Raw genomic sequence first — 57671 nt, forward strand, 5'->3', positions numbered from 1 at the left:
CACGGCTCTCGACCACCTGCTGGGCGAAGCGGGCGGCCGCGGCACGCCGGGGATCGACCGAGCTCCCGACCCTGCCGAGCTCGATGTCGTCGCGGGACATGCCGCCGAATTCGGTGGCGACGTAGGTGTGCATCGCAAGGCAGTAGCCGCAGTCGTTGGCCTGCGAAACGGCCAGGGCGATGCTGTGCCGCGTCCTCGCGTCGAGCACCCGGCTCAAAGTGCCCTGCAGAGTCGTGACGACCTCGAGAACCGCCGGGTTCGACGAGAGGGTCTTGAACATGTTCGGGACGAAGCCCAGCTGCGCACCAATGGTGCCGAGTATCTGCTGCGCACCGGCAGGCACATCCTCTGGAGCGGGAACGTTCAGTCGTGACACGGTGAATCGACCTCCGATCGGGGTGTGAACAGTCGTCGAGCCCAAGCCGGACTCGCTGTGCTTCGGAGCTTCACCGCAGGCTCTTCCTGCGCCCGCCACGACCTCGACGGTCGCGTCGCTTGCGCCCGGTGGCCTCCGTTGAGGGCGGTGACTCCTCCGGTGCCGGGTTCCGGATCTCTCCACCACCTCGAGCACCTCACAGAAAGGACTATACAGACCAGAATCTGGTGCGCAACCCCTCCCCTGGAAGGGGAGCGTCCGTCAGGTCGTCTCCGCGCGGGTCGAGCTAGGGCTCGGCTCTTAAATGTGCAGGTCAAAGCCGCAGATGAAGCGTTGTGGCGAGCGACTTCGCCGGTCGGATCGCGAGAGATCGGACGACCCGGCACCAGCCCGGCACGGCCCGTTCCGATTTCTTTAGTGGACTATTTAGTCCATCTATGGGTAAGACTCAGTGGGAACGACGACAAGGCCTGCCGGCCCCGCATGCCTCCGGCGCCCGCCTCCGTCCCCAAGGAGGTACGACCCCGGGCGCCGGGGTGCCGCAGCGGGCGGACACGGACCTGGGCGATGCCGGCCAGGTCCGGCCCTTGCCCACAGGCCGCGACGCCATCGCCACCCGCGTGAAGAATCACAGCGGCGTCATCTCCAACCGGTCGGCCTTTATGGTCGTATTGGTGTCACAACCGATCCACCTGGAGAACGAGGGCGCCCCGCCTGCCACGCACCGAACGGCCGAGCGGTACGAGCGAGTAACGTGCCTGAGGGAGACACCGTGTCCGCAACCAGCGATGTCCGCCGCACGCCCCGCGGCCTGGAGACCCGCTCGCGCATCGTCGATTCGGCAGCCAAGCTGTTCTACGTGAGGGGCGTCACCGCCACCACGCTCGATGACGTCCGGCTGGCGAGCGGAACGAGCAAGTCGCAGCTGTACAACCACTTCGAGGACAAACGCGCGCTGATCCACGCCGTGATCGACGTGCAGTCGAGGTTCGTCCTCGCCCGCGAGGAGCAGCACCTGCGCGGCGTGCGGACCCTCGCTGGTCTGCGCCGCTGGCGTGACGCCCTGGTCCAGGCCAACTCGTTGCAGGACGGCTCGTACGGGTGCGCGCTGGGTGCGATGTCGATCGAGCTGTCCGACAACGACGAGCAGTCCCGGCAAGCGCTCAACGCGTCGTTCGACGCCTGGCAGCGGATGCTCGTCGAGACGCTGACCCGGCTCCGCGCCCTCGGCGTACTCTCCGAGAACGCCGACCCACAGCGCCTGGGCACCGGCCTGCTCGCGGCCCTGCAGGGAGGTTACGTGCTTGCACAGAACGCTCACAGCTCCGAGCCGATGGCCGTCGCGCTGGACATGGCGCTGGACCACATCGCGTCCTTCGCCCGCACCTGAACCCACTGCGCGGTTCGAGGCGTGCGCCTGTCTCCGCCGCCACACGTGTCGAGCGGGCTGTCCCGGCACCGCCTCGCCCGGCGCACGGACACATCGAGTCCCATGCGAGTCACCTCTCACAAAAAAGGACCTTGAGGTCCCTTTTTGATCCTGCTAGCGTACGCAGCGGTAATCTGGCCCATGTGGCGGAACAGACGCGCGACAGAAACGACTCCCGGCTGACCGAGCGCGGGCGGGCAACCCGGGAGCGCATTCTGAGGGCTGCCGCCGACATGATGTACGTCAGGGGCGTGTCTGCCACGACCCTCGACGAGGTCAGGGCAGCCAGCGGAACGAGCAAATCCCAGCTCTACCGCCACTACCCCGACAAGGATGCTCTGGTGCGGGACGTCGTCGCATTGCAGGCCACCGAACTGCTCAAACGCCAGCACCAGCTACTCCAGCGGCTCAACTCCCTCCGCGGACTGGAGCGCTGGCGGGACGTGCTGATCGAACACAACGCGCTCCGGAACGGGGCGTACGGCTGCCCGCTCGGATCCCTCGCCAGCGAGCTGGCCGACCAGGACGAAGAGGCACGCGAGGCGCTCGCCCGGCACTTCGGCACCTGGGAGGGACTGCTCAAGGCCGGGCTCGAGCGAATGAAGGACTCGGGAGTCCTCAGGGCCGACGCAGACCCCGAAGAGCTGGCCACCGGCCTGATGGCCGCCCTGCAGGGGGGCTACCTCCTCGCCCAGACGGTCCAGGACGTCAAGCCCATGCGGATCGCCCTGGACATGGCGATCGGCCACGTCAAGGCCTACGCCGCGCCCGCCCAGGGCGCTTCGCCGGCGGAGGACCCTTCAGGACGCTGAGCCGTCCACGGCAGGAGCGGCACCGAGAAGTTCCGGCGCCGCACCACGGACGGTCGTGTCGCCGTCTTTGGTGCCGGCACCTCCGCCGCGTCCCGGCGGCCACGGGGTGTCCGGACGGGGTTCGGCGACAGGAGGGACGTCCGCCCGCACAGTCCGACGCAGTCCGTTCCGCGCCCGTGCACAGCCCAGCCTTCGGTCAAAAGCGGAGTACCACTCGACAACAGAGGACTATTTAGTCCCGAAAAGCGGTCGACTTGCGGTACGTTTGGAGAGGGTGGCCTCCTGCGGCCATGCACGTCGAATCGCTGCGTGAGCGGAGCGACTGCTCCGTGAACCCGGTCGGCGGGAGCTGCCTGCGGCAGAGCCGACGGGACGTTCTGGACCTGAGCAGATTCCAGGAAACCGGCTGCCGTCACCGCGGCCGCCGTGCGGGCACCGCGTTCGTGCGGCGACGAGGAAAACACCACCTTGGCCCCGGCCGGCCGGGGTACTCGACGAACGAGGAGTTGACCACCATGGACGGACAGGAGCTGCAGGAGATCGCGGGCGCCAGCACCGCTGACCTGCCCGGCGCCGACCTGGAGCACCGCATCGGCCCCGACTGGGACCTCTACAAGGTCGGCGGCAAGGTATTCATGCTGATGACCGAGATGCCGGGGCATCCTGTCGTGATCCTGAAGGCCGACCCGGACGACGCCGCGGCCCTGCGGGAGCGGCACAAGGACATCACCCCCGGCTATCACATGAACAAGAGGCACTGGATCACGGTGGAGGGCGGGGGCACCGTGGACGAGGAGCTGGTGAGGGAGCTCGTGACCGACTCCTACCGTCTCGTGGTCCGCGGCCTTCCCAGCTCCGAGCAACCCGTGGATCCGCAGGCCTTCGGCCGCCGGGCCTGACCGTCGTCATGCCCGTCGAGTCTCCTGATGCCCGCGGTCCCGCCGACCCGGCGCGGCTGCGACAGGCCATCGAAAGTGATGTGATCCGAGCCGAGGGGGGTGTGCGCCGCGCGCTCGCCGCCGCCGTACGCGAGGCTGTCCGCAGCGGCCGCCTGACGCCCGGGACGCGACTGCCCTCCTCCCGTCGGCTCGCCGACGACCTCGGGCTTGCCCGCAACACCGTGGCCAACGCCTATGGCGACCTCGTCGCGGAGGGATGGCTCACCGCCCGCGGAGGCTCGGGCACACTCGTGACAGATTCGATGATCACTCGGCCGGCCCCGGGCCGATCAGCTGCCGAACCGTCCGGTGACACGTGCTACGACCTGATCCCGGGCAGCCCCGACCTCACCGCGTTTCCTCGTGCAGCCTGGCTGAAGGCCACACGCCGGGCCCTGGCCGCGGCTCCCGACGCCGCGTTCGGCTACGGCGACCCCCGCGGCCGGCCGGAGCTACGGGCCGCACTCGCCGATCATCTGGCAGGAGCCCGGGGCGTGTACACGAGTCCGGAACACATACTGATCTGCGCTGGTGTCTCGCACGGTCTGCGGATCCTGAGCGAGGTCCTGGCCGGCCGGCGGGCCCGGAGTGTCGCCGTCGAGTCCTACGGGCCGGACAGGCACCGTGGCCTGCTGGCAGCCGTGGGGCTGGAGACCCTCCCGCTTTCCTTCGACCCGCACGGAACCGACCCGGTCCCGCCTCAGGGCACCGATGCGGTCCTGCTCACGCCGGCTCACCAGTTCCCTCTGGGCACGACACTGCAGCGCGATCGCCGGACCGCTGTCGTGGACTGGGCCAGACGGACAGGCGGCCTGGTCCTGGACGATGACTACGACGGTGAGTTCCAGTTCGACCACCGGTCCGTCGGAGCGCTCCAGGCACTCGCTCCGGACTCCGTGGTCTATCTGGGTACCGCCAGCAAAACCCTTGTGCCCGGCCTGCGCCTGGCCTGGATGGCGCTGCCGCCCGCGCTGGCCGAGGAAGCCGTGGCGGCAAAGGGACAGATCGACACGTGCGAGGTGCTGAGCCAGCTGACGATGGCGGAGTTCATCACCTCCGGCGCCTACGGCCGTCACGTACGTGCTGCGCGTCGGCGCTACCGCGATCGGCGCGAATCTCTCGTCGCCGCCCTGGCCCAGCACGCTCCCCATGTGCACGTCACAGGAACAGCAGCCGGCCTGCACACGGTTCTCGGTCTGCCGCCCGGGTCCGAAGAGCAGGTCGTTCAATCGGCGACCCGGCACGGGCTCAAAGTGGCCGGCCTGTCTCGATACCGCCACGCGCAGTCCCCGCACGTCATGGGCGACGCCCTCGTCGTCGGCTACGGAACACCCTCCGACGCCGCGTGGCCTCAGGCACTCTCCGCGCTCATGGGGATCCTTTCCTGACGCGTGGAGGCGGCCGCCTTGCCCGGCGTCGAATGCCGTCAGGGCGACGGCAGAGTCCGCCGTGAGCACTCACTGGGCCGACCGGCCGTGTCGGTGTGCGGATCGCGTGCCGCGATGACGGTGAACAGGGTGGCGACGAGGGCGAAAGCGCCGTAGCCGAGCGCGATCTTCGGCAGCGAGAAGGTGTGGGACAGCTGGCCGGAGATCAGGCTGGGAATGGTCGCGCCGCTGTAGCTGAGGAGATACACCACGGCGAAGATCGGTGCCCGGTCCGTCAGGCTGCTGGCGTACAGCAGGCCGCGGGTGGTGCCGCTGATGGCAACGCCCTGACCGGCCCCGGCGACGACAGTTGCGGCGATGAACAAGGGAAGTGCACCGGTGGCGATCGCCGTGATGATGCCGGTCCAGCCGACCGCGAAGGCCGCCATGCCGATGCGTTGGGCTCCCGCCGGGGCGAATCGGCCGCTGAGGGGCGCACCCAGAGCACTGGGGGCCATGTAGGCGGCGAACACCAGGCCCAGGACGAGTGGACTGTGCGTGCGGAGCTGGTCTTCGACCAGCGCGGGCACGAAGGCTTGGTAGAACGCGCCGGTGGCCCAGGTGGACAAGAGGACTGCCGCCGTGACGGCGAGCAGATGCCTGACCCGGACCGGTACGCGGACAGTGGGCTTCAACGATCGCCACGCGCCGGGGACGGTGGCTACGGTGTCCGGGCTGACGGCGATGAGCACCATGGACAGCAGGAGCAGGCCGACGGAGACGAGGTAGACGAGGTCGCGGGGCCAGGGGCCGAACTGGACCAGGGCACCGGAGGCGACGGCGCCCAGGGCAAGGCCGAGCATGACTGTCTGGCTGGACGCGACGGAGGCCAGCCAGGCCGGTCTTGCGGGTGCGGTGTCGACGACGTACGCAGTGAGGCTGCTGCTGGCCAACCCGGCACCCAGGCCCATCAGGATCCGGCCGGCGATCAGGACGCCTATGTGGTGCACGTTCAACAGCACCAGGCAGCCCAGCACGAGCAGTCCGAGGCTGGCGAGGGCCGCGGGCCGACGGCCCACATGGTTGGACAGCCGTCCCAGTACCAGCAGCGTGCTGATGGTCGCGGCGGAGTAGGCGACGACCGTCATCGAGATGCCCGCGTTGGTGAACCCGTCCTGGGCCCGGTAGACGTTGAACAGGGGGATCGTCGAGCCCACCGCGGCAAACGCGGCCGCCAGGGAGAGCACCGCGGACGGGAACGCCAGCCCGAACGTTCTGCCCTGACGATCCCGACCGGGGACTGGGGCCACATCGTGCATCGAGCAGTGTCCTTCTCTCGTTCTGAATCAGGCAGCGCACCGGCTTCTGTCGTGGGCGGTGACAGTCGGCCCTGCGACTGCCGGCTCCTGGGAGCGCCCTCTCCGCATCACGGCTGCGGTGTGCCCCGTAGGTTCGCCTGGCCCTTCGATCATGCATGAACGGGACCGTTTAGTCCAGACTCGGGCGCGCATCCCGCCCTCGGCGAACACACCTCCAGCCCTGCGCTCGCCAGCACTTCCACGTCGGGTTCCGATCAGTGCCGCGACGGGAATGGGTAGGCAGCGATCGAACGCCTTCACGCGCCGGACCCCCCGTCACCGCTCGGCAGCGCTTCCACCTTGCGATACTGGACCATGACGTCCACTTTAGAGTTAGGGTGGAGGTAGTGACTCGATCGAGGGATGGCGACGCAGTTCGCCCGCAAGGCCGGCGCCCATGCCATCGGAACCGACACGCCGCCGGCCGGCGGCCCGGGAGGGACGGCTGTGCACGAACATCGGTCAGGTCGTCACCCTCGACGACACCGTTTCCGCTTTCGACCCGGCCGAGCGGGGCAACGGCGAGATCACCGTTCGCCCATGAAGCCATCGCACATGCCCGGACACAACCAGCGAAGGACCATCCGCATGACCAGCCCAACCGAGCCGAACCGCTCGACCGCCGGCGACGTCGAGAGGGCGGAACCAGGCCTCACCGGTCAGGATCCCGCCGTCGTCGACGATGCCGGCAGCGATCCACGTGCTCTCGCGTCCGACTTCGACGTCGTCAACGACGAGCAGACCGGTGCCTACGTGGCCAAGGCCGGTGACACGGAGGTGGCAGGGCTGACCTACCAGGCCGTCGGCGAGAACCGGCTCGTACTGCTGGCCACCTCCGTGTTCCCCGAGTTCCGCAACCGTGGGATCGCGACCAGGCTGATCCGACACGTCCTGGACGACGTGCGCGCGCAAGGAAAAACGGTCACCATCACGTGCCCGATCGTGCGCACCTTCATCGAGCGCAACCCGGCGTACGCCGACCTCATCGACCCCGAGCACCCGGGAGCGAGGAGGGCCACGCCGGTCATGGACCAGGCCTTCAGGCTTCCCCGGGGAGAAGGTGAAGCAGCGACGACGGGCGTCGAGGCCGAGGCAGCTGCCCTGGACGAGAACAACGCCACGCTCATCGCCGCAATGGACCAGGCAGGTCCCGACCAGGTGGGGTCGAGCTGGGAGCTTGATGTCATCAACGACATGGAGCGAAGCCGATGGTTCGCGGCCATCGGACCCGAGGCGATCGCGGAGCTCTCGTACCGGTTTGTCGGCGGCCGCGTCGTGTTGCTGACGACCTGGGTCGACCCCGCCTACCGCCACCACCGGGTCGCCACGGAGCTCATCGCCCGCGTGCTGGACGAGATCCGGCCGACCGGCAAGAAGATCACCGTCATCTGCCCGGTCGTGGGCGAGTTCATCGCCCGTAACCCGCACTACCGCGATCTCATCGACAAGGTCCATCCGGGTTCCGGCGCCTACCCGCAGCACAGGCGCGCAGCCGAGGCCGACGACCGGTAACGCCCCGCCGCGATCGAGAACGGCCTGACATGGCGGCCCGGCATCGTAGGTGGTTCGGCCTTCCGTCTCCGACGACTCCGACCCGCGCGAACCAAGAGGTGTCGTACCACGCACGACACCTCTTGGTCCTGGTGAGAGCGTCAGTGACGGCCACCGTGGGCGATGTGAAGTCCAAATCCGAGCATCCGCCGTAGCAGTTGCCGGCAGAAGACGACGGCGACGAAAGGATGAACGACGAGGCAGAAACGGCGAGGAGGGCCATGACCTGCATGGTTGTTGAGGGACGCATCCCAATCCAGTCCTCATGGTTTGCATGTTCGCTATTGATCGCAACGTAGCCGTCCCGGACGTCGCCGCTCACGTCGGCGAACGTGATCAGGTCACCCAGTCCCGCTTCGCCTGTTCCGTTGGTGATACGGCCCCACACGGCCCGTTGGGCTGTGCGGGTGTTCAGCCACGCGTCCACCGGGCCGTTGTCGTAGACGACCAGGTAGTCGGTCTTCCCGTCACCGTTGTAGTCGGCGAAGCGCACCTTGGCGGCCGACTGGCCCACGCCCGGCGCGACCTGCCCCAGTGCCGTCCCAGTTGGAGGATGCGGCAAGGGCCGACCGCGGCAGGGCGGCAAGTGGCAGGAGGACGACGACCGCGATGGTGAGAGCGATCGCCCGGAAGAGTCGCGTGCCTCATGCTCAGGACTTCGACGGGCCCTGGACCATGCGCCCGAGCACAACATGCGGGGAGCACGTTTGGAGCCGTGGACGCCGATCGCGGCAAGGGCCGGCCGTCAGATGACGGGTGTCCAGGTGGCACGGGCGCAGCCACGCACTCCCCCGGTCTGCAGACGGCCCGGTCTCGCACTCGGTTGTGTCCAAAGGCGCTACCAGGCCAGGCCGGTAGACTCCGACGCCATGATGGCGGCCACTTCCGTATCGCCCGTCCCGGTCGCCCCGGCCGGTCCGACCCGCAGGGCCAAGAGGTTCGTCGCGTCGGAAGGCATCCGTGTCGCCCGGCAGGACGTCGAGCGTCACCGCGACGCGCTGGTGTCCTGGGCGCTTGGTCAGCGACCCGTGGCGCGGCGCTGGGCGGGGCGTGAGGTGCGGCGTGGGCGGCGGGCCGGGCGCGCCTGACCCTCGGCGGGCTGGGCGGTGGGTGAGGAGAAGCCACCGGGGATGCCTGGCCGCGCCGGCAGCGGTACCTGGGCCACCGGCTCCCGTCCGTCCTGCCGCTGGTTCACCCGTGGGGACCGGGCGGCTCGGGCGAGGACGCGGGCGTGGGGGATCAGCGGAGCGCATGTCTCGCAGACCTCTGACAGCGTCCACACGCGTCCGACGACGGGATCGTGCTGCAGGACCAGCGCCACCCCGCCCGCGCAGTGGGCGGGCGTGTCCGGGTGGGCGGCGCACTGCGACGAGCCGCAGTGGCACCAGGCGTTGGCATGGACGGTGGCCACTCGCGCATGCGCGGCGGCGTGTTGAGCGGCGAACGCTCGAAGGCCGGCCAGGTCCTTGGAGCGGGGCGGCATCCGGCAGGCCGCGGTGGTGCAGGTGACCGTGGCCGTCCGGTCGGCATGTCCGGTCAAGCGGACCGTCCAGACGCGGCCGGGGACACGCTCGGCGGAAGGCTCACTGGCAGCAGTCGTCACAGATATCCGTTCCTGAAGGAATCGATGGCATGAACCAGTCCACTATGAGCTACCCACCACCGGTGCGGACACCACCCCCTACCCCGGAGTTTCCGGGCCTCTCCAGCGTCTGGGCCTGCCGTGCAGCACCACGCGGCCGACCGGGATCCGACCCCGGGGCGCTCCATGGTCCACTCCCCCGCCACTGACGCCGGGGGGCACAGCGGTGTCGGTGCCTTCACCGACGTCCTTGCCGACGACGTCTCTGCAGGAGTGGTGTTCGGAAGCGGATGATCCGGAGGCGGCGCCGCTTTCCTCTCCGCTCCGCTGCTCCGCGGGAACTTGACGCTCCCCGCGCCCACCACACACCGCAGCGCGCCCACACCCGCTCCCCCCTTGCGCACAGGAGCGGATCACAAAGATATTGCGCGAGGTCTTGACGCGCCCCGCCCCGTTGCGTAGATATGACTGCGCAGTCATGACAGCGCAGTCATACGCCGGACTGGCACTAGGATTCGACTGCCGACGATCGGGAGACACCATGACACCAGGGGCAGGGCGCGGCGCGGGGGCCGCACCGCGCAGCGTGGACGTGGCACGTCTGGCCGGCGTGTCGCAGAAGACGGTGTCCCGGGTCATGAACGACGAGCCCTACGTCTCCGCCGACGTGCGCCGTCGCGTCCTGGCGGCCGCCGACGAACTCGGCTACCGCTCGAACAACGCGGCCCGCGCCCTGGCCTCCGGCCGCACCAGGTCCATCGGCGTGGTGACGCTCGGCACCGCCCTGTACGGTCCGGCCTCGCTGCTCATGGGCGTCGAGCGTGCCGTACGGGACAACGGCTACGCCCTCCGTGTCGTCAACACCGTGGAAGGCGACACGGCGGGCATCGCCGGGGCCGTGGACTCGCTCCTCGACCAGGGCGTGGACGGCATCGTCATCTCCGAGCCCATCGAAGAGGAGGACGGTGCGGATCTCTCCGCCAAGGTCGACGTGCCGGTCCTGGTCCTCGGCGCACCTCCGCCCTTCGCCACCGCCCACGTGGTGACCGCCGGGATCGTCTCCGGCCAGATGGCACGGGCCGCCACCGAGCACCTGCTGGAGCTGGGCCACACCACCGTCCACCACCTGGCCGGCCCACAGCGCTGGTACTCGGCCCGGGACCGCCTCGACGGATGGCGCTCGGCGCTCACCGCGCACGGCCGGGCTCAGCCGCCGGTCGTCCAGGGCGACTGGTCGGCCGCCTCGGGCTACGCGGCCGGCCGGGAGCTGGCCGCCGACCCCGGCGTGACCGCGGTGTTCGCCGCCAACGACGACATGGCCATCGGCCTGATCCGCGCGCTGGCGGAAGCCGGGCGGCGGGTGCCGGAGGACGTCAGCGTGGTCGGCTTCGACGACATCCCGCTCGCCGCCTACGTGACCCCGCCGCTGACCACGGTGCGCCAGCCGTTCGACGCCATGGCGCAGGACGGGCTGAAACTCCTGGTGCACGCCATCGAGAGCCCGCAGGCCGACCCGCTGCCGATGACCGACCCACCGGTCGAACTCGTCGTCCGCTCCTCGGCGTCCGCGCCCCCGCGCCCCCGCAGGGCAGCGAGCGGCACCCGGCCCGCACGCTCCCCCCGCGCCTGACCGCACGCAGCCGCCCCGCACCTCCGCACCCGACACCGACCGTACGCACCCCCGCACCCCCGCACCCGACCGCGCACGGTCCCACCCACGAACGGAGAGCCGCCCACACCCCAGCAACCCACACCACGGCCACCCGCACCCCTCGACACCGCCACCGGCGCCCGAGCGCCGCCCCGGCGCACTCCAAGCCCGCGGCACCCGCGCCCACACCGCCACCGGCGCCGCCCCGCCTCCCCGGCAGCGTGCAGGACCGATCCCCGGGCCTCGAACAGGCCCCGCGACGGCCGCCGCCCCCTCTCGCACACCTACCGGCGTGACCCTCCTCAGCCCCCGTCCCCGGCACGCATGACGGGCGCGGGCCAGAGCCGGCGGGGAGGGCGCCTCCCCTGACAGGACCCGCCCTCCCTGCCTCGCCCGTCACGCCGCACCCATCGCCTCACCCACCCGAATCCAGCACGCCGTCGTCCGGTGTGCCGGTCTCTCACACCCTTCTGCAGGAGTTCACCATGTCCGGACCCTTCACCGGCCCCTCTCCGTCGCCTCTGACCCGTCGAGGCTTCCTCGCCGCCACCGGCGCGCTGTCCCTGGCCGCGACCCTCACCGCGTGCGGCGGCGACGGCGGCTCCACCGGCGGTTCCCCGGCCAAGCCGGTCAGCCGGGCCGACATCGACAAGGCCATGAAGACCCCCACCGAGCTGACGTTCTGGACCTGGGTCCCGAACATCGACAAGGAGGTCGCCCTCTTCGAGGAGAAGTACCCGGCCGTCAAGGTCAAGGTCGTCAACGCAGGTCAGGGCACGCCCCAGTACACCAAGCTGCGCACGGCGTTGAAGGCCGGCAGCGGTGCCCCGGACATGGTGCAGCTGGAGTTCCAGGCCATTCCGACGTTCACGGTCACCAACAGCCTGCTGGACCTGCGGCCTTACGGCGCCTCCGCGCTCAAGTCGCGCTTCGTGGACTGGACCTGGGGCCAGGTCAGCGGCAGCGGCGGCGAGGTGTGGGCGATCCCGCAGGACACCGGCCCGATGGGCATGCTGTACCGCAAGGACATCTTCGACAAGCACGGCATTCACGTCCCGACGACCTGGGACGAGTTCGCCGCCGCGGCGCGCAAGCTGCACAAGGCCGACCCGGACGTCTACCTCACCAACCTGGCGGCCAACCAGCCCGCCGCCTGGCACGGGCTGCTCTGGCAGGCGGGCGGCAAGCCGTACGTGACCTCGGGCAGGAGCGACATCACCGTCGGCGTCGACGACGCGGTCTCCAGGAAGCTCGGCGAGTACTGGGGCGCCCTCGCCAAGGGGGATGTGATCGGCGTCGAGCCGGACTTCACCGACGGCTGGTACGCCGCGCTCAACAAGGGCAAGTACGCCACCTGGCTCACCGGGGCCTGGGGCCCGGCCTTCCTCTCCGGCTCCGCCAAGGCCACCGCCGGCAAGTGGCGGGTGGCCCCGCTCCCGCAGTGGGACGCCGCCGAGCCCAGTGCAGGCAACTGGGGCGGCTCCACCACCGCGGTCATCCGTTCCACCAAGAACCCGGTCGCGGCAGCGGTGTTCGCGCAGTTCCTCAACAGCGACCCCGCCAGCGCCAGGATGTTCGCCACCGAGCAGTTCTTCTTCCCGGCCACCAAGGCGCTGCTCGCCGATCGCTCCTTCCTCGAGGAGGCGCCCGACTTCTACGGCGGCCAGAAGGTCAACCAGGTCTTCGCGGACATCAGCACCGAGGTCGACCCCTCCTTCCAGTGGCCGCCTTTCCTCGACCGGGTGGCCACGGACTGGACCGAGACCGTCGGCAAGTCCCTCGCCGACAAGTCCGACACCGTCCGCGCGCTCGGTTCCTGGCAGTCGCGCATCACGACCTTCGCCAAGAGCCAGGGCTTCACGGTCAAGGGAGGCTGACGATGGCCACCACCCCGCCTGCCCGCAGCGGTCACGGCACTGCGGGAGCCCTGTTCATCGCCCCGTTCATGGCGCTGTTCCTGCTGCTCTTCCTCGCCCCGCTCGGCTACGCCGCGTACCTGAGCCTCTTCCAGGAGCGGCTGATCGGCGGCTCGACCTTCGTCGGCCTGGACAACTACGTGACGGCCCTGGAGGACCCGCTTCTCCTCAAGGGCATCGGGCGCGTGGCGCTGTTCTTCGTCATCCAGGTCCCCGTGATGCTGCTGCTGGCCCTGGTGTTCGCGCTCGCGCTGGACAGCGGCATGCTGCGGCTCGCCCGGGTCATCCGGCTCGGCATCTTCGTGCCGTACGCCGTCCCCAGCGTGATCGCCGCCCTCATGTGGGGTTACCTGTACGGCCCGGACTTCGGCCCCTTCGCCCAGATCAGCCACGGCCTCCACCTGCCGGCCCCGCACCTCCTCAGCGACAGCTGGATGCTCGGCAGCCTCGCGAACATCGTGACCTGGGAGTTCGTCGGCTACAACATGATCATCCTGTACGCGGCCCTGCGCACCGTCCCCGCCGGGCTCTACGAGGCCGCTGCCATGGACGGCGCCGGGGCCTGGCGGATCGCCTGGTCCATCAAACTCCCCGCGCTCCGCCCGGCGTTGACCCTCACCCTGTTGTTCTCGGTGATCGGCAGCTTCCAGCTGTTCAACGAGCCGAACCTGCTGATGAAGGTCGCACCGGACGTCATCGACAGCTCCTACACCGCCAACCTGTACGCCTACTCCGTCGCCTTCATCAGCCAGCAGACCAACTACGCGGCCACGGTGTCCTTCATCCTCGGGCTGGTCATCGTGATCGTGTCGTACGCCTTCCTGCTCACGGCGAACCGCAGGAGGACCTCGTGAGCACCGTGACCCCCGCGGCCACCACCCCCGCGAAGTCGAGGCGGCCGCCCGCCGCGGCCGGGCTGCGACGCCGCCCGTCGGTCCACCGGCGCAGCACCCCGCTCACGATCGCGATGCTGGCCGTCCTGGCGTACTTCCTGCTGCCGCTGTGCTGGCTGTTCATCGCCTCCACCAAGAGCACCCAGGACCTCTTCAACAGCTTCGGCCTGTGGTTCTCCGACGCCCCGCAGCTGCTGTCGAACGTCAAGGCCACCTTCGGCCAGGACGACGGTGTCTTCGGCCGCTGGCTGCTCAACACCGTCCTGTACGCGGGGGTGAGCGCGGTCGGCGCCGCGCTGCTCGCGGCCGCGGCCGGCTACGGCTTCGCCAAGTACCGCTTCCGCGGCCACGGCGCCGCCTTCAACCTCGTCCTCGGCGCCATCATGATCCCGACCACCGCGCTGGCCATCCCCACCTACCTGCTGTTCGCCAAGGCCGGCCTGGTCAACACGCCCTGGGCCGTCATCCTGCCCTCCCTCATCAGCCCGTTCGGCCTCTACCTCATGCGGATCTACGCCGAGGACGCCGTCCCCGACAGCCTGGTCGAGGCCGCCCGCATGGACGGCGCCGGAGAGGCCCGGATCTTCTGCACCATCGCGCTGCGGCTGCTGGCACCCGGCCTGGTGACCGTCGTGCTGTTCACGCTCGTCGCCACCTGGAACAACTACTTCCTGCCGCTGATCATGCTCAACGACCCGAACCTGTACCCCATCACGGTCGGGCTCTCCTCGTGGGCCGCCCAGGCCCAGAACGGCGGCGCCGGAGCCAGCAGCGACATGCTCGCCCTCGTCGTGACCGGCTCCCTGATCTCGATCGTTCCGCTCGTCGCGGCCTTCCTCCTGCTCCAGCGGTACTGGCAGAGCGGGTTGGCCACCGGCGGCGTCAAGCAGTAACTCCCCCTACCCTACGGAGGTTTGTCCATGGCGGATCTGCCCGCTCGCGTGCTGTTCGGCGCTGCCTACTACCACGAGTACCAGCCCACGTACGGCCCGGACGTACGGCCCGACGAGCAGCTGAAGACCGACCTCGACCTGATGGCCGATGCCCGCTTCACCGTGATCCGGGTCGGCGAGTCGGTCTGGTCGACCTGGGAGCCCGAGAACGGCCGCTTCGAACTCGACTGGCTCCAGCCGGTGCTGGACGGCGCCCACGAGCGCGGCATCTCCGTCATCCTCGGCACCCCCACCTACGCAGTGCCGCCGTGGCTGGCCCGCCAGTACCCCGAGATCACCGGCGAGCGGCGCACCGGCGAGCGCATCGGCTGGGGCGCCCGCCAGGAGGCCGACTTCACCCACCCCGCCTTCCGCTTCCACGCCGAGCGGGTGATCCGCAGGGTCGTCGCCCGGTACGCCGGTCACCCGGCGGTCATCGGCTTCCAGGTCGACAACGAACCGGGGCTGGAGCTCTTCCACAACCACGGCGTCTTCCAGCGCTTCACCGACCACCTGCGCGCCAGGTACGGCGACGTCGAGACCCTCAACCGCGAGTGGGGCCTGGTCTACTGGTCCCACCGGCTGTCCACCTGGGCCGACCTGTGGACCCCGGACGGCAACGCGCAGCCTCAGTACGACGTCGCCTGGCGGGAGTTCCAGGCCCGCGAGTGCTCCGAGTTCATCGGCTGGCAGGCCGACCTCGTCCGCGAGTACGCCCGGCCCGGACAGTTCGTCACCACCTGCATCTCCTATACGCGCCCCGCCGTCGAGGACGACGAACTCACCGAGCGCCTCGACGTCGCCGCCGGCAACCCGTACTACGCCATGCAGGACGGTCTCCTGCTCCCCGACCCGACGCCCGACGACCACGAGCAGATGTGGATGTCGACCGGTCTGTGGGCGCTCTACCAGAGCGCCGACTGGATGTTCTCCTCACGACAGGAGCCCTTCCTGGTCACCGAGACCAACGCGTCCTCCATCGGCTTCCCGTGGGACAACCGCCCCGCCTACGACGGCCAGTGGCGCCAGGCCGCCTGGGCTCTCGTCGGCCGCGGGGCCCGCATGATCGAGTACTGGCAGTGGCAGACCCTGCGCTTCGGCGCGGAGACCTACTGGGGCGGAGTTCTGCCGCACAGCGGCCGGCCCGGCCGCACGTACCGTGAACTGGCAGCGCTGGGAGCGGAGTTCGAGGCCGCCGGTCCGCTCGTCGCCGGTCTCGAACCGGACGCCGACATCACGATCGTCTACTCCACCCCCAGCAAGTGGCTCATGCAGAAGTACCCGCCGCTCGCGGCCCCCGGCGGCGAACCGGACCCGGCCGCCTACCACCGCATCCTCGACCCCTTCTACCGCGGTGCCTTCGACGCCGGCCGCCAGGTCCGCATCGTGCACGCCCGCCGGCTGCACGACCCGCGCGGGAACCGGGCGGGCCTGACGCCCGATGAGGCCGTCCGCCGCCACCCCGTCCTCGTAGTCCCCGGCCTCTACCTCGCCGACGACAGCACGCTCGACTGGTTCGCCGCCTACGCCCACGCCGGCGGCCACCTGGTCCTCGGCCCCCGCACCGGCTACGCCGACCACGAGGCCCGGGCCCGGCAGGTGCCGGCCCCCGCCCGCCTCACCGGCGCCGCGGGAGTGTCGTACGACGAATTCAGCAACCTCCCCCACGCCCTCCCGGTCCGCGCCGTGCCCGGCAGTCCACTCCGGCTGCCGGACACCGCGACGGCGACCCACTGGGCCGACGGCCTGACGGTCGCCGACGCCGACGTCCTCGCCGTCTACGAGCACCCGCACTTCGGCCGCTGGCCCGCCGTCACCACCCGCGCCCATGGGGAGGGCCGCGTCACGTACGTCGGCACCGTGCCCGGCCGGGACCTCGCCCGCACCCTGGCCGAGTGGCTGACGCCTTCCCCGCGCAGCGGGTGGCGAGACCTCCCGCCCTCCGTCACGGCGACCACCGGGACGTCTCCCGACGGACGCCGCGTACACGTGATCCACAACTGGAGCTGGGAGCCGACGCGCGTGACGGCCCCGGTCCCCCTGTCCGATGTACTCGGCCCCGTCACCGTCCCCGCGGGCGCGGAGGCCGGCCTGGGCCCCTGGGACGTGCGGGTCTTCGTCACCACCGACGAGGAGACGCCGACGACTTGACGGAAGGCCCCGTACCCTGGACACATCAGCCAGCCTCACCACGGCTCCCGTCGGAAGGCCAGGTCAGCACCGGGAACTCACTGTTCGGCGACCGAACCTCGATGTGTCCCTGGCCGCAGGAACGCAGGTCGGGCCGGAGTCCGCGGGCCTGAGGCAGGCAGCGTGCGCCTCCCGTGCTCGAACCGCTCGAATTCCCGACAGGCGCGACTCCGCGATCTGGGGCATGACGACGTCACGCTGCCCATGGAGTGGTTTTCGGCATCGGCACCCACAACACGGGCGGATAAGCCATAGTTCGGGTCTCTGCGGTCCGGGGGACGGACCTGGCACAGGGGGCGGGGGCACGCCAATGGGGGCATCGGGTTCCAGAACCGGGGGTCGGCGCTGAGCGGCCGTAGTCGTTGCGCTGGTACTCGCCCTGCGGAATCGCCTGGAGGGTCGTACACCTGACCAGGACGAACACGGCCACAGGCGATGCCGGCAAGGCCCGCACCGAGGTGGACCCGGCCGTCGCGGAGAAGGAGCTGAAGGCGCGGGTGTCCCCGCTGACGCCTGTGGTCGTCCGTGCACCTGGCGGGTACGAAGCCGCGTGCTACGACGAGCACGGACACATCACGTTCCGGCGGCGCACGGCCTCCGGCTGACGTGGGGGACGGCCCGGGAAGCTACGACGAGCACGGGGTGAGCGTCCAGGGCTCGACACCGTCGGGGGCGACCGACGCGGTCTTCATCGCCTTATTCTCCGGATATCGTGTCGCGGTCGCTGTCCGGGACGCGTCTGTCCAGGTAGGGGCAGCTCACGGTGCCGGGCGACGCCGACGGCACGGCGCCGGCAGCGGGCACGGCGCCGGTGAGGCTCGGCCCCTCCCCCGCCCCCTGCCTGCGGTGATCAGCTCGGCCAGGGAGCGCCCTGGACGCGCTCGACCGTGGTCGTGCGCCGGAAGCCGGGAACGAAGTGCTCCAGCACATCCGAATTCACGGTTCCGTTCGTGGTCTCCGGGCGGTGCTTGAGTCCCTCGACGAAGGCCTGCAGGAACTCGTTCTTGAAGTCGCCCCGCGGATGGACGGCGGTGATCTCCTCCACCCGGCCGCGGTCCAGCTCGTCCAGGCCCAGGCCGAGCACGTCGGTCAGCACCCCGACATTCGTGACGGCGATCTCCGGACCCATCCGCCCCGGAATTCCCGGGGTCGTGTGCAACGCGATCGCCGTCCACACGACGTCGGCGGCCGCGGCCGGGAAACCGCGGTCGGTCATGAACCGGCGTGCGTGGTCGGCTCCATCGACCTCGAAGCGCTGTTCAGCGTCGGAAAAGGGGGTCAGGAGGCCGGTGTCGTGAAACATGGCGGACAGGTAGAGAAGTTCCGGGTCGGGCTCCAGACCGAGCTTCTGAGCGTGAATTGCACCGAAGACGAAAACGCGCCGGGAGTGGTGATAGAGGAGCGGGGTCGTCATCTCCTGCATGAGACGGGTGGCCTCGGTGGCCGCCGCCGTTTCGGGAATCCGTACCCCCGCGATGATCTCGCTCATGATCTCTGCTCTTTCCTATATCAGTGTGTTACGAATGGACGGTGCGTCCGTCTTCCACACTGCCGACCACCCGGCGTCCGTCGCTCCCTCGGTCCGGCCATGAGTCACCCGAATCCGGACAGGCGGGCACGGCGACCGTGGGCTCCGGCCCGCATCGGGTCGCGATCCTCGTCTACGACGGGGTCAAACTCCTGGACGTCGTCGGCCCCGCGGAGGTGTTCGGGGAAGCGAACCGGCTCGGCGCCGACTACGAGATCGTTCTGGTGTCACCAAACGGCGCCGATGTCGCCTCGTCCATCGGGATCCGGATCGCGGTCGACGCCGCCCCCACGGAGCCCGTTCCCCACACGTTCCTGGTGGCCGGTGCGGACCTCTACCCGCGCACGCCTGTCCCCCGTGCTCTGACCGAGGCCACGCGAACGCTGGCGGGCCGTGCCGGCCGGGTCGCGTCGGTCTGCACCGGAGCGTTCATCCTCGGCGCCGCGGGCCTCCTGGACGGCAAGCGCGCGACCACGCACTGGAAGGTCGCCGACGAGCTCGCCGCCCGCTGCCGGGCCAGCCGCGTCGAACCCGACGCGATCTACGTCCGCGACGGCGCCACCTACACCTCTGCGGGCGTGAGCGCCGGCATCGACCTGGCGCTGGCACTTGTCGAGGAGGACCACGGCCCTGATCTCACCCGCGACGTCGCCCGCGCCCTGGTCGTCCATGTGCAGCGTTCGGGAGGCCAGTCGCAGTTCTCCGCATCACTGAGAGGATCGCCGCCCCGGTCTCCTGCCGTCCGCAGAATCACCGACCTGATCACGGCGAATCCGGCGGGAAAGCATTCGCTCACCGAACTCGCCGGCCACCTCCATGTGAGCCCTCGGCATCTCACGCGGCTCTTCCGTGACGAGCTGTCCACCACTCCGGCCCGGTACGTGGAGATGATCCGGTTCGACATGGCGAAAGCGCTGCTCGACCAAGGTCACACCGCCACGCAGACGGCGTCTCTCGCCGGATTCCCGAACTACGAGAGTATGCGGAGGGTTTTCACGCGGAAATTGTCTCTCAGCCCCGCTGCTTATCAGCGCCGCTTCAGCACAGCGCGCCGGGCGAACGCGGAGGAGCAGGAGGCGGAGGACCAGTAGGCGGAGGACCAGGAGAGCGCGACGGCTTCGATGCCTGCGTCACGCCGGGGTGGGCACCGTACGGGCATGAGTGGTGCCCGTGGCACATACGGGGTGAACAGGCACCGGCGTTCACGCGTACCCCTTGTCGTACGCCTGCCCGCCGGCCGTGGGCAGGACCACCCGGAAACGGAGACGCCACGTGCCACAGCAGCCACGAGTCCAGCACACCGGTCGCCTGATGCGCGGCGCAACCCTGGCCGCGACCTTGGCGTTCGTGCCGCTGACCGCGGCCTGCAGTGGCGGTGACGACGACGCGGACACGAAGCGCAGACAGTCGAAGGTCTCCGTGTCGGACGCCCCCGCAAGCGGGGTCGTGGCCCCGGCCAAGGTCGAGGTGATCGCCGGCCTGATCGACTGCAAGCCCAAGATCCGCATCAACGCCACGGAGCTGCGGCAGGGCCTGTGCCACACCAAGAAGGTCGACTACCTCATCACCACGTTCCCCACCGACGAACTCAAGGAGACCTGGCTGGACTCCGCCTCCGGGTACGGCGGCAAGTACCTGGTCGGCACCCGCTGGATCGTCAGCGCCCAGCCGCAGATGCTGGACGGGTTCCGCGACAAGCTCGGCGGCACGATCCGGGAACTGCGCGGGTTCGGCCCGGCGGTGGAGCCCAGCGCGTCGTAGCGCGAGGCCGCCCGCAGATCGGGAAGGCTCGCTGTCCGCGTGCCGACCCGGGTTCGGCCGACGGGGCACGGGGGGATGTTCCGGGGTTCCGGGCATCGGTGGCTGACGGTCCGTCATCCGGTGCCACCGGTGCCGCCCGTGCCGCCGCGGCCGCCGCTCGTGCAGCCGAGCCCCAGGCAGATCCCGCCGGTACCACCGGTGCCGCCGCGGCCGCCGTCGCCGGTGCCCACGGCCGCTCCGCCGGTGCCGCCCGTGCCGCCGTCGGCGCTGCCGCCGCAGATCCCTGCGCAGATCCCGCCCGCGCCGCCGGTGCCGCCCTCGCGTCCGGGTACGCCTGCCGTACCCGTGCCGCCGTTGGCGCTGCCGTTGCACAGTCCGGCGCAGATCCCGCCCCGGCCGCCGTTGCTCCCGTTGACGGTGGCGTTGCAGTTCCCCGCGCAGACCCGGTCGCCGATCCGGACGCTGCCGTCGCCCGCGCTGACCGTGCCGAACCGGATGTGGCCGCTGCCCGGCGCGGGGCTGTCGCCGGGAAGCTGCCGAGCTGCCGCGACGGCCGGCCGGCTCTGCGGTGCCGCCGTTGCGGCGGGCGCCAGGGCGCCGACCGCGACACCGGCGGCCAGGGCGGCCGAGGCCGTGAGTCCGAGGCGGGTCTTCCAAGAACGCGTACGCATGGCATTTCTCGTTTCTGGATTTCCGAATGTGCGGGGACCTGTTTTCCGTACGGCTGCTTCCGCCATGGAAGGGACAGGAACGCCCCGGCCCGTGCCGGGCCGGGGCGCCGGGGATTTTCCTCAGGTGCCGAAGATCGAGTCCAGGCCCAGCAGCGCGGCCCAGTCGCCGCTCCGGAGCTGCCTGTCCCAGGTGTCGAACTCCTTATCGGAGATCTTGTATTTCCTGACGACGTCGGCCTTCTTCCTCTGCCCGTACTCCACGGCCAGGACGATCCGTGCCCTGTCCAGGCCCGTGAGATCCGCCTTCGGTTTGTCGGGCAGGTCGCCGAGCGTGAGGCAGCCGGGGTGGCCGGGCTTGCCGGGCTCTCCCGGCCGGCCGGGCGCACCGCCCTTGCCGCCTTCCCCGCCCTGGCCGCAGTGGGACGACGGGGTGGCCGGGGCCGCCCGGCCGGTACCCGGGGTGATGCCCGGCGCGGCCTGGGCGGCGCACGCGGTACCGGCGGCGAGGGCCACCGATGCCACCGCCAGGACGAACGGACGCTGCCAGCGATTTCTGGACATGAGGATTCTCCGTATTCCTTGGTCACGGTTGGGGCCGGTGGTGGGTAGGGGCGGCGACCCGGCTGGCCCGCGCCCCCACCCGGGCGGTGCGGTCAGAAGAGGCTGCCGCCGCCGGCGCCACCGGCACCACCCAGGCCGCCGAAGAGGACACCGAGCCCGCCCGCGCCGCCCTTGCCGCCGGAGCCGCCCTGGAAGATCCCGAAGCCGCCGTTGCCGCCCCGGCCTCCGTTGCCACCCTCGAGGACGCCGTCGCCGCCGGAGCCGCCGGAGCCCGCGCTGCCGCCGAACAGGCCGGTGCCGCCGTCACCGCCCACGCCTCCGTTGCCGCCCACGACGCCGTCGCCGCCCCCACCGCCGCCACCTCCACCGCCGCCGGACAGGATGCCGTTGCCTCCGTTGCCGCCCCTGCCGCCGGCACCGCCGACGCCCAGGACGCTGCCGCCACCCGAGCCGCCGGAGCCACCGCCGCCGCCGACGAGCCCGCCGCCGCCCGCACCTCCGTCGCCGCCGGCGCCGCCGCCGTGGACGAAGCTCGCGACAGTCGCGGTCGGCATCGGTGCGGCCATCGCGGCGGACGCCGGCAGCACGACGCTCCCGGTGATCACCGCGGCCGAGGCCACGAGCGCCGCGAGACCGAAGCGCCGACGCCCGGAACGGGTTTTGCCGCTGGTGCGAAAAATACGGTTCATGGATTCTCTCCTGCCGATACGCGGGGTTTTCCCTCTGCCCCTGAATTTCCGGTGCGGATTTCCGTCCCACCGTGCTGCCTCGTATGTGTTCCGGATTTCTTTTCCGGTGAGGCCCGCACTTCAAGTAGGCCCCGCGGACGGCGCACGGTCATGTTCCGAGGGATCGTGACTTGACCCGGCGGGATGAATCGGGTAAACGGCGCATACGGATGTCGCGTGGCAGACGTGCGCCGCCCCGGGTGGACCTGGACAGGCGGTGGGCGGGCGAGGCGGTCGGCGGTGGCCGGTCCGCGCGCGCTCGTGTGGCGGTCAGCGGCCGGTGGAGGTGGGGCGCTCCTGCGCCGGGTCCACGCCGGCCATCAGTTCCGCGAAGGCCCGCACGGCCGCCGGGGAGGTGAAGAGCCGGTCGAGGCGGGCCCGGGCCAGACGGTGCAGGAAGGGACCGCAGTCGGTGCTGTCACCGGCGTCGTGGACCGTCCGGGTCAGCCAGTGCGAGAACTCCTGGTCGCTCCAGATGCGCCGGAGGCAGCGCTCGGAGTAGGTGCGCAGCGCGGTGTCGTCCCCGTCGCGGACGTGGTCGCGGACGGCGCGGGCGAAGAGGTCGGCGTCGTACAGGGCGAGGTTCATGCCCTTGCCGCCCATGGGGGACACGATGTGGGCGGCGTCTCCGACGAGGAACAGCCGGCCGTACTGCATGGGGTCGGTCACGAGGCTGCGCAGCCGGAAGGTCTCGCGGTCGGTGACCGGGCCCGCGGCCAGGCCGGGGTCGCCGAGCCGGGTGCGCAGTGCGTCCCACACCCGGTCGTCGGGCCATGCGCCGGGGAGGTCGCCGGGCGGGCACTGGAGGTAGTAGCGGCTGCTGTGCGGTCCGCGAGGGAAGTGCGCGGCGAAGCCCTGCGCGCTGACGGCGAGCAGGGGATGGGCGGGCGGCGGGGCGTCAGCGAGGACGGTGAGCCAGCCGATGCCGTGGTCGAAGGTGTGGGCGGTGAGGTGGCCGCCGGGCACGGCGGTGCGGGTGACACCGTGGTCACCGTCGCAGCCGGCGACGAACGCGCAGGTGATCGCGTGCGGGGTGCCGTCGGCGGAGCGGTAGCGGACCACCGGGCGCTGCCCCGTCAGGCCGTCCAGGGTGACGTCGGCCGCCTCGTGGCGCAGGTCGCCGCCGTCGGCGAGGTGGGCGGCGGTGAGCCGGTGCACGAGTACCTGCTGCGGGCACAGACGGGCCCCCGGCCCCTCCCCGCCGCCGCTGTCGTCGACGAGGTGGCTCACGCCGTCCACCCGGAACTCCAGAATGCCGTCGTGCGGCGGTCCGTCCAGCACCAGGTCGGCCAGGCCCCAGGACTCGAACATCCGCACGGCGCGGGCCTCCACGATGCCGGCGCGCTGCCGCTGCGCCACGTGCTCGCGGCTGCGGCGCTCCAGCACGACACAGTCCACGCCGCACCGGCGCAGCAGCGTGGCGACAGTCAGCCCGGCCGGACCCGCGCCGATCACGACAACGGTGGCGGACTCCCGCACCTCGTCCAACTGCCGCTGCGCATCCACCACTTGGCACCTCCGCGGCCAGCCTAGCCGCGCGACCGGCGCACCGGCTCCCCGCCACGCGGGTCGCCCACCGGACAAGGGCCGCCAAAACCTTCGCGAACGGTGTGGGAGCGGAGAGTGCCGAACCGGTCGCGGGTCCTGCTCGCGCCCCCTCCCCCGGCCCGGGCCGCCTCTGTCATTCGCAGGCGACGCCGTCGCCTTCCCGGTCGGGATGCGAGTCGTATCCGGGCTCGCCCCGGTGGAGGGGGGGTGACGCCGGCGGCGCGGGCTGCCGTGCAGTTCGCGGCAGCAGTCACCTGTTCGTGACGGACGTCCGCCCTGCCCGTCGGTCGTCGACGGCCGTCAGGCCGGAACGTCCCAGCGCACGTGGAGGGCGGCCGGCTTGCGGAAGACCAGACCGTGGGGGGTGGCCGGCCGCTGCGGGTCGACGCGGAGGCCGGGCAGGCGTTCGAGCAGGCGCTGGAGGGCGATGCGGGTTTCCAGGCGGGCCAGGTGGGCGGCCAGGCAGTGGTGCGGGCCGTGGGCGAAGGCCAGTTGAAGGCGGGCCTCCGCGCGCCGGACGTCGAACCGGTCCGGGTCGGTGAAGACGGCCGGGTCGCGGTTGGCGCCGGTCAGAGAGACGCTGACGAGGTCGCCGCGGCGGACGGCGGCCGACCCGAGCACGGTGTCTCGAGTGGCGTACCGGTCCACCACGGCCGCGCCGGGCTCCAGCCGCAGGGACTCCTCGACGGCTCCGTCCAGCAAGCCCGAATCGGCCCGCACCAGGGCGAGTTGGTCGGGGTTCTGGAGCAGGTGCAGCAGGGCGTTGGTGATCATTGCTTCGGTCGTCTCGATGCCGCCGAACATCAGCACCGCCGCGTTGGAGGCCACTTCGGGCACGTCCAGGTGCTCGGCCGCGGAGACGAGGAGCGAGGAGGCCTGCGGGTCGGCGACGGTCGCCTCGACGGCGGCCCGCAGCTGTCGGTAGGCGGCGGCACCGGCCGGGCCCGCCGTCAGGCCCTCGGTGATGTCCGAGACGGACCGGACGATGGCGTCGTACCAGGAGAGCACCGTGTCGGTGGTCGTCCCGACCAGCCCGAGGGCGTCGGTGACGACGGCCACCGCGAGCGGTCCGGCGAAGGCGCGGCGCAGTTCGGCGGTGCCCTCTGGTTCCAGTGCGGTGATGAGGCGGTCGGTCTCCCGTTCTATGAACGCGGCGAAGTTGTCGTGCACCCTTCGGGGCCGGAAGGGGGCGGCGAAGGGCTCGCGGTGACGGGCGTGCGCGGCGCCGTCCAGGGACAGCATGCTCGGTCCGACGACCTGGGCGGTCGTGAAGCGGGGGTCGTCGACGGTGTAGGTGACCGAGTCCCTCATCACGTCCAGCCCGAGGTCGCGGCGGGTGACCAGCCAGCCGTTCAGCTCGGGCAGCCACGACACCGGCTCGTGCGCGCGGAGCAGTGCGAGGCGCGGGTGCGGATCCCGGGCGAGTTCGGCGAGCGTGGTCGAGGCTCCGAGGGGGAACGAGACGGCGGTGCTCATCGCGCTGTCCGGCCGGGAAGAAGGAATCGGTTCACGGGGCATCTTGACGTGCCGCCTGTCCTGAAGTCCACAAATGCCGGCCCGGAGGCGTCTGCCCCTCCCGGAGGCCTCCTGCTTCACCGCGCTGTGCGGGCACCTGTGCCCGTCCGACCGGCGCTCCAAGGGGAAGGGCCGGGCCACCAGTTGGGCGAAGGTGCGGCCGTGCGGAGCCGCCCGGTACGCCGGCATGCCGGCGAACGTCGGTGGCTGTTCCCAGCGACTGGAATCGAGGGCGCGGGCAGAGGGCCCCCGGTACGAGGAACACCTCGCCGTCTCACAGGGCCGAGCGGCGGGCCAGTAGCGCCAGGACCAGCAGCCCGGGAGCCATCGGCAGCCATCCGGTCAGCAGGCGGTAGCCGAGGACCGTCGTCACCGCCTGTGCTCCCGGCGCACCGGCCGCCGTGAGCGCGAGAGCGAGCGCGGCGTCCAAAGACCCCAGCCCGCCCGGCGTCGGCAGCAGCGCTGCCGCGCCACTGGCGACCAGGTAGGCCATGACCACGCGGTTCGCGGGGAGGCCGAGGCCGATCGCATGGATCACGGCCAGGACCACACCGGCATGCAGCAGAGTGAACGCGACCGACCCGCCCCACAGCGCACAGGCCCGCGCCGGACACCGGTGTACGTCCCGCACGTCGGCGAAGGCCCGGGCCACCGTTCGTCTGAGGCGACCGCTGATCGCGGCCGTGATGACGACGACCGCGGCCGCCACCGGCAGCAGGACCAGGACGTGCGGGAACCGCGCGGACAGATGGACCGTGCCGGGCGAAGCGACCAGCAGGGCCACACCCAGCGCACACCGCACCAATCCGCCGACGACCGCCTTCACCGCCAGCGCGGTCGCCGAGCGCCGGGTGGAAAGCCCGCACCGCGTCAGGAACCGCAGGTTGACCATCGTCGCTCCGGCACCCACCGGGAGGAGGTGGTTGGCGGCGCCGGCCGCGAACTGTGCCGCCACCAGCCGCCCCCTGGGCAGCCGTTCGACCACCGCCCCCTGCTGTGCCACGGCCGCGCACACCCAGGTGCCCATCGCGGCGACGCAGGCGAGCACCAGCCACTCCCCGTCGGCTGCGGCCAGCCGGTCGGTGCCGCTGTCCAGCGTGGCCCAGTGCGCGACGAGCACCCCGCTCCCGGCGACCAACACCACCACAGTGATACCCAGTTGGACGTACAGGCGCCTGCCCGGGCTGATCGGTATCCTCTCGGTCGCGGTCACGACGTTCACCTGCCCTGCCGTACGGCGGGAGCCAGGTACGCCCGGAGAGCGCCGACCCGCTCCGCGGTCCAGGTGCGGGCGTAGGCGGGCGGCCGGCTTCCCGGCCGAGCGAGAACGGCGAAGGCCGTGCCGTGGGCGGCGCGCTTCAGCTCGACCACGGTGGTGCTGGCGTCGTGCCCCGCGGTCTGGGCGGAGCCGCAGCCGGCGGAGTAGGCGACGGGCACGGCGTCGTAGCCGCTGAGCAGGCACGGCGGCCGTACGCCACGTGTGCGGAGGGCGGCGGCGGTGCGGGCCCAGTCGGCGCGCGAGACGGCGGAGCTGTGCACGGTGTGCTCCAGGACGACGTACTGCACGGCCAGATGACCTGCCAGGCCGACCGCCACCAGACCGACGGCCAGGGCGCGCCCGGCCCGGCGGACCGGGGCGGTGGCCAGGTGGACGAGGCCCAGGGCGACGGGGAGGGCGAGCAGGGCGTAGGCGGGCAGCAGGAAGCGGGGGGCCGCGTAGCCGATGAGGAACAGGTAGGGGATCGCGGCCGTGACGGCGCAGGCCCCCGGCAGCAGGACGGGCAGCGCGCGGCGGGCGCGGACGGCGGCCACCGTACCGAGGGCGGCGAGCAGCGGCAGCGCGAACCACCACAGGGTCACCGCCGGGCTGGGGGCCCCTCCGGTGCAGGGGCGGCACAGGGTGCGACCGCCGAGGCTGCGCAGTTGGTCGACCACGGCGAGGTGCCAGCCGAGGCCGCCCTGGATGGCGGAGGCGGCGGACAGGCGCCGCGCCGGGCCGCCGTAGCTCGTGTACGCCTCGATCACCCACTCGCCGGCACCCGCCACCAGCCCCGCGGCCAGTACGGCGAGCAGACGCGGGCGGCGGAGGGCGAGAGCGAGCAGGGGCAGCACGACGTAGACCGCGTCCATCGGGCGCATCCAGGCCATCAGCGCCGCGCCCGCGAACACACCCCACCAGGCCGCCCGGTCCCGGGCCTTGGCGCGGGCGCGCAGGAAGCAGCCGACGCAGGCCAGGGCGCCGATGGCGACCCAATAGTTGGGCATGGCCTGGGAACCGTAGAACAGCGTCACCCACAGCGAGGCGAACAGGGCGCCCGCGAGGGCCAGGGCACCGGGCCCGAGGTGGCCCCGCCAGACGCGCAGGGCGAGGTAGAGGGCGAGGCCGGAGAGGACGGCCAGGTAGGTCCGGAGCAGGACGGTGGAGTCGGACCACGACGCGATCGGAGCGACGAGCAGCGAGATGCCGCGGGAGCGGGGCGCGCTGAAGTAGGCGGCGGGAACGTGACCGCTAACCTGGCTGACGTAGACGGACTCGTCCCAGCCGAGGCCGAGGTCCGGTCGGACGAGGACGAGCTGGGCGAGCGTGAAGGCGGCCGCGACCGCCGCGAGCCGGGGCTCGCCCCGGCCACGACGGCCGGTGTCCCCCGCATCGGCGTCCCCGCGCGGGTTGTCCGGCTCCGGCGAGGTCGAGCCCTCGGTCATCGTTTACCTCTCGTCGTCGCACGCCGCCGAACCGGCCACCGGGCCGGAACCTCCTACAGTCCGCAGGAGGGCATCCCACCCTACGGCTTGTAGGGTGAGAGGCGGGTGAGAAGACGCCCGTTCCCGTCAAACCGCACGTTCCCGTCAGCCGGTGCCGGGACGGGCGATCCCCTGGTCGTAGGCGAAGATGACGGCCTGGACGCGGTCGCGGGCGCCGATCTTGGCCAGGACGCGGCCCACGTGCGTCTTCACGGTGGACTCCGACACGACGAAGCGCGCGGCGATCTCGCCGTTGGTCCACCCCTTGCCGATGGCGACGAGGATCTCGCGCTCGCGTTCGGTCAGGGAGGCCAGGCGCGGGTCCGCGCCCGGGTCGCCCCTTGTGGCGGGCACGTGCCGGGCGTACTCGTCCAGGATGCGGCGGGTGAGGGCCGGCGCGATCACCGCGTCGCCCCCGGCGACCGCGCGGATCCCGGCGAGGAGCTCATCGGGGCGCGCGTCCTTGAGGAGGAAGCCGCTGGCTCCGGCGCGCAGGGCGGCATGCACGTACTCGTCGAGGTCGAAGGTGGTCAGCACGAGGACCCGGGACCGCCCGCCGGCCTGGGCGATCCGGCGGGTCGCCTCGATGCCGTCCATGCCGGGCATCCGCACGTCCATCAGCACGACGTCGGGACGGAGTTCGGCGGTCCTGCGGACGGCCTCGGAGCCGTTCTCGGCCTCGCCGACCACCTCCGTCTCGGGCATGGAGTCCAGCAGCACCCGGAAGCCGTAGCGCTGCAGCTGCTGGTCGTCGACGACGAGTACCGTGGTCACCGCCTTCCTCCCCGCGGTGTCAGGTCGAGGGCGGCCTCCACGGCCCAGCCCCCGTCGGCCGCGGGTCCGGCGCTCACGGTCCCTCCGTACAGCGCCGCTCGCTCGCGCATGCCCACCAGTCCATGTCCTTCCTCGTTCCATGATCCGGCGGGCCCGGCCGGGCCGTTGTCCCGGATCCGGATGACCAGCCGCTCGTCCGCGACGACCACCGTCAGGTTCACCCGGGTGCCGGCACCGGCGTGCTTCAGGGTGTTCGTCAGGGCTTCCTGGACGATCCGGTAGACCGTCAGCTGCATCCCGCGGTCCAGGGCGTCCACCTCGCCGACGGTGCGGTAGACGATCTCGAGGCCGGCGGTGCGTACGCCGTCGCACAGCGTCTCGATGTCTGCGAGCCCCGGCTGGGGGCTGAGTTCGGGTGCCTGGCGGGCGCCCTCCGATGCCTCGCGCAGGACACCGAGCACCCGGCGCAGCTCGCCGAGGGCGGTGCGGCCGGTGTCGCCGATGAGCTGGAGGGCCTCCTTGCCCCGTTCGGGAGCGGTGTCGGTGGCGTACGCACCGGCGTCGGCCAGGGTGATCATGACGGACAGGTTGTGGCCGACGATGTCGTGCATCTCACGGGCCACCCGGGCGCGTTCCGTGGCGGTCGCCAGCCTGATGCGCTGGTCGCGTTCCGTCTCCAGCCTGGCCGCCCGCTCCCGCAGCCCCGCGAGCTGCGCCCGCCGGGCCCGCACCATCAGGCCGACGGCCAGCGCCGCGGTCGCCGTGCTCAGCAGGAAGAACAGGGCGTCCCAGACGGACATGGCCGGCGAGACCCGCACCGCGACCAGCACCATCCCCGCCGCCATGACCGCACAGGCCCACGGCAGCCGGCGCAGCTGCCCGTGCAGGGCCAGGCTGTACAGGGCGACGAAGAGGGCCACGTCCGCACGCAGCACGGCGTCCAGCGACCACTGCAGGAGGAAGACCACGGCGATGGCGACGAAGGCCGCCATGGGGCGGCGGCGCCGCCACAGCAGCGGCAGCACCAGACCGGTCTGCAGGGCCAGCACGGCCGCCAGGGGCAGCTGGGTGAAGACGAACTGGAACCTGTGCCGGCCGTCCCCGTCCCCGTCCCCCACACGGCCGTGGTGCAACAGGTCCGGCAGACAGAACATGAGAAGGACCAGCACCACCACCGCGGTGTCCAGCACCCAGGGGCGGGCCAGGTCCGCCTGACGGAGCCGCTGGCCGACCCGGGCGAACCGGGCGACCAGCGGCCCCATCCCGCCGACGTCGTCAGTGATCATGCTGGTGCTCAAGGTTGTCACCTGCCCATGGTGCAGGCCGTCAGACGTCGCTGCGCACCAACCGGTACGCGGCCCCCGCGAGCGCGAGCACCGTCCAGCCGAGGAAGACCAGCAGCCCTGCGGTGGGCGACAGGGTGGTGCTGTCGTGGGTCAGGGCGAACATCGCCTCGCCCGCGTTGCTCGGCAGGTAGGGGCTGATGTCGTCCTGCCAGGAACTGGGCAGCAGGGAGATCAGGCCCGGGACGAGCATCAGGGAGGCGACCAGGACCGAGATGCCGCCGGCCACCGACCGCAGCAGGGCGCCCAGGGCGGTGCCGATGACGCCGACCAGGCCGAGGTACAGGCCGGCGCCCAGCAGACTTCGTACGACGCCCGGGTGGGTGAAACCCATGGCGGCGGGCGTACCGGAGACGATGCCGCTGCCGAACCCGAAGGCGACGAACGCGCCGATGGTGGCAACCATCAGCGCGACCACCCCGAACACGGCCGCCTTCGACCACAGGACGGGCAGCCGACGGGGCACCGCCGCGAGCGTCGAGCGGATCATCCCGGTGGAATACTCCCCCGCCGTGACCAGCACACCGAGCACACCGAGGGCGAGCTGCGCGAAGTTGGTGCCGAAGAGGGACAGGCTCACGGCCGTCGCGGTGGCGAAGTCACGGTCCTGGTGCGGGGAGCCGACGCCGGACCTGTAGTGGTTCGCGGCGATGAGCCCGAAGGCGACCAGGAAGAGCAGGCCGAGGCCCAGGGTGATCCAGGTCGAGCGCAGTGACCACAGCTTGGCCCACTCCGAGGCCAGCACGCGCCGTCCGGTCACCCGGTAGGCGGGGCGGGGCGCGGCCGCCGGGGGCGCCTCGGCAGTCGTGGTGAGGGTGGTGCTCATGCGGACCTCCCGACGGTCTCGAGGGTGTCGACGGTCGTGGAGCCGTGGTACTCCACGGCATCCCTGGTCAGGTTCATGAACGCCTCCTCCAACGACACCGTCCGCGCGGTCAGCTCGAACAGCGCGATCCCGTGCTCGGCCGCCTTCGAGCCGATTTCCCGCGCGCTCAGCCCGGTCACCTGGAGTTCCTCGGAGCCGGCCCGGCCGGTGATGTCGACCCCCGGTCCGGCCAGTGCCTCCCGCAACCGGGCCGGCTCCTGGGTGGCCACCTGCACCGTGTCGCCGCCCGCCGCTCTCACGAGGTCCGCCACGGTGGTGTCGGCCAGCAGGCGCCCGCGCCCCACGATGATCAGGTGGTCCGCGACCAGAGCCATCTCGCTCATCAGGTGCGAGGAGACGAACACGGTCCGTCCCTCGTCGGCGAGGGCCTTGAGCAGGTTGCGGATCCAGAGGACGCCTTCCGGGTCGAGCCCGTTGACCGGCTCGTCCAGCATCACCGTCTGCGGGTCACCCAGCAGCGCCGCCGCGATACCGAGCCGCTGCCCCATGCCCAGGGAGAACGCACCGGCCCGCTTCTTCGCCACGCTGCCCAGCCCCGCCATGTCGATGACCTCGTCGACCCGGCGCCGGGGAATCCCGTGGGTCAGCGCGAGCGCCAGAAGATGGTTGTAGGCGGAGCGGCCCGGGTGGATCGACTTCGCCTCCAGCAGCGCCCCGACCTCCTGCAACGGTGCCTGGTGGCCGGCGTAGCGGTGCCCGTTCACCGTGACGGAGCCGCTGGTCGGGGCGTCGAGTCCGACGATCATGCGCATGGTCGTGGACTTCCCTGCGCCGTTGGGCCCCAGGAAGCCGGTCACCGTGCCCGGCCGTACGGCGAAACCCAGGCCGTCGACGGCCGTCTTCTCCCCGTACCTCTTGGTCAGTTGCTGAGCGTCGATCATGCGCGTCTCTTCCTGTCGGAACCGGCGCCCCTGTGTCGCCCCTGACGCCTCACCGGCAACGTTAGGAGGCGAAACACCCTGATTCGGTGGTACCGGGGACTGATCCGCGCCCATCGGGTCGTACCGCGGTACTACGCGCCACTGCGCCCCTGGTCCCACCGTTCAGGTCGCGTTCAGGTTCGGTGTGCCATCGTCGCGGTCACGGACGCGGCCGGCCTCCGCAGCCTCTCCTGGGCCGGCCGGCTACGCCCGCTCGCCACGCCTCCTGCCTTCCTGGACGTGCGCGTAGGCCATGAGGCCGAGCAGGACGGCCAGCAGGACCGCGGAAGAGCCGGGGGTACCGAGATCGAGACCGCCCTTGGCGACCGGCTTGGTCAGGAAGTCGCCCGCGGTGGCGCCGAGCGGGCGGGTGAGGACGAACGCGATCCAGAACAGCAGGACGTTCGGGACCACGGGCACCTTCATCAGGGCGACCAGTACGGCGAGCAGCCCGGTCACCAGCAGCGCGCCGCCCGCGTAACCGAGCCCGGAGCTGTCGGACAGGAAGTCACCCATGGAGGTGCCCAGGGTGTTGGAGACGAGGATCGCCGACCAGAACAGAGCCTCACCGCGGAACGTGACGATGTCGCGGATCCGGAACGTCATTCCGCTCAGCCGCCAGACGGCGAAGACGACCAGCAGGATCGAGATGAGGATCGCCGCGCCGGCCGGGTAGCCGAGGCCGAGGCCCTGCGGCCCCCAGCCGAGAGACGTGGCGCCGCCGGACAGGTACCTGGTGCTGGCGTCGCGGTTCATGAAGTCGGACATCGTGGTGCCGGCCATGCTGGTGGACAGGATGACCGTCCAGTAGCAGAACGGGTTGTAGCGGCGGGACCCGAGCTGGACGACGAGGGTCACCACGAAGATCAGGAAAAGCGCGATCGTGGTGAGGAAGTAACCCAGCTTCAGGGTCTGGGAGAAGAGGTCGCCGGCCGTCTCGCCCAGGGTTGTCGCCGCGATCTTCATGATCCAGAAGGCGAGGGTGACCTCGGGCAGTTTCTTCATCACCGATGTCGTCGTGCTCGCGACGTCGAGATCGGTGAGATCGTTCGGCTGCTGCAAGGTGGGGGGCTCCTTGTGTGGTCGCAGGCCGAGGTGCTCGCCCGGCTGTGAGGGGCGAGCACCTTGCCACGTGGGCGACCGCGGTGGGGCGATCGCGATCAACGACCTTGGCAGCGACAACCTCAACACCTCCTGAACGCCGGCCCCGTCCCTGTTCAGGCGGCGTGGCGCGCGGCTTGCCGCGGCTGCGTGACGTCCTTCCGGGTCACCGTCGCTCCGGTCGGGCCGAGTCCGGCGTTCTCGTCGAACAGGTCGGCGGCGGTGTCCCCGACCGTCGTGCACAGCACCTTGGTGATCCAGAAGCAGACGGTGACCTCGGGCACCTGCCCTGACTGCCGTGCCGCATCTCCAACCGGGCGTGATCGGCGGCGACTCCGGCGGAGTCGCCGCCGATCAGGTCCGTCAGCGCAGGTCCGTGAGGAGGGTGCGGAGTTCGCCTTCCTGGTGGGCCGGCGACATCGGCGGGTTCGCGTGGTCGATGCCGAAGGTCTTCAGGACCTGGTCCATCTGGGCGTCGAGGAACGTCCATCCGGTGTTGTCCAGCGGCTGCAACGAAGCCTGGTCGGCATCCCAGAGATCGCGCAGCGACTGGGCAGCCGTGTGGGCCCCGGTAGCGTTCCCGGACTGTGCGTCCCTGAGTGAGGTCGAGGCCAGTGCCCTCAGCGCGTCGACCTTCGTGGACGGGAACTTCTGCACGGCCTGGCCGGGGGCCAGGTGAACGGTGGAGGTGGCGTCTTCTTCCGGCGCCGGTCCGACGTGCGGCCGGCTGTGCGCCCACACCAGCAGGACCACGGTGGCGACGGCGAGGAGGCCGAAGCCCGCCAGCGCGGTGCGCTCCCTGCGCGGGTTCCCGGTGGTCTGCGGGGTGTGCGTGGCGTCGTAGGTCTCGGTCACGTCGGAACGCGTCACCGTCAGGTAGATGACGGTCGCCAGGATGAGGCCGAGGAAGATCAGACTGGTGGTGAAGGTGCCCAGCGCGAGGCCGGTCGGCTCGCCCGGCTGAGCGACCTTCGGGGAGGCGAGCCAGTCCCCGATGTTGGCGCCCAGCGGGCGGGTCAGGATGTAGGCGAGCCAGAAGGACAGCACCGGGTTCGCGCCGTACTTCCGCAGGAGTGCGATCGAGGCGATGAGGCCGAGCGGCAGCAGGACCGAGACTCCCGGGCTCCAGCCGGTGAGTTCGAGGGTCCAGTCGCCGGTCGCGGTGCCGAGCGCGAAGGTGACGAGAACGGTGAGCCAGTAGAACGACTCACGCGGCAGCGTGTTGACCGAGTGGATCGAGAGGGTGCGCTCGCGCAGCCACCACGTGCCGAAGACCACGGCGAGCAGGACCGAGAAGACCGTGGTGCTGATCCACAGCGGCACGTTGAGCTGGTCGGTGAGGATGTCGGTGTAGAGCGTGCCCGTGACGCTGACGACGACCACGGTCAGCCAGTACGGGAACGGGACGTACCGCTTCAGCCGCAGCTGGACGCCCAGGACCACGACGAACACCGCGGTGAAGATCCAGGCCGTGTTCACCAGGCCGACGCCCAGCTTCATGTTGATCCAGTCGGCGAAGCTCTCGCCGACGGTCGTGCAGAGGATCTTGATCACCCAGAACCAGACGGTGACCTCGGGAACCTTGTTCAGCATCAGCCGCCCACTGCGGCGCGTGCGGGCTTCGCTCGTCGTTGTCATGCGCCGAGACTGGCTCGGCCGACCTGCACACAACCTGACTACGCGATCGTCCCTGCCGTGGGGAAGGTCACCTCGACGCGCCCGTGACCATCCGCGATCGCCCGGACCGCCACTCCTGCGGACACCGCGAGACGTTTTACCACCGCCAGCCCCAACCCGTGCCCGTCGCCGCTGGTCACGCCCGCTTCGAAGACCCGGTCGACCTCCGCCGGGTCGAACCCGGGACCGTCGTCGAGGACATCGATCACGACCCCCTGGGACTGGACGCGCGCCGTGACCCAGACGCGCGAACTCGCATGCCGCAGGCCGTTGTCCAGCAGGGGGGACAACACAGCCACGACGAGTTCGGTCGCCACGGCGACATCGACGTCGGCCGGGATCGCGAGTTCGACGGCGCGTCCGGCGATCGCCTGTCGGGCCGCCGCCCTGAGATCGCAGCGGGTACCGCCGTCGATCCGGGTCCGGGCGGCGCCGAGAATCGTGGTGATCGCCGTGTTCAGGCGGTCGACCTCGGTCAGAACGGTCTCCGGTGCCACCTGCTGACCGGAGAGCTGCGCCAGCTGTGCCTCGCCCCGCAGGGCCGTCAGGGGCGTCCTCAGCTCGTGGGCGATCTCGTCGGTGAGCCGGCGCTCGTCCGCGAGCGCGTTGTCCACGCGGTCGAGCAGGCGATCGAGGGTGCGCCCGAGCTCCCCGAACTCGTCGTGGGGAACGCCGAGGCCGAACCGGCGGCCGGGTTCGTGATCGCCCCACTCGTCGGCGAGAGCCGCCATGTCGTGCACCACCCGCAACGCACGACCCACCACGAGGTGCGCGACGACGCCCGCGAGCACGATCGAGATGCCGCCCAGGATCAGCGACATCGTCAGGCTGTGCTGCTCCGACGTCTCGTACGGCGTCAGGTCCACCCTCACGACCACCATGACGTGGTGGCCTTCCAGCCTGACCGGCTGAGCATACAGAAGGTGACTGCCGACCGTGGTGGTCCGGGACCGCCCGGAGCCGACGAGGGCGTCGACACGTTCGAGGACGCTGCCCGGCACGATCCCGTCGATGAGATGCCCGTCGGCGTACACCCACGAGACCGTGTCCAGCGCTTCGTTGCCGCCCTCGATCAGCACGACGTGGCCATCGCGTACGGCTACGTTCGCCGCCTCCGCCTCCGCACGCGTACGCGCCAGAGCGTTCGCATCGGCGTCGGTCACCTGGCTCAGCAACACGTGCGAGACCACCACCAGCACGGCGACCACCGCTGTCGCGATCAGAACCGCGAGGGCGACGACCCTCCCGCGGAAGCCTGTCACTCCCATCGGTAGCCCACCCCGCGGACCGTCGCCAGGCGATCGGCCACGCCCAGCGCACCGAGCTTGGTCCGCAGCCGGCGGACATAGGAGTCAAGGGTGTTGTCGCTGACCTGCGCGCCGTGCGGCCAGCCCGCGGCGACCAGGGCATGGCGGCGTACCGCGTCGCCCTGTGAGGAGATGAGCCTGCCCAGCAGCCGGAACTCGGTCGGCGTCAGACTCTCGCTCGTCGAACCGTGGATCACGACATGTTTCGCCGGATCGAGAACGACGCCCCTCGGTGGGGTCGCCGTGATGGTTCTGCGCAGCAGGGCGCGGACCCTGACCAGCAACTCCGGGATGTCGAACGGTTTCGTCATGTAGTCGTCGGCTCCCGCCTCGAAGCCGCCCACCTTGTGGTGCATGCCGTCCAGAGCCGTGAGCATCAGCACCGGGGCATCGACGCCACGGGCCCGCAACGCCACGCAGACATCGCGGCCGTCGGCGTCCGGGAGTCCCAGATCCAGGACGACCAGCTGAGGGACCGGCTCCAGCTGCCGCAGCAGGCCGTCCGCGGTGGAAGCGACCGCGACCGTATGGCCGTCATGCTCCAGTGCACGCTTGAGCACGTCACGGACCGCCACATCATCCTCACACACCACGACAAAAGCCACAGACCGACCCCATGCACTCCGCCAACGGTTCGCTGTTCTCCCTGCCCGGCGTGCCGGCGGTGCCCGGGACCGGCCCGTGCCGCCCGCCGACGACCCGCCACTGGGCGAATCTCCGTACCGGCACCGCCGGCGCGCCCGGACGGAAGGCCGGCGGAGCGCTGTCGGCTCGCAGCCACTCCCCGCGACTGCACGAAGGGGCGAAGCACGCCGGTCGTGATGTTCGCCGAGACAGGACCGCCGGTCCGCCCGGCACACCGAAGGCGGCCGGCAGGGAGTGGGCGTCGAGCGCGTTCGCAGCCGACCGGGACGCCACCGGAATCGTCGCCGTCATGGGGCAGGGTCCTTTCGGATGGATGAGTTCAGGCAGGCAACTGGCCGACCACAGTCTTGTAGACGCCTCCCGGAGCCCTGCCCCGGTTCCCGCGGTGCCCCCCACCGTACGGCCTTCGTCTACGTGATGTAGTAGTCGATCGGCTCCGCCGTGGGCGATCTCACCGCGCCCGCCTGCTGGACGGCGTACGTCAGCACCCGCCCCCTGGGCGCAAGGACACGTCCTGCAACGGGTAGGACACGGGCGGGTAGCCTGTACGCACCGACGGCGAGGGAAGGCGGACGGCGAGGTGACGGGCCAAGGAGACGAGGAAGCCCACGAGGCATCCGGGAGGCGGGCTCGCGGCCAACTCGAGGGCGATGTGCTCGCCGCGCTCTGGGCGGCAGACGGTCCGCAGACCGCGCGGGAGGTCCGCGAACAGCTGCCGGGCGACCTCGCCTACACGACGGTCCTCACCATCCTCTCCCGGCTGCACGACAAGGGCATGCTGATACGGCACCGCGAGGGCCGTGGCTATGCCTACGAGCCGGCCCGCGACGAGGCGTCGCACACCGCCCAGCGCATGCACTCCCTGCTGACGGGTGGCACCGACCGTCAGGCGGTGCTGGCCCGCTTCGTCTCGGAGCTGTCCGAACAGGACGAGCACCTGCTGCAGCAGCTGCTGTCCGGGAACGACGACGTACCCCCCGAGAGCCGGCATTCGCCCGGGAAGCAGTGAACCGGCGCTGATCAGCGTCCGGATCCCGTTCCTCGTCACAGCCGCGCTCGCACCACCTGTGGCGCACCGGCCGCCCCGCGCCCGGCGGCCCTGGCGACGGTCGCAAGCGGCAGGGCTACGCCTGGGGCCGGCTCCGGATCCGTCGGGGCGGGCCGGCATACGCGCGCCGCTCCCGCCCTTCCAGGCCTGGCCGGCACACAGCCGGCTCGCCGCCGGCCAGCAGCGGACTGGCGGTCAATGTGGATCTCCGGCAGCCACGGCTTGGCGGTCCGGTGCCGTGGTGGCGATGGGCCCGGTCGTCAGCCACGGGCGCAGCGGCCCGTGGCTCAGGGAGCCGACCAGCGGGGTGGCCCAGCGGCGCAGGGCCGAACTGACGAGGTAGGCGACCGGGAGGGCGACCGCAGCGGAGCCGAGGACGTCATGGGGGTAGTGGGCGCCGACATAGACCCGGCTGAAGCCCTCAAGGACGGCGAACACGGCGGCGACGGCGCTCAGCCGGCGGTCGAGCAGAAAGAGCGCCGCCACGGTCGCGGCGGCGACGGCGGCGTGCCCGCTGGGGAAGGCGTAGTCCGAAGGCGCCGGGCAGGTGTCGACGAAGTAGGCGTGGGGCACGGACCGGCAGGGCCGCACCTCCGCGACGAGCTTCTTGACGACCTCGGCGGCGGCGAACGCCGTCAGGACGGCGACCGGCGCTGCCAGCGCGACGGTCATCGCCTGCGGGCCACGGCGCCGTGCGGTCCACCAGCCCGCGATCATGAGGATGGCGAAGACCCCGAGACCGAGGTTGGTCCACACCTCCATGGGCGTGTTGAGCCACTTGGTGTCACGGGCGAAATCCGTGACCGAGATGAACGACGAGCCGTCGATGCCGGATCCGTCGAGGGCCAGTTGCGCGGTGGCGGCCGCGGCCATAGGGACAGGTCCTTCCGTCCGTGCGAGTGCGCCGGATGCTCACCGGATGAGCGAGCGGCAATGGGGCTCGGGCTCTGTCACCGGTCACCTCGCGCTTGCGACGTGACGTGTGGATGACATGGCGACGACGCCAGAGTGACCACACGGCCAATCTACTACATCTTGTAGGTGCGGGGCGGAGGGCCCGTTCGCCGCAGCGTGCGGGACCTGCGCCGTGGCGGCACAGGTGCAGCCCCGCACGGTGCGACGTCTCAGGGGCGGCCGCGGACGCCTGTCGGCGTCGGTGTGCCGCTCGTCGTCGTGGGTGTGGGCGAGGTGTTGCCGCCGGTCGTGCCGCCGAGGAGGCCGCCGCCGGTACCGCCAGTGGTTCCCGCGGTGTCGGTCGGCCCCGGGCTGACACAGTGCTTTCTGCGCCCGCGGCACGGTGCGGTGGTGCGGGTCGGGGTGGCCGGTGCGGTCGGGGTGGCCGTCGGGGTGCTCGGAGCCGCGGTGGCGGAGGGCGTGGGCGAAGGGGCACCGTATTCGTCCGTGGACCGACCGAGCGGGGGTGCGGGCGGGAACTGCTGGACGGGTTGCCCCTGAAGGGCGGCGGTCATGTAGCCGGTCCACACCTCGGTGGGCATGTCGGCGCCGAAGACCTTGGCGTAGCCGCCCACCCCCTGCATCGACCGGAGGCCGGCGTTCTTCGGGTTCTCCTTGAACATGCTCACGGCCGTGGTCAGTTGCGGGGTGTAGCCGATGAACCAGGCGGACTTGTAGTCGTCGGTCGTACCCGTCTTGCCGGCCACCGGGCGGCCCAGGGCCTGGGCGTTGGTACCGGTGCCGTTCTTGACGACGTCTCGCAGGACGTCGGTGACGGTGTCGGCGGTCGAGGCGGGCATGGCCGTGGCGCCCTTGGGCTTGCCGAAGCCGGTGAGCTGCCGGCCGTCGGCGACGACCTTGGTCACCGAGTACGGCTCGTGCTGGACCCCGCCGTCGTCGAAGGTGGCGTACACGTCCGCCATCCGGATCGCCGACGGCGTGGAGGTACCGATGTAGAAGCCCGGGGTGTCGTACTGCAGGCTCGTGTGCAGGAGGCCCGCCTTCAGGGCCTCGCTCTCCACGTTGTCGTAGCCGACGTACTCGCCGAGCTGCACGTAGGGGGTGTTGACCGACTGCTCCATCGCCTTGCGCAGGGTGATGTAACCCCACTTCGTGGACACGTCGTTGCGCTGGTGCAGGAGCCCCGTGGGGTCGTTCGCGTCCGGGAGCTCCTGGCCCTGCTGGTTCTTGATGGTGATGCCGTCGTCTCCGTCGAACTTCGAGGCCGGAGTGATCGGTGAGGCCGGCTGCCCCGGAGCGAGGACGGCGCCGTGGTCGAGGGCGGCGGCCAGGTCGACGGGTTTGAAGGTGGACCCGACCGGCACACCGGTCGCGTCCGCGTTGTCCGTCCAGTGCCCCTTGTTCCAGCCGGCCCCGCCGTACAGCGCCACGATCGCGCCGGTGGACGGATCGATCGACGCCGCGCCGACCTGGACGTCCTGGTCGGCCGCGCGGTGTCGCGGATCGAGATGCTTCCGCTCCATCGCCGTGACGGACGCCGACAGGGCACCGACCTTCTTCTTGTCGAAGGTGGTGTAGATCTGGTAGCCGCCGTGACCCAGCTGCTGGTCCGTGAGGGACGTGTGGGCCTCGACGTACTTCTCCGCGGCCTGCACCAGGTATCCGGTCTGCCCGGCCATGCCCGCCGACGGTGTGTACGGCTTGGGCGTGGGGAACCCCGCCGCGAGGAACTGCTGTTCCTGGGCGTCGGTGATCTCGTGGATCTTGGCCATCCGGTCCAGCACGTACGTCCAGCGCGCCTTGGCCTGGGCCTTGGCCCGCGGGTCGGAGTCGGCGTGCATCAGCAGGCTCGGCTCGTTGACCGTGGCGGCGATGAAGGCCCCCTGACTGACGTTCAGCTGGAAGGCGTGCACGTGGTAGTAGGTACGGGCGGCGGCCTCGATGCCGTAGGCGTCCCGGCCGTAGTAGCAGGTGTTGAGATAGCCCTGCAGTATCTGCTGCTTGGACAGCTGGTCGCCGATCTTCAGGGAGATCATGATCTCCCTCAGCTTGCGGGTGACCGACTGGTCCTGGCTGAGGTAGGTGTTCTTCACGAACTGCTGGGTGATGGTGGACCCCGACTGCACCTCACCTCCCATGGCCATGTGGTAGACGGCGCGGAGCATGCCCTGTGTGTCGACGCCCCGGTCGGAGTAGAAGGTGGCGTTCTCCGCGGCGAGGAAGTCCCACTGCACCAGCTTCGGCACCTGGGCGAGATCGACGTTCTGCCGGTTGGTCGCCCCCTGGGTGGTCATCACCGAGCCGTCCGACCAGTAATAGGTGTTGCTCTGCGCCTGCGTGCTGGGGTTCGCGCTGGGAATGGTCGTCGTGGCGTAGGCGTAGCCGACCAGCCCGAGCAGTCCGCCGACGAACAGCAGGAAGGTGCCGGACACCAGCTTCCACGACGGCAGCCACCGGCGGAGGCCGCGTCTGCCCGTCCGCGGGTAGTCGACCAGGCGGCGCCGGCCGGAACGTCCGGCGTCCGTGCGTCGCGTGCGCTCCGCACGGCGGGCGCGCCCGTTGCGGGACTGCGCAGCCTTGCGCGCGGCGGCCCGGCCACCGTGGTGCGGGCCGTCGGGGCCGGACGGTGTGGTCTGCCCCGACGATCGGCGCCGGTGTTCGCTCATTCTCGCCACTCCTCAGGTCAGGGCCCCGCCCCGACATCTCCTACATGTTGTAAGAGTAAGGCGTGTCCGCACTACGTATGCGGCCGCCCCCTGACAGGAGGCGGCAGCGGGCCGCCTTCGGAAGCCGCGACTCCGGTCTCGGCGGCTGCCCGTGGCCCTGCGCCCCGCGCTCTGCGTCGGGTTCGGCTCGCGTACCCGACGGAGAGCGCGAACGCGGCGACGAGCGAGACGACGCCGCCCATGACCAGGGTGAAGCGGGCTCCGAGAGCATCGGACACCACACCGACCAGCGGTGCGCCGACGGGGGTGCCGCCGAGGAGCACGAGGAAGTAGACGGACAGGACACGGCCCCGCAGCGGCGGGTCGGCATGGACCTGGATCAGCGCGTTGGCGGTGGTGGTCACGGTCACCGCGGCACATCCGGTGACGAACAGCAGGACGAGGAACGAGCCATAGCCCGGCATGAGGCCCTGCGCGACCTCCAGTGCGCCGAAGCCCATCGTGGCAAAGGTCAGCCGGCGCACGGTGGGGGGCTTGCCGTGGTTGGCACAGTGGATCGCGCCGAAGAGGCTGCCCAGAGCGTAGGCGGCGGAGAGGTATCCGAAGGCGGCGGCGCCCGTGTGGAACACGGTGATGGAGACCAGTGAGACGGTGACCTGGAAGTTGAGGCCGAAGGTGCCGACGAATGCGATGAGGCGGATCGGCAGGAGCAGTTCCGGGGTGGCGGAGATGTGGCGGAGTGCCTCGCGCCCTCGGGTGCGGCCCGGTCGCGCGCGGACGGGGACGTCCGGCGTGTCGGTACGGATGCCGATCAGGCCGTAGAGGACGGCCAGGTACGAGGCGGTGTTCAGGAGGAACACCGGGCCGGTGCCGAAGGTTGCGACGGCCAGGCCGGCAAGGGCCGGGCCGATGGCGCGGGCCATGTTGAACTGGGCGGCGTTCAGGCCGACCGCGCCGGCCGTCTGCTCGTGTGAGACGAGTTCGCAGATGTAGGCGTTGCGTGCGGGACCGTCCACGGCGGTGGCGGTGCCGAGGGCGAAGGCCAGCGCGTAGAGGGACGGCAGGTTCACCGCTCCGGTGACCGTGAGCAGTCCCAGCAGGAGTGACTGGGCCGCCATCGCCGTCTGGGTCAGGAGCAGCGTCCGTCGCTTGGGGTACCGGTCGGCGAGCACACCTCCCGTCAGGCCGAGCAGGGTCTGTGGCAGGAACTGCAGCGCGGTCACGATGCCGACCGCGCTGCCGCTGTCGCCGGTGGTGTGGAGGACGAGCAGGTCCTGGGCGGCGCGCTGCATCCACGTGCCGACGTTTGAGACGAGCTGTCCGAGCAGGTAGCGCCGGAAATTCGGGACGGCGAGTGCATGCGTCGCCGGCAGGCGGAAGACGGCACTCATGACATGTGACGGGCATACGTGTCGCCTGCGACAGGCGCGCCGGTGTCGTCGAGGTGGTGGAAGGTCGGATGGGGGTGCATGAGGAACGCGTGATGGGAGATGTTCCATGCGTAGGCGCCGGCCATGGCGAACGCGACGCGGTCGCCGACGCGCAGCCGTTCGATCATGATCCGGCTCGCCAGTACGTCCTTGGGCGTGCACAGCTGCCCGACCAGCGTCACCGGCTCGTCCCGGACCTCCGGACGGTTCCAGGGCCGCGGCCAGGTGGCCTCGGGGATCACCTCGAAGGGCTGGTCGTGCCGTTTCGCGGCCGGGGTGCGCAGGTGGTGGGTGCCGCCGCGCAGTACGGCGAACGCGTGCCCCCGGCTGAACTTGATGTCCAGGACCTGGGTGACGTACCAGCCGCAGTACGCCGTGACCGAGCGGCCGGGCTCGATCCGCAGGGTGAGGTGGGGGTGGCGGCCGAGGATGCGGCGCAGTCCGGCGCCGAGAGCGGGCCAGTCGTACACCCTGGGCGGATGCGTGTAGTCGACGCCCATGCCGCCGCCCACGTTGACTTCCTGCAGGTCCACTCCGCGAGCGCGGGCCCAGCTCTCGGCCCAGGCGAGGACGTTGTCGACGAGCAGGAGATGGGGTTCGGCCTGGAGGCCGCTGGCAAGGTGGAAGTGGAGGCCCCGCAGTCGGACGCCCGGGACCGACTCCAGCACCTCCAGGCAGCGGTCCAGTTGTACGGGATCCATGCCGAACGGTCCGCCGCCCATGGTCAGGGCGACTCGGCCCACGTCGACGGGCAGGTTGACGCGGAACAGTACGTCCACGGTCTGGTCGCCCAGCAGGGTGGCGAGCAGGCGGAGTTCGTGTTCGCTCTCGACGTGCAGGCGCTCGGCTCCCGCGTCCAGTGCGCGGCTGAGCTCCTGCTGCGTCTTGCCGGGGCCGCCGAAGGCGATCCGTGCGCCCGGGACGGTTGCGCGGACGTGGTCCAGTTCGCCGCCGGAGGCCACCTCGAAGCCGTGGACGTGTTCGGCGAGGGCGCGCAGGATCCGGGGGTCGGAGTTGGCCTTGGCCGCATACAGCAGCTCGACGCGGTCGGGAAGCGCGGCCCCGATCATGCGCACGTGATCGCGCAGATCGGGCAGGTCGTAGACGTAGGCGGGCAGATCGTCGTCGGGCAGCGCGGCGACGAGGTCGTACGCCGCGGGCCTCACCGGACCACCTCGCGGGGGAAGTCCGCGCCGAGCGGGCTGGGCAGGGGCACGTAGGTCGCGTGCCGGTCGGCCTTGCGGGACCAGCGCAGCAGGAGGTTGGCCTTGGCCGGCAGCGGTACGCCGGACAGCAGGGCCCGCAGGCGCGGCGGTTCGGCGGCGGTGCGGGCGTAGCCGGCGAGGTGGTCGCGGACCAGGCCCCACAGGGCGGGTTCCAGCGCCGGGTCGAGGTCGGCCAGGGCGCTGAGCATGTCGGCGGTGTGGTTGACCAGGAGGCAGTACGCGACCCGGTTCCAGCCGTGTTCGGGATCGTAGGTGAGGGGACCGCGTACGTCGTCGGGGAGCTCGGCGAGGGCCTGCCCGTGTCGGCCGGGCAGGAGCTTGGTGCCCTCCAGGTCGCGGAAGAGCATCTGCGCGGGCGTGCCGTCGGCCTCGACGCCGACGACGACGTTCTGCAGGTGGGGTTCGAGCACGACGCCGTGTTCGAAGTAGGCGGCCAGGACCGGCGGCAGCAGCAGCCCGAGGTACGCGTCCCACCAGGCCAGGATGGAGCCGTCGCCGCGGGCGAGCAGGTTGGAGACATGGGCCGCGCCGGTCGGGTACTCGTCCGCCACCGCGGCGGCGAGCAGGGGTGTGACCCCGGGACGCAGGTGGTGGCGCAGGCCGGAGCGGACGACGACGCCGAAGCCCTCCAGGAGAGCGGTGTCGCCGGCCGTGTCGAGGGTGCGGTAGCCGGGCTCGGCCAGGAGTGCGCAACCCGGGAAGCGGTCGGTGAGCCGGGCGAAGACAGGCTGGAGCAGCCGGTTGAGGGCGACGGTCCCGGACAGTTCGTAACCAGCGTGCCTGCGGACGCAGTTGGTGAGGCGGACGTTGAGGCTGAACTTCAGGAACGCGTCGGTTTCCGGGGCGTACAGCGTGCGCACCGAGGCGGTCGGCACCAGCTCCGGGCCGCCCGTGCCGGTGTCCACGACATCCCCCGCGGCGACCGCCTCGCGCAGCAGGTCGTGGTCCTTCAGCAGCCGGTACTGCCAGGGGTGCACGGGGAGTACGGCGAACTCCGGGTCGGCCACCGGGTGCAACGTGTCGAGCGCGTGCGGCTCGCCCTCCTGCCGTACGAGGTGGCGGCGTACGGCCAGGTAGCGCAGGCGGAAGCGGGTGCCGGTCTCCGGGCCGTACGCCAGCCAGTCCGCCGGGTCGCCGGTACGGGCCTTGGGCGTGGGGTGGAAACGGTGGCCGAACACCAGGGACTGCTCCGAGGCCACGTAGGGGTCCGCGGCCGTCCGGGCGCCTGCCCGCTCCTCCAGTACGACGCGGATCGTCTCCCGGCTGTCCGCCACCTGGTCCAGGAACTCCTCGTTGGCCAGGCCCGTGCGCTGTTCCAGTTCCTCCTGGATGCAGCCGGCCAGCTCGCGCCAGTCCACGCTCACCCAGGAATCGCCGTCGAGCCGCTGCGCCGGGCCCTGGAAGCGATGCGCCCCGATCAACGAGGTACGGCGCAGCGCGGCACGCAGCAGAAGGCCCCGCCGGGGCAGTCGTAGCAGGAGGTGATCGTCGACGACCGTCACCTGATGCTCGGGGGCGGACACCTCACGGACCAGGCAGTTGAGCAGTGTGTGGGTCGTGACGAGGTCGGCCGTCCGCGACGGCTCCGCGGTCGGGGAAGGGACGGTGGCGGCGCTCTCGGTGTGGGGGGCCGTGTCGGTGGTCATGTGGTCGCTCCAGTGGGACAGCGGTCGGTGTCAGAGGTCAGCGGCAGTGCGCCAGGGGGTTGGGAACGGACGTCCATTGCGCGGCACCCGGGTTCTCGGACAGGCGCATGGCGATGGTCGCCTTCAGCGGCATCGCGTCCCCGAAGAACGCTGCCGCGTCCTCCTGGTCCGGCAGGGCGGCGAAAACGCGGCGTGCGGCCTCGGCGACCGTGCCCCACAGCGCCCGTGGCTCAGCCGCCCGGGTCCGGCCGAGGACATCGACCAGCTCGCTGAAGACCCCGCTGACCAGGCCGCCGAAGAGCTTGGTGCGCAGCGAGTCGATGTCGTCGCCTGCGCGGGTGCCGAGCAGCGGCGGGAGCGTGAAACCGTACCGGGCCAGGCGGCGCGGGCTGACCCGAACGCCGTCCAGGTCCCGGTACAGCACCCGCACCGGCCGCCCGTTCCGCAGCACGACCAGGGTGTTCTGGCCGTGTGCCTCCAGCGCCACCCCCATGGACAGCAGCGTCAGAGTCGGCGGCAGAACGAGGCCGGCGAGGTCCGCCAGCCAGCGCACCGGGTCCCCCGACACCACGGCGGCGCCGGTCGCGTGCACGGCCGTGAGCGGTACCGCGATCTCCCCGGTGTCGAGGTGGCACTCGGTCGACTCCCGGATCATGGCCGCCAGGCTCGCGGAGGGCCGGCCGTCCACGCGCACCGAGCCACCGCCCAGCTCCCGCAGGACACCCAGGCTGCCGCTGTGTCCGGCCTTGTCGAGGACGGCCGCGACCAGTTCGGACAGCGGTGGCCCGTCGGCGACCTCGGCCGCGGAGATGGTGCGACGGTAGTTGGTGACCTGGACATCGAGCGCGGTCTTGACGTGGCAGCCGGGCAGCGCGCCGAGCGGTGCGAGGGTACGCAGCGACAGCAGCGGGCGGGCCGCGACGGTCTCCTCCACGACGGCCAGGTCGCGGTGGTGCCGGAGCACGTGGTCACGCTGCCAGGGGTGCACCGGCAGCAGGAACGTGTCGCCGTCCCGCAGCGCCCGCGGCCACTCGCCGGCGCCGTGCCAGCGGTCGGCCGGGACCCGAACCAGCGCCAGGCGGACGACCGGGTGGTGTTCGGGCGCGTAGGCGAGCACCTCGGCGACGGACATGCCGGTGCGCGTCCGGCAGCAGGGGTGCTGCGGGTGGCCGTCGACGACCGCCTGCTCGGCATCCGTCGAGTCGGCCGGGGAGGCCTTCCGGTCCGCGTTCGCGGCTCTGGCGAGGGCCAGGTTCGCGACGCTGTTGTCGAGTTCGGCCGCCAGCCGCTCCGCCGCGGGGGTACGCAGGCCCAGCTGTCCCAGCAGCCGGGCCGGGTCGCTGATCGGCCCCTCCGGCCCCGACACAGCGAAGTCCCGCGGCACGTCGGCGAACGGCCGCGCGCCCGCCTCGGCCGCCGAGAGCGAACCGCCCCGTTGCAGATCGATAACCATGGATCCGGCCTCACGGCGACGCCTGGTCACACCAGGCAGGGGTTCCCGTCCGAAGGCGCCCCACAGGCGGGACAGCACGGTGGCGCGTGCTCCCGGGAGCGCGGTCGCGAAGGGCTCCACCAGGTCAGGGCGGATACGGAGCAGTTCGTCGATGGGCATGGGGTGTCCCTGGTTCTCGCGGTGGCGGGTGGTCCGGTGGTGCTCCGGTGGCACCGACCGCCCGACCGACGCTACGGGAAGACGATCAAGGGAATTGCCAGAGCGAATACAGCGGGAGGTCGCGAACACCCCCGAGGCAGCGCTTCGCCTCGCGCGGTTCCCGCCGAACCAGCCGAGGACGGCACAGGGAGCGGCGCACTGACCTTGGATCAGATTCCGACTGCCATCTGGGAGACCGGGTGCCGGCGTCCGACGTCTTAACTCTGGGCTTACGCCACGCTGGCCGGACCCTTGATGTCGTCAAGAAACCGCGCCCTGGCGAATGAACCGGCCGTGGAAGATCACTGGCTCGGGGGAGCTTGCGGCGTTTGCGCCACGCGCCGCAGCCCGTGTCTGTGAGCCTTTCGTCATGCGTGTCTTGCTGATCGAGGACGACGACCGTGTGGCCGGGCCGTTGGCGGAGGGGCTGCGCCGTTTCGGGTTCACCGTGGAACACGCCAGAACGGGGGCCGAGGGCCTTGCCGCACCGGAGGTGGCGATGGTGCTGCTGGACCTGGGGCTGCCGGACATGGACGGCATCGACGTGTGCCGGACGCTGAGATCCCGCTCGTCCGTACCGATCATCATGATCACGGCCAGGGACGACGAGGTGGACCGGGTCCTCGGGCTCGAACTGGGTGCGGACGACTACGTCTCCAAGCCGTTCGGCGTACGGGAGCTCGTCGCCCGGATCCGTGCCGTCACCCGCCGCGCCCGCCCGGCGGTTCCGGACCCCCAGTGCGGATCTTCGAAGCCCTCGGACCGCCTCGATCCCCCAGGGACACCCGACATCCGGCGGATCGGCCCCCTGACCATCGACTGTCGCACCCGGCAGGTACGCCTGCACCATACGTCCATCGCCCTCGCGCCCAAGGAGTTCGACCTGCTCACCTGCCTCGCCGAGGACCCGGGCGCCGTCTGCTCCCGCCGGCAGATTCTCGACGCGGTCTGGGAACCCAACTTCTTCGGCCCCACCAAGACCCTGGACGTCCACATCGCCGCGCTCCGCCGCAAACTCGGCGACGCCTCCTGGATCGAGAACATCCGCGGAATCGGCTTCCGCCTCGTGCTCCCGGCACATCTCGACACCCTGTCCGTCGCGGTGCAGACGCGCGGCGGAGAGATCCGGTGACCCGTCGCCTCCTGCTCAGCCACCTGAGCCTGATACTGCTCGTCCTGTTCGCCCTCGAAGTGCCCTTCGGCGTCTTCTACGGCCGCAGCGAGCTGGCCCGGTTCTCCCGTACGGCGGAGCAAGGAGCGATGACGCTCGCCGAGGTCTGCGAGGACAAGATGGAGCACGGGCTGACAGCCGACCTGCCCGACCTCGCCCTCGCGTACGGGCGGCGGACCGGCGGTACCGTGCTCGTCGCCGACCACCGGGGCATCGTCCTCACCGACACCGCTGCCCACGCCGCGGTCGGCAAGGACCTGTCCGCCGAGCCGGACATCTCCACGGCACTGCACGGTCGCCCCACCGTCGGCACGCGCGGGATCCCGCCCGCGGACGGTGAGTTCCTCCTCGTCACCGTGCCGGGCGGGTCCGATCCGGCCGTCGCCTGTGTGGTGCGGACGGCGTACGCGCTGGGCCCGCTCAAGGCCAGGGTGCGTACCACCTGGCTGGTCCTTGCCGCCGTCGGTCTCGGAGTCCTGGCCGCCGCCTCCCTGATCGGGTTCGTTCTCGCGCGCTCGATCACCCGTCCCGTGCAGGCCCTGGAACGCGCCACCGCGCAACTCGCCGAAGGGCGGATCACCGATCCCCCGGCCACCGACCACGGGCCACCGGAGCTGCGCAGGCTCGCCGCGTCATTCACCCGGACCGCGACCCGGCTTCAGCACCTGCTCCAGGCTCAGCAGGCGTTCGCCTCCGACGTGTCACACCAGCTGAAGACACCCCTGACCGCGCTGCGCCTGCGCCTGGAGAACTTCGAGCCGCACCTCGCCCCCTGCGCCCAGGACAGCCTCGACAAGACGCTCGGAGAACTGGAGCGGCTCAGCCGCATGGTGCAGGGGCTGCTCGCTCTCGCGCGGCTGGAGAACACGGAGATCCGGGCGGAGGCCGCCGATCTCAATGCCGTCGTCTCCGACCGCGCGGACATCTGGACGGCCTTCGCCGCCGAACAGCAGGTCGACATCATCGTGTCCGGAGGCGCGTCCGCTCCGGTGTTGGCAGTCCCCGGCGCACTGGAACAGATCATCGACAACCTGCTCTCCAACGCGCTCCGTGTGTCCGCACCGGGAACCTCGGTCACGCTGGCCGTCATCACCACGCCCGCACGAGGCACCCACACCCCGCCCATGACCGAGCTGCATGTGATCGACCAGGGCCCCGGCATGACCGAGGCCGAACGGTACAGGGCCTTCGACCGCTTCTGGCGTGCTCCACACGCCGACCACGACGGCACCGGCCTCGGTCTGCCGTTGGTCCGGCACCTCACCCGGGCGGGAAGGGGTGAGGTCACCCTGGAGGCGGCCCCCGGCGGCGGGCTCGACGCGGTCGTCCGCCTCCGGCACGCCGATTGCCCTGAGCAGCAGGCTCGGCTACGCACCCCCGCGGACGTCGACACGGCGCCCCGATCCGCACCCGCGCGGTAGGGCGCGGGGGCCTGTACGTCGATGGCGCACCGCGAGCATCCCGACGCGCGGCCCCTACGGGGAGAGCCGGCCGCGCGGTCAGGGCCCCTGGACGGCCCGGTGCACGAAAGCGGGTGGCAGGTTCGCCCACACCGACTTCGAGCGCTCCAACCGGTCGAAACGGTAGGCGAGGTCGGTGGTGAGGTGGCGGGCGGGCGGGGTCATGGTGGCGCCGTCGCTCACCCGGCGCCTGGTCGAACGCTTCGTCCTGCAAGCCCCCGCGTCCGTCCCCGCGCAGCGCGGCCTGCTGTCCGCACTCACCGACCGGGAGCAGGAAGTCCCTGCCCTGGTCGCCCGTGGGCCGGCCAACGGCGAGATCGCCGGCCGCCTCTTCGTGGCAGAGACGACCGCAAAACCCACCTCGGCCGCATCCTGGCCAAACTCGGCCTCCGCGACCGTGTCCACGCAGTGATCTTCGCCTACGAGAGCGGGCTCGTACGGGCCGGGGACTGAGCATCGACAGGCACCCCGACGGCGAGCCCCCTCGCCGTGGCCGGCGCGCGGCCGGAGCCCGCGCTCCCCGTCCGCCGACTCCTCGCTACTGCTCCGCGGGCTCGTCGTGCGAAGGGGCTCGGCCGCGGAGTGTCACGAGGGTCAGCAGTGCGGAGAACAGTGCGGCCGAGCCGCAGACGACGAAGCCGATCGAGTAGCCGTGGCCGAGGGCGTCGAGGGCGAGTGGGTGCAGGTCGGCGAGTTTCGGTGACGCCGCGGAGGCGCCGTTCACCGCGAGCGGGCCGCCCTCTTCCAGCACGGCCGAGCCGGCTCCCTTCAGTGCCGGTGGCAGCGCCGAGTCGTGCAGGGAGTCGGAGAAGGTGGTTGCGGCGCGGCTCAGGGCCACGGCGCCGATGACGGCCGGGCCGAGGGTGAAGCCGAAGTCCCGGAGCAGGTTGGTGGTGGCGCTCGCCATGCCGGCCAGGTGCAGCGGGACGGTGTTGACGGCCGTCGCCGTGATCGACGAGACGGTGATCGCGAAGCCCAGGCCCACCAGACCGAGTGGCAGGATCAGCGAGGTGAAGGCGCTGTCGGTGATCGGCAGGGTGGCCGCCCAGTAGTCGCCCGCCGTGATCAGCAGCAGCCCCGCGCCCAGGAGCAGCCCGGGTGCCACGGTTCTCAGCAGCCGTTCCGTCAACGGCAGCATCGCCAGGGTGATGCCGTTGAGGAGGACGAAGGCCAGGGCGGTCCGCATCGGGGCCTGGTCCTGCACCGGGCCGAGCCGGATGCTGACCGAGTAGGCGGTGCCCAGAAAGGCGAACATCCCCACGACGGCCACGACGGAGGCCACCGCGAAGGCGCGGTTGCGGAACAGGTCCAGGCGCAGGAGCGGGGATTTCGCGCGCTTCTCGGCCAGCACGAAGACGGCGAGGAAGACGGCCGCCAGGACGAAGGCGATGATGATCGAGGGCGAGGCCCATCCGTCCGTGGGGCCCTGGATGATCGCGTAGAGCAGGGAGAACAGCCCGAGGCCGATGGTCAGTTGGCCCGCCACGTCCAGCGAGCGTCCCTCGGGGGCGCTGGAGTCGACGACGAACAGGGCGCTGACGGCGGCACTCGCCGCGGCGATGGCGGTGACCACGACGAAGGACCACCGCCACGAGCCGTAGGTCGCGGTGATGCCTCCGAGCAGGGGCGCGAGGAACCCGCCGGTGGAGAGCAGGGCCGCCCACATCGCGATGACCCGGGCGCGTTGCGCGGGCGAGGTGGTGCCGGCGGCCAGGACGGCCAGCGAGGTCGGGAACAGTGCGGCGGCCCCGAGGCCCGACAGGGCCTGTCCGACCCAGAGTTGGTGGACGCCGGGGGCGGTGGCGCTGACCAGTTCGCCCACGGCCAGCAGCGAGGCGCCGCCTATCAGCAGCCGCTTGCGGCCGAAGAGGTCGCCGAGCAGGCCGAAGGTCAGTTCGAGTACGGCGACCGGCAGCAGGAAGGCGTCGGAGATCCAGGTGAGCTGTGAGCCGACGGGGTGCAGGTCGGACTGGAACAGCCCGTTGAGGGTGGCCGGTATGGCCAGACCGATCTGGGCGAGGCAGACGGCGAGGAGGCCGGCGACCAGGGTGCCGGTGGTCAGTCCGCGGCCGGCGGTGGTTCTGGCGGAGGGTTCGGTCGTCATGGACACGGGGGCTCCTGAGGCGCGCGTTTCGGGGAAGGGGACAGGATGCTCGGGGATCAGCGGATGCCGCTCAGGCGATGCGGCCGGTAGTCGGTGAAGCCGGCGCCGTCGAGGCCCAGTTCGTCGGCGCTGTGCTGGAGTTCGGCGGCGGTGGCGGAGTTGTCCCAGTGCCCGGTGTCCAGCCGGTGCTCCACGGCGTGCAGCCCGGCGACCACTTCGGCGGTGGTGAAGTTGCAGTGGCTCTGGCGTGCCACGTAGGCCTGTCGCAGCAGAGCGGAGTCTCCGGCCTCCCGCACCCGCTGCGCGAAGGCCGACTCCTGCTCGACGGGTACGAGTTGGTCGGCGGTGGTGTGGATGTCGAGCAGCGGCACGGTCAGCCCCTGGCCGGCCGTGGAAGTCTGCTTCAGGTGGGTCACCGCGGCCGGGTCGGCGACGGTGTCCGCACCGTGGGTGAGCTGGTTCAGGTCGGTCCGCAGGTCGACTCCGGCGTGCCGGTAGAGCGCCTCGACCTGCTTGGCGTGGCTGGACTTGCGCAGCAGGCCGGCGTAGTCGACGCCCTTGTTCCAGGACGTGTTGCCGCCGGCGGACTGCTCCACCGACCAGCGGGCCGGGACGATGAACCCGAGCAGTCCCTGGGCCAGCCATGCGTACTGCTGCTCCTCCTGGCCCGCGAAGTCGTCACGGGCGGGCGGCTGTCGGCCCGGGGCCCAGTCGGTCAGGTTGAGGTAGGCGGCGGCCAGGGCGATCCGGGCGCGTCCCGCGGGGGTCTGCTGTGCCGCTTCCACGGCGTTCGTGAGCCGGTCCGCGAGGGCGCCGGCGTCGGCCTGGCTGTTCAGGTTCACGAGTCCGCCGGTGTCGGCCGGGTCGAAGAACGTGGCCAGGGTGTACTCGGCGTCCAGCTGGTAGTTGTCCAGGTCCACGCCGCCCGCGACCAGGCCGCACATGCCGAGTGCGCCGTCGACGCGTCCCGCGCCGTCGCGGGCGATCCGGGCGTTGACGAGGCCGCCCATGGACTGGCCCACCGAGATGATCCGGGTCGGCCTGCCGACCTGCCGGCGGAACGCGGTGAGCGTCGCGAACTGGTCCCGCTCGGCCGAGTCGAGCGCCCACATCGAGCCGTTCGGGTCGTAGGAGGAGCCGACGAGGGCGTAGCCGGCGTCGAGCAGGGTCTGGCGCGCCGCGGGCGACGGGGCGTCGGCGGCGGTGGTCGGTCCGAAGCCGTGGCTGAACAGCAGCAGGCTGCCGTTCCACCGTGCCGGTTTGTCCGCGATCCAGGTGGCGCCGTCGGAGAGGGTGCCGGAGTAGTGATCGGCGGTGGCGGCCTGGGCGCCGGTCGCCGGCCCGATCAGAGAGGCCGCGAAAGCGGTCGCACAGGCGGCGGCGAGGGTCGAGAGACGAGGTCGGGGCATGGCGGCGGCTCCACGGGACGAGGAGGGGACCGAGTGGGGGCGCGAGCGGGAAGGGCGCTGTGAATGTAGGGCTCTTTTTTCATCGCCGTCAATGCCATGCCCAATATTGAGGTAGGTGGCTCCGCCGCGCGGGGATCGGCGGGGATCAGGTCAGCGGCAGGATGTCCAGCAGCCGGGCGGCCACGCGCGCGGCCGGGCGCTCCCAGCGGCCGGCCAGGCCGCGGAAGACGGTCTCCGCCTCGGCGGCGGGCCAGTCCTTCGGAAGGTGCTCGGCGGGCAGATGCGGGTCGCGTCGCACCAGTTCCAGCCAGTCGGTGTGCAGCAGGAGCTGGCCCGCGAGCTCGTCGCCGGAGAGCGCCGCGGGAAGCGGGTCGGTGCGGTCCCAGCGTTCCAGGAAGGCCCGGTACCGGGCGCCGATGGCCGGCACGTCGAAGGCCTGCTCCAGCACCTCGCGGACGCCGGTGGGTGACTCCACCTCGGCCCGGAACACCCGCAGGTACGGTTCCAGGCCGAGATCCGCCGCCATCTCGCGGACGTCGACACGGGCCGGGGCCACCCACAGGCCGCTCTGCAGGGGCCCGAAGCCCGCCCAGATCAGCCGGGACCGCAGGTCGTGCCGTTCGCGGCTCCACGCCTCGGGCAGCGAGAAGCCCACCATCGTCCACCGGCCGTCCCAGTCCCGGTTGACCGCGCCGGTGCGCCAGATGCGGTCCCTGCCGTCCGTGAGCACCTGGACGGCGTGCGGGGTCAGCCCGAAGTAGGCCTTCCGGCCCTGGCGATGACGCTCCAGCAGGCCCCGTTTGACCATCCGGTTCAAGGTGGTCCGTACCGCTTCCTCGCTACTGCCCAGCCGCCCGAGAGCAGCGATCACACTGCCCGACGACACGGCGATGGGCCGCTCCAGTACATGGGCACCGAAGAAGGTCAGCATCAGGGACTGGGTACGCGGCTCGGGACTGCTCTCGGCGGCGGCATCGACACTGGTCACGGGCCCAGCCTAGGCCTGGAGCGGGCACGCACGGCTGCCCGCGCGGCAAAGAGTGTCATTTTCGTGACGGCGGTCGACAGCTGGCCGCATGACGGCTGTCGGAGGGACGGTGCCCTCGGTGGGCGGGGTTCGCTTCCGCCGACGTCCCGGGCGGACCGGGTCGAGCGGAGGCACCCGGCCGGTCGTCGTGACCACCCGGTCGGGCTGGTGGCGGGGCGCCGAGCGACGCGACGGCGCGCCGACGCGGTCGGGGATACCGCACGCGGCGTCCCCGACCGGGTCCCGACGCCACCGCCCCGCAGCGGCTGACGGCCGCCGGGGGCGGGCCGGCGGACCGGGCCCGCGAGCGATGCGGCGACGCAAAGGTCACAAGGCGGCATCCCGCCGGGTGATGTTGGGCAGGTAACCCCGCCGCAGCAACCCTGACATGAGGAGCGTCAAGGCCGTGACCGCCTCATCCGCGAAACCTGCCCCCGTCCCGACCGCGCCGGGCGCGCTCCCGTTGATCGGGCATGCCCATCGCCTGGTACGGACCCCGCTGCCGTTCATCACCTCGCTTCGCGCCCACGGTGGCGTCGTCCGCATACGTCTGGGCCCGACCCCCGCGTACGTGGTCACCGACCCCGTGCTCACCCGCACCGTACTGGTCACCGAGGCCGCCCACTTCGCCAAGGGCGGAAGAGTCTTCGACGTCCTGAGAGGTGTCTTCGGCGACGGTCTGGCCACTGTCGCCGACGGCGAGACCCACCTGCGCAACCGCCGCCTGATGCAGCCCATGTTCAACAAGGCCCATATCGCCACTCGCGGCAACGCCATGATCGAACAGGTCCGGTCCATGGTCGGCGCATGGGAGGAGAATCGATTCCGCAATGTGTTCGCGGACATGAACGACGTCACCCTCGCCGCCTTCCTGGTCGCTCTCTTCGGGATGGACCTACCCGCGCACCTGCAGGAGGAGTTCACCGTCCTCATGCCCGTGATCATGAAGGGGGCGATCCGGCAGACGCTCCTGCCGCCCTGGGTGAACCGGCTCCCGCTGCCCGCGAACCGCGCGCAGACCCACCGGCTCACCCGCCTGCGCGTCCTCATCGACCGGGCCGTCGACCACCACTCCGGCGGGTCGGCGGGGGCTCCCCCGTCCCCCGGCCACGATCCGGCCGAAGCCGCGGGATGCCCCCACCGGGCGGGCGCCGACCACGAACGGGCCGGGCTGTTCGAAACCCTGGTGGCAGCCGGGGACCAGTTCACCCGCCGACAGCTCCAGGACGAAGCCATCACCCTGATGAACGCGGCGATCGAGACCACGGCCACCACCCTCGCCTGGACCCTGTACGAGCTCACCCGGCACCCCGAGGTCGAACAGCGTCTGCGCGCCGAACTCGCCGCCGTCTGCACCGGCCGGCCCCTGCGCCAGGAAGACCTCGACCGGCTCCCCTACGCCCGGCAGGTCCTGCAGGAAGGCGTCCGCAAATACGGGCCGGCCTGGATGGTGACCCGAAGCGCCACCCGGGACATCGAGCTCGGCGGACACCACATCCCCCAGGGTGCCGACATCGTGTGGAGCCCCTACCTCCACCAGAACGACCCCGCCCACTTCCCCGAACCGGCCACCTTCGACCCGGACCGCTGGCCCCCCGATCGCCCACCCACAACCCGCGACTTCCTCTTCGCGTTCGGAGACGGCCGCCGCAAGTGCATCGGAGAGAACTTCGCCTGGACCGAGATGCAGATCATCCTTGCGACCGTCCTGCAGACCTGGCCCCGGCTCCGCCTCGTCTCCCGCCCTCCCCGCCCCACGACAGCCATCACCGTCAAGCCGGACAGACTGACCATGGCTTTCGGCACCGCCTGAGCGCACGAGGTCGCCCGCGGTGCGGTCCCTCTCCTCCGAGCCGGCGAGGAGGCAGGTCCCGAGGTACGCCGGCGCGGATCCGACGGAGTCGTGCCGCGCCGGCTGCGGCGGTCAACCGGCGTTGACGACCACGCACTTCACCTGGGTCCAGTCCTCCAGGTAGTCGGGGCCCATGGAGTGGCCGACTCGGACGAACCGGCCGTGGCCGGACGGCCCTCGGCGAGGTTCACGGAGGCCTGGTGCCGTTCGGTGGCGCCCCAGGTGTCCAGGCAGGACTCGGCGCCCCGGAACAGGTCGTTCCGGAACAGGTCGTTCACCACGTCCTGGCCGCCGACCCGCCGGATGTCCTCGATCCAGTCGGGGATCACGCCGGCATGGGCCGCGCCGTCGGCGTTGATGTCGAAGGCGCGCTCGCCGGAGGTCTGCCGGTCGATGACGGAGCCGCCGTCGACGCTGCGGAAGGGGTACGGCACCTTGTTCGCGGCGGCCGCGCCGCGCGGAGCGGGGTGGTCGCCGATGCCGTTGAAGTCGGTGCCGTAGCCACGAAACCATGGGGTTGTCATGAACCGCGCAATACCTGGGGCGAGGGTCATGCCACGCGCCGACGGAGTCAAGTGCCCGGGTCGTCCGGCCCGGCATCACGCCGGCGACGGCGCCGCGCGACACGCCTTCGAAGAAAGTTCTGTACCGCTGTCGATCCGGCCGCCTGCCGTTCGACGTCATGGTGTGGGGCGCTCGGCCGCACGACGACGCGACAGGGTTCGGTGAGGATGCACATGGATCAACTACTGAGAGTGATGAACTTCAATGTCTCGCGCGACGGAATCGGTGCCGGTGAGCACCAGAGCCTGGAGCAGCCGTTCGGCCTCGACCGTGCGGAGCGGCTGTTCGCCTGGGCCGGAGCCACCGCGAGCTGGCCCATGCGCACGGATTCCGGGGGGAGCCGGGGCCTGGACGACTACTTCACCAGGGACTTCGCGCACGGCATCGGCGCCGAGATCATGGGCCGCAACAAGTTCGGGCCGCAGCGCGGGCCCTGGCAGGACCACGAGTGGCGGGGCTGGTGGGGCGAGGAGCCCCCGTTCCGCACTCCGGTGTTCGTCATGACCCACTACGAGCGTCCCTCGTTCACGCTCTCCGACACCACGTTCCACTTCGTCGCCGGTTCGCCGGCCACGGTTCTCGAACGGGCCCGGAAAGCGGCGGGGGGCAAGGACGTCCGGCTCGGCGGCGGGGTCACCACGGTCCGGCAGTTCCTCGATGCCGACCTCGTGGACACCCTGCATGTCGCGGTCGCGCCGGTGACGCTCGGGTCCGGACTGCGGCTCTGGAAGTCCCCCGACGAACTGCTCGACCGGTTCCACCTGGAGGTCGTGCCCAGCCCGAGCGGCGTGACGCACCAC

The 57671-nt window shown here is 71.2% G+C and carries 48 protein-coding genes and 3 pseudogenes (2 of these 51 only partly in view); 19 read left to right on the forward strand and 32 right to left on the reverse strand.

Annotated elements, in window-relative coordinates; translation table 11 throughout:
• Positions 1-280, reverse strand: partial view of a carboxymuconolactone decarboxylase family protein gene (locus tag AB0472_RS10220; RefSeq protein ID WP_366355079.1) — the 5' portion only. The gene continues 179 nt to the left of window position 1, outside the view; only the first 280 of its 459 coding nucleotides appear in the window; its start codon is at positions 278-280; its stop codon lies off the left edge, out of view.
• 868 nt (positions 281-1148) lie between these two features.
• On the opposite strand from AB0472_RS10220, the gene AB0472_RS10225 reads away from it, so the two are divergent.
• The 4 genes from AB0472_RS10225 to AB0472_RS10240 all read left to right on the forward strand — a co-directional run bounded on the left by AB0472_RS10225 (position 1149) and on the right by AB0472_RS10240 (position 4943).
• Positions 1149-1766, forward strand: coding sequence for a TetR/AcrR family transcriptional regulator (locus tag AB0472_RS10225; RefSeq protein ID WP_360494698.1), 618 nt, complete (start codon positions 1149-1151; stop codon positions 1764-1766).
• A gap of 182 nt (positions 1767-1948) precedes the next feature.
• On the forward strand, positions 1949-2617 hold the full coding sequence (locus AB0472_RS10230; protein ID WP_366355081.1) for a TetR/AcrR family transcriptional regulator: 669 nt from the start codon (positions 1949-1951) through the stop codon (positions 2615-2617).
• 515 nt (positions 2618-3132) lie between these two features.
• Complete coding sequence (locus AB0472_RS10235) at positions 3133-3516, forward strand: MmcQ/YjbR family DNA-binding protein (protein WP_366355083.1); 384 nt, start codon at positions 3133-3135, stop codon at positions 3514-3516.
• 80 nt (positions 3517-3596) lie between these two features.
• The gene (locus AB0472_RS10240) at positions 3597-4943 is read left to right on the forward strand and encodes a PLP-dependent aminotransferase family protein (protein WP_366355085.1); all 1347 of its coding nucleotides are present in this window, start codon (positions 3597-3599) and stop codon (positions 4941-4943) included.
• Positions 4944-4981: 38 nt separating this feature from the next.
• Here the strand turns inward: AB0472_RS10240 and AB0472_RS10245 are convergent, their stop codons facing one another.
• On the reverse strand, positions 4982-6241 hold the full coding sequence (locus tag AB0472_RS10245; protein WP_366355086.1) for an MFS transporter: 1260 nt from the start codon (positions 6239-6241) through the stop codon (positions 4982-4984).
• Between the two features lie 436 nt (positions 6242-6677).
• On the opposite strand from AB0472_RS10245, the gene AB0472_RS10250 reads away from it, so the two are divergent.
• Both AB0472_RS10250 and AB0472_RS10255 read left to right on the forward strand, forming a co-directional pair.
• Positions 6678-6824 (forward strand): hypothetical protein, encoded by a 147-nt coding sequence (locus tag AB0472_RS10250; RefSeq protein WP_366355087.1) that lies wholly within the window; start codon positions 6678-6680, stop codon positions 6822-6824.
• Between the two features lie 44 nt (positions 6825-6868).
• Positions 6869-7792, forward strand: a complete 924-nt coding sequence (locus tag AB0472_RS10255; RefSeq protein ID WP_366355089.1) for a GNAT family N-acetyltransferase — start codon at positions 6869-6871, stop codon at positions 7790-7792.
• 1057 nt (positions 7793-8849) lie between these two features.
• Here the strand turns inward: AB0472_RS10255 and AB0472_RS10260 are convergent.
• Positions 8850-9371 (reverse strand): hypothetical protein, encoded by a 522-nt coding sequence (locus AB0472_RS10260; RefSeq protein ID WP_366355091.1) that lies wholly within the window; start codon positions 9369-9371, stop codon positions 8850-8852.
• A gap of 583 nt (positions 9372-9954) precedes the next feature.
• On the opposite strand from AB0472_RS10260, the gene AB0472_RS10265 reads away from it, so the two are divergent.
• The 5 genes from AB0472_RS10265 (at position 9955) to AB0472_RS10285 (ending at position 16956) form a co-directional block, all read left to right on the forward strand.
• Positions 9955-11043 (forward strand): LacI family DNA-binding transcriptional regulator, encoded by a 1089-nt coding sequence (locus AB0472_RS10265; RefSeq protein WP_366355092.1) that lies wholly within the window; start codon positions 9955-9957, stop codon positions 11041-11043.
• 506 nt (positions 11044-11549) lie between these two features.
• Positions 11550-12941, forward strand: a complete 1392-nt coding sequence (locus tag AB0472_RS10270) for an extracellular solute-binding protein (RefSeq protein ID WP_366355094.1) — start codon at positions 11550-11552, stop codon at positions 12939-12941.
• A gap of 2 nt (positions 12942-12943) precedes the next feature.
• Positions 12944-13834: a sugar ABC transporter permease gene (locus AB0472_RS10275; protein WP_366355096.1), complete on the forward strand. Its 891-nt coding sequence runs from the start codon at positions 12944-12946 to the stop codon at positions 13832-13834.
• Positions 13831-14766 (forward strand): carbohydrate ABC transporter permease, encoded by a 936-nt coding sequence (locus AB0472_RS10280; RefSeq protein WP_366355097.1) that lies wholly within the window; start codon positions 13831-13833, stop codon positions 14764-14766. Before AB0472_RS10275 ends, AB0472_RS10280 begins: the two co-directional genes overlap by 4 nt.
• A 27-nt stretch (positions 14767-14793) precedes the next feature.
• On the forward strand, positions 14794-16956 hold the full coding sequence (locus tag AB0472_RS10285; RefSeq protein WP_366355099.1) for a beta-galactosidase: 2163 nt from the start codon (positions 14794-14796) through the stop codon (positions 16954-16956).
• An 889-nt stretch (positions 16957-17845) separates the two neighbouring features.
• Here the strand turns inward: AB0472_RS10285 and AB0472_RS10290 are convergent.
• A complete protein-coding gene (locus tag AB0472_RS10290; RefSeq protein WP_366355101.1) occupies positions 17846-18484 on the reverse strand; it encodes an HD domain-containing protein in 639 nt (212 codons plus the stop codon).
• A 137-nt stretch (positions 18485-18621) separates the two neighbouring features.
• On the opposite strand from AB0472_RS10290, the gene AB0472_RS10295 reads away from it, so the two are divergent.
• Both AB0472_RS10295 and AB0472_RS10300 read left to right on the forward strand, forming a co-directional pair.
• Positions 18622-19614, forward strand: coding sequence for a DJ-1/PfpI family protein (locus AB0472_RS10295; RefSeq protein WP_366355103.1), 993 nt, complete (start codon positions 18622-18624; stop codon positions 19612-19614).
• Positions 19615-19834: 220 nt separating this feature from the next.
• Positions 19835-20284 carry a hypothetical protein gene (locus tag AB0472_RS10300; RefSeq protein WP_366355105.1) on the forward strand — a complete coding sequence of 150 codons (450 nt, stop codon included), beginning with the start codon at positions 19835-19837 and terminating at the stop codon, positions 20282-20284.
• A 113-nt stretch (positions 20285-20397) separates the two neighbouring features.
• On the opposite strand, the gene AB0472_RS10305 is transcribed toward AB0472_RS10300, so the two are convergent.
• From AB0472_RS10305 to AB0472_RS10385, 17 genes and pseudogenes are all read right to left on the reverse strand, one after another.
• Positions 20398-20955: a hypothetical protein gene (locus AB0472_RS10305; RefSeq protein ID WP_366355107.1), complete on the reverse strand. Its 558-nt coding sequence runs from the start codon at positions 20953-20955 to the stop codon at positions 20398-20400.
• Positions 20956-21075: 120 nt separating this feature from the next.
• Positions 21076-21516, reverse strand: a complete 441-nt coding sequence (locus tag AB0472_RS10310; protein WP_366355109.1) for a DUF1153 domain-containing protein — start codon at positions 21514-21516, stop codon at positions 21076-21078.
• 92 nt (positions 21517-21608) lie between these two features.
• Positions 21609-22205, reverse strand: coding sequence for a hypothetical protein (locus AB0472_RS10315; RefSeq protein ID WP_366355111.1), 597 nt, complete (start codon positions 22203-22205; stop codon positions 21609-21611).
• Between the two features lie 309 nt (positions 22206-22514).
• Complete coding sequence (locus tag AB0472_RS10320; protein WP_366355113.1) at positions 22515-23753, reverse strand: 4-hydroxybenzoate 3-monooxygenase; 1239 nt, start codon at positions 23751-23753, stop codon at positions 22515-22517.
• Positions 23754-23925: 172 nt separating this feature from the next.
• Entirely contained in the window at positions 23926-24042 is a 117-nt protein-coding gene (locus AB0472_RS10325) for an excalibur calcium-binding domain-containing protein (RefSeq protein ID WP_366355195.1), read from the reverse strand.
• Positions 24043-24092: 50 nt separating this feature from the next.
• Positions 24093-25268, reverse strand: a complete 1176-nt coding sequence (locus AB0472_RS10330) for a cytochrome P450 (RefSeq protein ID WP_366355115.1) — start codon at positions 25266-25268, stop codon at positions 24093-24095.
• Positions 25269-25581: 313 nt separating this feature from the next.
• Positions 25582-26520, reverse strand: a complete 939-nt coding sequence (locus AB0472_RS10335) for a lysylphosphatidylglycerol synthase domain-containing protein (protein ID WP_366355117.1) — start codon at positions 26518-26520, stop codon at positions 25582-25584.
• 5 nt (positions 26521-26525) lie between these two features.
• Positions 26526-28010 (reverse strand): hypothetical protein, encoded by a 1485-nt coding sequence (locus tag AB0472_RS10340; RefSeq protein WP_366355119.1) that lies wholly within the window; start codon positions 28008-28010, stop codon positions 26526-26528.
• 144 nt (positions 28011-28154) lie between these two features.
• Complete coding sequence (locus AB0472_RS10345) at positions 28155-28823, reverse strand: response regulator transcription factor (RefSeq protein ID WP_366355122.1); 669 nt, start codon at positions 28821-28823, stop codon at positions 28155-28157.
• The gene (locus AB0472_RS10350) at positions 28820-30109 is read right to left on the reverse strand and encodes a sensor histidine kinase (RefSeq protein WP_366355197.1); all 1290 of its coding nucleotides are present in this window, start codon (positions 30107-30109) and stop codon (positions 28820-28822) included. The genes AB0472_RS10345 and AB0472_RS10350 overlap by 4 nt, the downstream gene beginning before the upstream one ends.
• A gap of 40 nt (positions 30110-30149) precedes the next feature.
• The gene (locus tag AB0472_RS10355; RefSeq protein ID WP_366355124.1) at positions 30150-30992 is read right to left on the reverse strand and encodes an ABC transporter permease; all 843 of its coding nucleotides are present in this window, start codon (positions 30990-30992) and stop codon (positions 30150-30152) included.
• Positions 30989-31933 carry an ATP-binding cassette domain-containing protein gene (locus AB0472_RS10360; RefSeq protein ID WP_366355126.1) on the reverse strand — a complete coding sequence of 315 codons (945 nt, stop codon included), beginning with the start codon at positions 31931-31933 and terminating at the stop codon, positions 30989-30991. The genes AB0472_RS10355 and AB0472_RS10360 overlap by 4 nt, the downstream gene beginning before the upstream one ends.
• 243 nt (positions 31934-32176) lie before the next feature.
• Positions 32177-33034 carry a hypothetical protein gene (locus tag AB0472_RS10365; protein ID WP_366355128.1) on the reverse strand — a complete coding sequence of 286 codons (858 nt, stop codon included), beginning with the start codon at positions 33032-33034 and terminating at the stop codon, positions 32177-32179.
• Between the two features lie 206 nt (positions 33035-33240).
• A pseudogene (locus AB0472_RS10370) lies at positions 33241-33357 on the reverse strand (hypothetical protein); the annotation flags it as partial.
• Positions 33358-33436: 79 nt separating this feature from the next.
• The gene (locus AB0472_RS10375) at positions 33437-34711 is read right to left on the reverse strand and encodes a hypothetical protein (protein ID WP_366355130.1); all 1275 of its coding nucleotides are present in this window, start codon (positions 34709-34711) and stop codon (positions 33437-33439) included.
• A 38-nt stretch (positions 34712-34749) separates the two neighbouring features.
• Positions 34750-36018, reverse strand: a complete 1269-nt coding sequence (locus AB0472_RS10380; RefSeq protein WP_366355132.1) for a HAMP domain-containing sensor histidine kinase — start codon at positions 36016-36018, stop codon at positions 34750-34752.
• Positions 36009-36662 carry a response regulator transcription factor gene (locus AB0472_RS10385; RefSeq protein WP_366355134.1) on the reverse strand — a complete coding sequence of 218 codons (654 nt, stop codon included), beginning with the start codon at positions 36660-36662 and terminating at the stop codon, positions 36009-36011. The genes AB0472_RS10380 and AB0472_RS10385 overlap by 10 nt, the downstream gene beginning before the upstream one ends.
• Positions 36663-37282: 620 nt before the next feature.
• Here AB0472_RS10385 and AB0472_RS10390 point away from each other — a divergent pair.
• A complete protein-coding gene (locus AB0472_RS10390) occupies positions 37283-37711 on the forward strand; it encodes a BlaI/MecI/CopY family transcriptional regulator (protein WP_366355135.1) in 429 nt (142 codons plus the stop codon).
• A gap of 234 nt (positions 37712-37945) precedes the next feature.
• On the opposite strand, the gene AB0472_RS10395 is transcribed toward AB0472_RS10390, so the two are convergent.
• The 6 genes from AB0472_RS10395 to AB0472_RS10420 form a co-directional block, all read right to left on the reverse strand.
• Positions 37946-38623, reverse strand: a complete 678-nt coding sequence (locus AB0472_RS10395) for a phosphatase PAP2 family protein (protein WP_366355137.1) — start codon at positions 38621-38623, stop codon at positions 37946-37948.
• Positions 38624-38874: 251 nt separating this feature from the next.
• Positions 38875-41331 carry a transglycosylase domain-containing protein gene (locus AB0472_RS10400; protein ID WP_366355139.1) on the reverse strand — a complete coding sequence of 819 codons (2457 nt, stop codon included), beginning with the start codon at positions 41329-41331 and terminating at the stop codon, positions 38875-38877.
• A 71-nt stretch (positions 41332-41402) separates the two neighbouring features.
• Complete coding sequence (locus tag AB0472_RS10405) at positions 41403-42722, reverse strand: MFS transporter (protein ID WP_366355141.1); 1320 nt, start codon at positions 42720-42722, stop codon at positions 41403-41405.
• Positions 42719-43927, reverse strand: a complete 1209-nt coding sequence (locus AB0472_RS10410) for a type III PLP-dependent enzyme (protein ID WP_366355143.1) — start codon at positions 43925-43927, stop codon at positions 42719-42721. Before AB0472_RS10410 ends, AB0472_RS10405 begins: the two co-directional genes overlap by 4 nt.
• On the reverse strand, positions 43924-45633 hold the full coding sequence (locus AB0472_RS10415; RefSeq protein ID WP_366355145.1) for an IucA/IucC family protein: 1710 nt from the start codon (positions 45631-45633) through the stop codon (positions 43924-43926). The genes AB0472_RS10410 and AB0472_RS10415 overlap by 4 nt, the downstream gene beginning before the upstream one ends.
• 37 nt (positions 45634-45670) lie before the next feature.
• Positions 45671-47245 (reverse strand): IucA/IucC family protein, encoded by a 1575-nt coding sequence (locus tag AB0472_RS10420; RefSeq protein WP_366355147.1) that lies wholly within the window; start codon positions 47243-47245, stop codon positions 45671-45673.
• A 409-nt stretch (positions 47246-47654) separates the two neighbouring features.
• Here AB0472_RS10420 and AB0472_RS10425 point away from each other — a divergent pair, with 409 nt between their 5' ends.
• Together AB0472_RS10425 and AB0472_RS10430 are read left to right on the forward strand one after the other, a co-directional pair.
• Positions 47655-48416 carry a response regulator transcription factor gene (locus AB0472_RS10425; RefSeq protein ID WP_366355149.1) on the forward strand — a complete coding sequence of 254 codons (762 nt, stop codon included), beginning with the start codon at positions 47655-47657 and terminating at the stop codon, positions 48414-48416.
• Complete coding sequence (locus tag AB0472_RS10430; RefSeq protein WP_366355151.1) at positions 48413-49876, forward strand: HAMP domain-containing sensor histidine kinase; 1464 nt, start codon at positions 48413-48415, stop codon at positions 49874-49876. The genes AB0472_RS10425 and AB0472_RS10430 overlap by 4 nt, the downstream gene beginning before the upstream one ends.
• A gap of 78 nt (positions 49877-49954) precedes the next feature.
• On the opposite strand, the gene AB0472_RS10435 is transcribed toward AB0472_RS10430, so the two are convergent.
• Positions 49955-50080 (reverse strand): hypothetical protein, encoded by a 126-nt coding sequence (locus AB0472_RS10435; protein ID WP_366355203.1) that lies wholly within the window; start codon positions 50078-50080, stop codon positions 49955-49957.
• Here AB0472_RS10435 and AB0472_RS10440 point away from each other — a divergent pair.
• A pseudogene (locus AB0472_RS10440) lies at positions 50067-50368 on the forward strand (LuxR C-terminal-related transcriptional regulator); the annotation flags it as partial. The gene AB0472_RS10435 and the pseudogene AB0472_RS10440 overlap by 14 nt on opposite strands.
• A gap of 85 nt (positions 50369-50453) precedes the next feature.
• Here the strand turns inward: AB0472_RS10440 and AB0472_RS10445 are convergent.
• From AB0472_RS10445 to AB0472_RS10455, 3 genes are all read right to left on the reverse strand, one after another.
• Positions 50454-52019 carry an MFS transporter gene (locus AB0472_RS10445; RefSeq protein ID WP_366355153.1) on the reverse strand — a complete coding sequence of 522 codons (1566 nt, stop codon included), beginning with the start codon at positions 52017-52019 and terminating at the stop codon, positions 50454-50456.
• Between the two features lie 56 nt (positions 52020-52075).
• Positions 52076-53428: an alpha/beta hydrolase gene (locus tag AB0472_RS10450; RefSeq protein WP_366355155.1), complete on the reverse strand. Its 1353-nt coding sequence runs from the start codon at positions 53426-53428 to the stop codon at positions 52076-52078.
• A 145-nt stretch (positions 53429-53573) separates the two neighbouring features.
• Positions 53574-54416: a PaaX family transcriptional regulator C-terminal domain-containing protein gene (locus tag AB0472_RS10455; protein ID WP_366355156.1), complete on the reverse strand. Its 843-nt coding sequence runs from the start codon at positions 54414-54416 to the stop codon at positions 53574-53576.
• A gap of 445 nt (positions 54417-54861) precedes the next feature.
• Between AB0472_RS10455 and AB0472_RS10460 the strand changes: the two genes are divergently transcribed.
• A complete protein-coding gene (locus AB0472_RS10460) occupies positions 54862-56268 on the forward strand; it encodes a cytochrome P450 (protein WP_366355158.1) in 1407 nt (468 codons plus the stop codon).
• A gap of 182 nt (positions 56269-56450) precedes the next feature.
• Here AB0472_RS10460 and AB0472_RS10465 read toward each other — a convergent pair.
• Positions 56451-56810, reverse strand: a pseudogene (locus AB0472_RS10465) (hypothetical protein); the annotation flags it as partial.
• A gap of 234 nt (positions 56811-57044) precedes the next feature.
• On the opposite strand from AB0472_RS10465, the gene AB0472_RS10470 reads away from it, so the two are divergent.
• On the forward strand, positions 57045-57671 hold the 5' portion of the coding sequence (locus AB0472_RS10470; RefSeq protein ID WP_366355160.1) for a dihydrofolate reductase family protein. 18 nt of this gene lie beyond the right edge of the window; 627 of the gene's 645 nt are visible here — the first part of the coding sequence; it begins with the start codon at positions 57045-57047; the stop codon falls past the right edge of the window.

The sequence above is a fragment of the Streptomyces sp. NPDC086777 genome (assembly GCF_040702065.1).
GTDB lineage: Bacteria > Actinomycetota > Actinomycetes > Streptomycetales > Streptomycetaceae > Streptomyces.

Bases quoted from the DNA above. Each gene is read 5' to 3' on its own strand.
- AB0472_RS10255 (WP_366355089.1), top strand. From the start codon at position 6,869: ATGACCAGCCCAACCGAGCCGAACCGCTCGACCGCCGGCGACGTCGAG.
- AB0472_RS10285 (WP_366355099.1), top strand. From the start codon at position 14,794: ATGGCGGATCTGCCCGCTCGCGTGCTGTTCGGCGCTGCCTACTACCAC.
- AB0472_RS10330 (WP_366355115.1), bottom strand. From the start codon at position 25,268: ATGAGCACCGCCGTCTCGTTCCCCCTCGGAGCCTCGACCACGCTCGCC.
- AB0472_RS10350 (WP_366355197.1), bottom strand. From the start codon at position 30,109: ATGATCACTGACGACGTCGGCGGGATGGGGCCGCTGGTCGCCCGGTTC.
- AB0472_RS10445 (WP_366355153.1), bottom strand. From the start codon at position 52,019: ATGACGACCGAACCCTCCGCCAGAACCACCGCCGGCCGCGGACTGACC.
- AB0472_RS10315 (WP_366355111.1), bottom strand. From the start codon at position 22,205: ATGAACCGTATTTTTCGCACCAGCGGCAAAACCCGTTCCGGGCGTCGG.
- AB0472_RS10405 (WP_366355141.1), bottom strand. From the start codon at position 42,722: ATGAGTGCCGTCTTCCGCCTGCCGGCGACGCATGCACTCGCCGTCCCG.
- AB0472_RS10425 (WP_366355149.1), top strand. From the start codon at position 47,655: ATGCGTGTCTTGCTGATCGAGGACGACGACCGTGTGGCCGGGCCGTTG.
- AB0472_RS10245 (WP_366355086.1), bottom strand. From the start codon at position 6,241: ATGCACGATGTGGCCCCAGTCCCCGGTCGGGATCGTCAGGGCAGAACG.
- AB0472_RS10380 (WP_366355132.1), bottom strand. From the start codon at position 36,018: ATGGGAGTGACAGGCTTCCGCGGGAGGGTCGTCGCCCTCGCGGTTCTG.
- AB0472_RS10355 (WP_366355124.1), bottom strand. From the start codon at position 30,992: ATGAGCACCACCCTCACCACGACTGCCGAGGCGCCCCCGGCGGCCGCG.
- AB0472_RS10270 (WP_366355094.1), top strand. From the start codon at position 11,550: ATGTCCGGACCCTTCACCGGCCCCTCTCCGTCGCCTCTGACCCGTCGA.
- AB0472_RS10300 (WP_366355105.1), top strand. From the start codon at position 19,835: ATGCGCGGCGCAACCCTGGCCGCGACCTTGGCGTTCGTGCCGCTGACC.
- AB0472_RS10395 (WP_366355137.1), bottom strand. From the start codon at position 38,623: ATGGCCGCGGCCGCCACCGCGCAACTGGCCCTCGACGGATCCGGCATC.
- AB0472_RS10415 (WP_366355145.1), bottom strand. From the start codon at position 45,633: ATGACCACCGACACGGCCCCCCACACCGAGAGCGCCGCCACCGTCCCT.
- AB0472_RS10310 (WP_366355109.1), bottom strand. From the start codon at position 21,516: ATGTCCAGAAATCGCTGGCAGCGTCCGTTCGTCCTGGCGGTGGCATCG.
- AB0472_RS10450 (WP_366355155.1), bottom strand. From the start codon at position 53,428: ATGCCCCGACCTCGTCTCTCGACCCTCGCCGCCGCCTGTGCGACCGCT.
- AB0472_RS10360 (WP_366355126.1), bottom strand. From the start codon at position 31,933: ATGATCGACGCTCAGCAACTGACCAAGAGGTACGGGGAGAAGACGGCC.
- AB0472_RS10340 (WP_366355119.1), bottom strand. From the start codon at position 28,010: ATGACCGAGGGCTCGACCTCGCCGGAGCCGGACAACCCGCGCGGGGAC.
- AB0472_RS10275 (WP_366355096.1), top strand. From the start codon at position 12,944: ATGGCCACCACCCCGCCTGCCCGCAGCGGTCACGGCACTGCGGGAGCC.
- AB0472_RS10290 (WP_366355101.1), bottom strand. From the start codon at position 18,484: ATGAGCGAGATCATCGCGGGGGTACGGATTCCCGAAACGGCGGCGGCC.
- AB0472_RS10250 (WP_366355087.1), top strand. From the start codon at position 6,678: ATGCCATCGGAACCGACACGCCGCCGGCCGGCGGCCCGGGAGGGACGG.
- AB0472_RS10265 (WP_366355092.1), top strand. From the start codon at position 9,955: ATGACACCAGGGGCAGGGCGCGGCGCGGGGGCCGCACCGCGCAGCGTG.
- AB0472_RS10375 (WP_366355130.1), bottom strand. From the start codon at position 34,711: ATGACAACGACGAGCGAAGCCCGCACGCGCCGCAGTGGGCGGCTGATG.
- AB0472_RS10420 (WP_366355147.1), bottom strand. From the start codon at position 47,245: ATGCCCATCGACGAACTGCTCCGTATCCGCCCTGACCTGGTGGAGCCC.
- AB0472_RS10305 (WP_366355107.1), bottom strand. From the start codon at position 20,955: ATGCGTACGCGTTCTTGGAAGACCCGCCTCGGACTCACGGCCTCGGCC.
- AB0472_RS10435 (WP_366355203.1), bottom strand. From the start codon at position 50,080: ATGACCCCGCCCGCCCGCCACCTCACCACCGACCTCGCCTACCGTTTC.
- AB0472_RS10400 (WP_366355139.1), bottom strand. From the start codon at position 41,331: ATGAGCGAACACCGGCGCCGATCGTCGGGGCAGACCACACCGTCCGGC.
- AB0472_RS10235 (WP_366355083.1), top strand. From the start codon at position 3,133: ATGGACGGACAGGAGCTGCAGGAGATCGCGGGCGCCAGCACCGCTGAC.